General features: G+C 37.9%; 51 protein-coding genes, 1 other RNA gene, 1 riboswitch and 2 other annotated features (1 of these 55 running past the window's edge). Of the genes, 43 read left to right on the top strand and 9 right to left on the bottom strand.

The window, feature by feature from the left end:
- Positions 1 to 238: hypothetical protein (locus ACIQZA_RS22385; protein ID WP_402883966.1), on the top strand; the 238-nt coding region annotated here is incomplete at its 5' end.
- Here the strand turns inward: ACIQZA_RS22385 and ACIQZA_RS22390 are convergent.
- Positions 228 to 1916, bottom strand: coding sequence for a methyl-accepting chemotaxis protein (locus ACIQZA_RS22390; protein WP_402883965.1), 1689 nt, complete (start codon positions 1914 to 1916; stop codon positions 228 to 230). The two genes, ACIQZA_RS22385 and ACIQZA_RS22390, sit on opposite strands and share 11 nt — an antisense overlap.
- A 319-nt stretch (positions 1917 to 2235) precedes the next feature.
- Positions 2236 to 2593, top strand: a binding site (T-box leader).
- Between the two features lie 241 nt (positions 2594 to 2834).
- Between ACIQZA_RS22390 and ACIQZA_RS22395 the strand changes: the two genes are divergently transcribed.
- From ACIQZA_RS22395 to ACIQZA_RS22435, 9 genes are all read left to right on the top strand, one after another.
- A complete protein-coding gene (locus ACIQZA_RS22395; protein ID WP_402883963.1) occupies positions 2835 to 4199 on the top strand; it encodes a chorismate-binding protein in 1365 nt (454 codons plus the stop codon).
- On the top strand, positions 4199 to 5230 hold the full coding sequence (gene trpD / locus ACIQZA_RS22400; RefSeq protein ID WP_402883961.1) for an anthranilate phosphoribosyltransferase: 1032 nt from the start codon (positions 4199 to 4201) through the stop codon (positions 5228 to 5230). The genes ACIQZA_RS22395 and trpD overlap by 1 nt, the downstream gene beginning before the upstream one ends.
- The gene (gene trpC, locus ACIQZA_RS22405) at positions 5227 to 6018 is read left to right on the top strand and encodes an indole-3-glycerol phosphate synthase TrpC (protein ID WP_402883959.1); all 792 of its coding nucleotides are present in this window, start codon (positions 5227 to 5229) and stop codon (positions 6016 to 6018) included. The genes trpD and trpC overlap by 4 nt, the downstream gene beginning before the upstream one ends.
- Positions 6015 to 6629, top strand: a complete 615-nt coding sequence (locus tag ACIQZA_RS22410) for a phosphoribosylanthranilate isomerase (RefSeq protein ID WP_402883958.1) — start codon at positions 6015 to 6017, stop codon at positions 6627 to 6629. Before trpC ends, ACIQZA_RS22410 begins: the two co-directional genes overlap by 4 nt.
- Positions 6629 to 7840, top strand: a complete 1212-nt coding sequence (gene trpB, locus ACIQZA_RS22415) for a tryptophan synthase subunit beta (RefSeq protein ID WP_402883957.1) — start codon at positions 6629 to 6631, stop codon at positions 7838 to 7840. Before ACIQZA_RS22410 ends, trpB begins: the two co-directional genes overlap by 1 nt.
- On the top strand, positions 7837 to 8628 hold the full coding sequence (gene trpA / locus ACIQZA_RS22420; protein WP_400932975.1) for a tryptophan synthase subunit alpha: 792 nt from the start codon (positions 7837 to 7839) through the stop codon (positions 8626 to 8628). The genes trpB and trpA overlap by 4 nt, the downstream gene beginning before the upstream one ends.
- A gap of 197 nt (positions 8629 to 8825) precedes the next feature.
- Positions 8826 to 11144 (top strand): single-stranded-DNA-specific exonuclease RecJ, encoded by a 2319-nt coding sequence (gene recJ / locus ACIQZA_RS22425; RefSeq protein ID WP_402883955.1) that lies wholly within the window; start codon positions 8826 to 8828, stop codon positions 11142 to 11144.
- Between the two features lie 33 nt (positions 11145 to 11177).
- Positions 11178 to 11690: an adenine phosphoribosyltransferase gene (locus ACIQZA_RS22430; RefSeq protein WP_142508994.1), complete on the top strand. Its 513-nt coding sequence runs from the start codon at positions 11178 to 11180 to the stop codon at positions 11688 to 11690.
- Between the two features lie 206 nt (positions 11691 to 11896).
- Entirely contained in the window at positions 11897 to 12754 is an 858-nt protein-coding gene (locus ACIQZA_RS22435; RefSeq protein WP_400932980.1) for a PhzF family phenazine biosynthesis protein, read from the top strand.
- A gap of 580 nt (positions 12755 to 13334) precedes the next feature.
- Here ACIQZA_RS22435 and ACIQZA_RS22440 read toward each other — a convergent pair.
- Positions 13335 to 13781: a MarR family winged helix-turn-helix transcriptional regulator gene (locus ACIQZA_RS22440; RefSeq protein WP_402883954.1), complete on the bottom strand. Its 447-nt coding sequence runs from the start codon at positions 13779 to 13781 to the stop codon at positions 13335 to 13337.
- 216 nt (positions 13782 to 13997) lie between these two features.
- Here ACIQZA_RS22440 and ACIQZA_RS22445 point away from each other — a divergent pair, with 216 nt between their 5' ends.
- The gene (locus tag ACIQZA_RS22445) at positions 13998 to 15254 is read left to right on the top strand and encodes an MFS transporter (RefSeq protein ID WP_402883952.1); all 1257 of its coding nucleotides are present in this window, start codon (positions 13998 to 14000) and stop codon (positions 15252 to 15254) included.
- Between the two features lie 105 nt (positions 15255 to 15359).
- Here the strand turns inward: ACIQZA_RS22445 and ACIQZA_RS22450 are convergent, their stop codons facing one another.
- The gene (locus ACIQZA_RS22450; protein WP_402883951.1) at positions 15360 to 15611 is read right to left on the bottom strand and encodes a hypothetical protein; all 252 of its coding nucleotides are present in this window, start codon (positions 15609 to 15611) and stop codon (positions 15360 to 15362) included.
- 195 nt (positions 15612 to 15806) lie between these two features.
- Here ACIQZA_RS22450 and ACIQZA_RS22455 point away from each other — a divergent pair, with 195 nt between their 5' ends.
- From ACIQZA_RS22455 to ACIQZA_RS22475, 5 genes are all read left to right on the top strand, one after another.
- Positions 15807 to 16898 (top strand): carbohydrate kinase, encoded by a 1092-nt coding sequence (locus ACIQZA_RS22455; RefSeq protein WP_402883949.1) that lies wholly within the window; start codon positions 15807 to 15809, stop codon positions 16896 to 16898.
- Positions 16899 to 16902: 4 nt separating this feature from the next.
- Positions 16903 to 17817 carry a pseudouridine-5'-phosphate glycosidase gene (locus ACIQZA_RS22460; RefSeq protein WP_142508978.1) on the top strand — a complete coding sequence of 305 codons (915 nt, stop codon included), beginning with the start codon at positions 16903 to 16905 and terminating at the stop codon, positions 17815 to 17817.
- 211 nt (positions 17818 to 18028) lie between these two features.
- Positions 18029 to 20224 carry a RelA/SpoT family protein gene (locus ACIQZA_RS22465; RefSeq protein ID WP_400932991.1) on the top strand — a complete coding sequence of 732 codons (2196 nt, stop codon included), beginning with the start codon at positions 18029 to 18031 and terminating at the stop codon, positions 20222 to 20224.
- A gap of 85 nt (positions 20225 to 20309) precedes the next feature.
- Positions 20310 to 20750 (top strand): D-aminoacyl-tRNA deacylase, encoded by a 441-nt coding sequence (dtd, locus tag ACIQZA_RS22470; protein ID WP_402883947.1) that lies wholly within the window; start codon positions 20310 to 20312, stop codon positions 20748 to 20750.
- Positions 20751 to 20823: 73 nt separating this feature from the next.
- On the top strand, positions 20824 to 21039 hold the full coding sequence (locus tag ACIQZA_RS22475) for a DUF2642 domain-containing protein (RefSeq protein WP_402883945.1): 216 nt from the start codon (positions 20824 to 20826) through the stop codon (positions 21037 to 21039).
- Between the two features lie 288 nt (positions 21040 to 21327).
- Here ACIQZA_RS22475 and ACIQZA_RS22480 read toward each other — a convergent pair whose 3' ends face one another.
- Complete coding sequence (locus ACIQZA_RS22480; RefSeq protein ID WP_402883943.1) at positions 21328 to 22914, bottom strand: N-acetylmuramoyl-L-alanine amidase family protein; 1587 nt, start codon at positions 22912 to 22914, stop codon at positions 21328 to 21330.
- A 162-nt stretch (positions 22915 to 23076) separates the two neighbouring features.
- Positions 23077 to 23318, top strand: a binding site (T-box leader).
- 96 nt (positions 23319 to 23414) lie between these two features.
- On the opposite strand from ACIQZA_RS22480, the gene hisS reads away from it, so the two are divergent.
- The 19 genes from hisS to ACIQZA_RS22575 all read left to right on the top strand — a co-directional run bounded on the left by hisS (position 23415) and on the right by ACIQZA_RS22575 (position 42127).
- Entirely contained in the window at positions 23415 to 24680 is a 1266-nt protein-coding gene (gene hisS / locus ACIQZA_RS22485; protein WP_402883942.1) for a histidine--tRNA ligase, read from the top strand.
- Between the two features lie 259 nt (positions 24681 to 24939).
- Positions 24940 to 26709, top strand: coding sequence for an aspartate--tRNA ligase (gene aspS, locus ACIQZA_RS22490; RefSeq protein ID WP_402883940.1), 1770 nt, complete (start codon positions 24940 to 24942; stop codon positions 26707 to 26709).
- Positions 26710 to 26848: 139 nt separating this feature from the next.
- Positions 26849 to 27048: non-coding RNA, 6S RNA (ssrS, locus tag ACIQZA_RS22495), on the top strand.
- 131 nt (positions 27049 to 27179) lie between these two features.
- Complete coding sequence (locus ACIQZA_RS22500; protein WP_402883938.1) at positions 27180 to 27503, top strand: GrpB family protein; 324 nt, start codon at positions 27180 to 27182, stop codon at positions 27501 to 27503.
- Between the two features lie 95 nt (positions 27504 to 27598).
- Complete coding sequence (gene nagA / locus ACIQZA_RS22505) at positions 27599 to 28756, top strand: N-acetylglucosamine-6-phosphate deacetylase (RefSeq protein WP_400933001.1); 1158 nt, start codon at positions 27599 to 27601, stop codon at positions 28754 to 28756.
- A gap of 31 nt (positions 28757 to 28787) precedes the next feature.
- Positions 28788 to 29510, top strand: coding sequence for a GntR family transcriptional regulator (locus ACIQZA_RS22510; protein WP_400933181.1), 723 nt, complete (start codon positions 28788 to 28790; stop codon positions 29508 to 29510).
- A 4-nt stretch (positions 29511 to 29514) separates the two neighbouring features.
- Entirely contained in the window at positions 29515 to 30234 is a 720-nt protein-coding gene (locus ACIQZA_RS22515; RefSeq protein ID WP_427495688.1) for a sugar isomerase domain-containing protein, read from the top strand.
- Between the two features lie 17 nt (positions 30235 to 30251).
- Entirely contained in the window at positions 30252 to 30521 is a 270-nt protein-coding gene (locus tag ACIQZA_RS22520) for an HPr family phosphocarrier protein (protein WP_132356948.1), read from the top strand.
- A complete protein-coding gene (gene ptsP / locus ACIQZA_RS22525; RefSeq protein ID WP_402883936.1) occupies positions 30515 to 32233 on the top strand; it encodes a phosphoenolpyruvate--protein phosphotransferase in 1719 nt (572 codons plus the stop codon). The genes ACIQZA_RS22520 and ptsP overlap by 7 nt, the downstream gene beginning before the upstream one ends.
- A 41-nt stretch (positions 32234 to 32274) precedes the next feature.
- The gene (locus ACIQZA_RS22530) at positions 32275 to 33450 is read left to right on the top strand and encodes a GNAT family N-acetyltransferase (protein WP_402883934.1); all 1176 of its coding nucleotides are present in this window, start codon (positions 32275 to 32277) and stop codon (positions 33448 to 33450) included.
- Between the two features lie 291 nt (positions 33451 to 33741).
- On the top strand, positions 33742 to 34053 hold the full coding sequence (locus ACIQZA_RS22535; protein ID WP_132356945.1) for a PTS sugar transporter subunit IIB: 312 nt from the start codon (positions 33742 to 33744) through the stop codon (positions 34051 to 34053).
- A gap of 13 nt (positions 34054 to 34066) precedes the next feature.
- Positions 34067 to 34387, top strand: a complete 321-nt coding sequence (locus ACIQZA_RS22540) for a PTS lactose/cellobiose transporter subunit IIA (RefSeq protein WP_400933010.1) — start codon at positions 34067 to 34069, stop codon at positions 34385 to 34387.
- Between the two features lie 46 nt (positions 34388 to 34433).
- Positions 34434 to 35762 (top strand): PTS sugar transporter subunit IIC, encoded by a 1329-nt coding sequence (locus tag ACIQZA_RS22545; RefSeq protein WP_132356943.1) that lies wholly within the window; start codon positions 34434 to 34436, stop codon positions 35760 to 35762.
- 25 nt (positions 35763 to 35787) lie between these two features.
- Positions 35788 to 36870, top strand: coding sequence for a DUF871 domain-containing protein (locus ACIQZA_RS22550; protein WP_400933014.1), 1083 nt, complete (start codon positions 35788 to 35790; stop codon positions 36868 to 36870).
- Between the two features lie 116 nt (positions 36871 to 36986).
- The gene (locus ACIQZA_RS22555; protein ID WP_402883931.1) at positions 36987 to 37961 is read left to right on the top strand and encodes an N-acetylglucosamine kinase; all 975 of its coding nucleotides are present in this window, start codon (positions 36987 to 36989) and stop codon (positions 37959 to 37961) included.
- A gap of 564 nt (positions 37962 to 38525) precedes the next feature.
- Positions 38526 to 39287, top strand: coding sequence for a tRNA threonylcarbamoyladenosine dehydratase (locus ACIQZA_RS22560; RefSeq protein ID WP_132356940.1), 762 nt, complete (start codon positions 38526 to 38528; stop codon positions 39285 to 39287).
- A 627-nt stretch (positions 39288 to 39914) separates the two neighbouring features.
- Positions 39915 to 40301: a hypothetical protein gene (locus ACIQZA_RS22565; protein WP_402883930.1), complete on the top strand. Its 387-nt coding sequence runs from the start codon at positions 39915 to 39917 to the stop codon at positions 40299 to 40301.
- Positions 40302 to 40513: 212 nt separating this feature from the next.
- Complete coding sequence (locus tag ACIQZA_RS22570) at positions 40514 to 41032, top strand: hypothetical protein (protein ID WP_400933020.1); 519 nt, start codon at positions 40514 to 40516, stop codon at positions 41030 to 41032.
- Between the two features lie 378 nt (positions 41033 to 41410).
- Positions 41411 to 42127, top strand: a complete 717-nt coding sequence (locus ACIQZA_RS22575) for a hypothetical protein (RefSeq protein WP_402883928.1) — start codon at positions 41411 to 41413, stop codon at positions 42125 to 42127.
- Between the two features lie 127 nt (positions 42128 to 42254).
- On the opposite strand, the gene ACIQZA_RS22580 is transcribed toward ACIQZA_RS22575, so the two are convergent.
- On the bottom strand, positions 42255 to 43544 hold the full coding sequence (locus ACIQZA_RS22580) for a replication-associated recombination protein A (protein WP_402883927.1): 1290 nt from the start codon (positions 43542 to 43544) through the stop codon (positions 42255 to 42257).
- Between the two features lie 201 nt (positions 43545 to 43745).
- Here ACIQZA_RS22580 and cymR point away from each other — a divergent pair, with 201 nt between their 5' ends.
- The 4 genes from cymR (at position 43746) to ACIQZA_RS22600 (ending at position 47314) form a co-directional block, all read left to right on the top strand.
- On the top strand, positions 43746 to 44165 hold the full coding sequence (gene cymR, locus ACIQZA_RS22585) for a cysteine metabolism transcriptional regulator CymR (protein WP_132356936.1): 420 nt from the start codon (positions 43746 to 43748) through the stop codon (positions 44163 to 44165).
- A gap of 79 nt (positions 44166 to 44244) precedes the next feature.
- Positions 44245 to 45393 (top strand): cysteine desulfurase family protein, encoded by a 1149-nt coding sequence (locus ACIQZA_RS22590; protein WP_402883925.1) that lies wholly within the window; start codon positions 44245 to 44247, stop codon positions 45391 to 45393.
- Between the two features lie 54 nt (positions 45394 to 45447).
- The gene (gene mnmA / locus ACIQZA_RS22595) at positions 45448 to 46572 is read left to right on the top strand and encodes a tRNA 2-thiouridine(34) synthase MnmA (RefSeq protein ID WP_402883924.1); all 1125 of its coding nucleotides are present in this window, start codon (positions 45448 to 45450) and stop codon (positions 46570 to 46572) included.
- 82 nt (positions 46573 to 46654) lie between these two features.
- On the top strand, positions 46655 to 47314 hold the full coding sequence (locus tag ACIQZA_RS22600; protein ID WP_400933029.1) for a tetratricopeptide repeat protein: 660 nt from the start codon (positions 46655 to 46657) through the stop codon (positions 47312 to 47314).
- A 46-nt stretch (positions 47315 to 47360) separates the two neighbouring features.
- Here ACIQZA_RS22600 and ACIQZA_RS22605 read toward each other — a convergent pair whose 3' ends face one another.
- The 3 genes from ACIQZA_RS22605 to hisA all read right to left on the bottom strand — a co-directional run bounded on the left by ACIQZA_RS22605 (position 47361) and on the right by hisA (position 49320).
- Positions 47361 to 48104 carry a GTP pyrophosphokinase gene (locus ACIQZA_RS22605; RefSeq protein WP_400933031.1) on the bottom strand — a complete coding sequence of 248 codons (744 nt, stop codon included), beginning with the start codon at positions 48102 to 48104 and terminating at the stop codon, positions 47361 to 47363.
- A gap of 170 nt (positions 48105 to 48274) precedes the next feature.
- On the bottom strand, positions 48275 to 48577 hold the full coding sequence (locus ACIQZA_RS22610; RefSeq protein ID WP_402883921.1) for a hypothetical protein: 303 nt from the start codon (positions 48575 to 48577) through the stop codon (positions 48275 to 48277).
- Positions 48553 to 49320, bottom strand: a complete 768-nt coding sequence (hisA, locus tag ACIQZA_RS22615) for a phosphoribosylformimino-5-aminoimidazole carboxamide ribotide isomerase (protein WP_402883919.1) — start codon at positions 49318 to 49320, stop codon at positions 48553 to 48555. The genes ACIQZA_RS22610 and hisA overlap by 25 nt, the downstream gene beginning before the upstream one ends.
- Positions 49321 to 49832: 512 nt before the next feature.
- Here hisA and recD2 point away from each other — a divergent pair.
- Together recD2 and ACIQZA_RS22625 are read left to right on the top strand one after the other, a co-directional pair.
- Positions 49833 to 52253 (top strand): SF1B family DNA helicase RecD2, encoded by a 2421-nt coding sequence (gene recD2 / locus ACIQZA_RS22620; RefSeq protein ID WP_402883918.1) that lies wholly within the window; start codon positions 49833 to 49835, stop codon positions 52251 to 52253.
- Between the two features lie 181 nt (positions 52254 to 52434).
- Entirely contained in the window at positions 52435 to 54150 is a 1716-nt protein-coding gene (locus tag ACIQZA_RS22625; protein ID WP_402883916.1) for a polysaccharide deacetylase family protein, read from the top strand.
- A gap of 152 nt (positions 54151 to 54302) precedes the next feature.
- Here ACIQZA_RS22625 and ACIQZA_RS22630 read toward each other — a convergent pair whose 3' ends face one another.
- Positions 54303 to 54491: a hypothetical protein gene (locus ACIQZA_RS22630; protein WP_370075369.1), complete on the bottom strand. Its 189-nt coding sequence runs from the start codon at positions 54489 to 54491 to the stop codon at positions 54303 to 54305.
- 343 nt (positions 54492 to 54834) lie between these two features.
- On the opposite strand from ACIQZA_RS22630, the gene hpaB reads away from it, so the two are divergent.
- Together hpaB and ACIQZA_RS22640 are read left to right on the top strand one after the other, a co-directional pair.
- Complete coding sequence (gene hpaB, locus ACIQZA_RS22635; RefSeq protein ID WP_400933042.1) at positions 54835 to 56271, top strand: 4-hydroxyphenylacetate 3-monooxygenase, oxygenase component; 1437 nt, start codon at positions 54835 to 54837, stop codon at positions 56269 to 56271.
- A gap of 96 nt (positions 56272 to 56367) precedes the next feature.
- A riboswitch (M-box (ykoK) riboswitch) is annotated at positions 56368 to 56533 on the top strand.
- Between the two features lie 285 nt (positions 56534 to 56818).
- Positions 56819 to 57671 carry the 5' portion of a magnesium transporter CorA family protein gene (locus tag ACIQZA_RS22640; protein WP_142508951.1) on the top strand. Its footprint extends 113 nt past the window's final position, so 853 of the gene's 966 nt are visible here — the first part of the coding sequence; it begins with the start codon at positions 56819 to 56821; its stop codon lies off the right edge, out of view.

A 57671-nucleotide genomic window follows, 5' to 3' on the forward strand; every position in this document is an offset into this window, starting at 1 on the left:
TGCGCGAAAGCGAAGCGTCAGCAGCAGATATTTTTTGCGCGAAAGCGAAGCGTCAGCAGCAGATATTTTTTGCGCGAAAGCGAAGCGTCAGCAGCAGATATTTTTTGCGCGAAAGCGAAGCGTCAGCAGCAGATATTTTTTGCGCGAAAGCGAAGCGTCAGCAGCATATGTTTTTTGCGCGAAAGCGAAGCGTCAGCAGCAGGTGTTTGGACACCCGCTGAAAGACGTTAAAGTTTAAATTGCAGTAGTAATGCTTGGAGTTGCTGAGCGTTATTGCTTAATTCCTCAGCTACCTCATTCACCTGCTGCATTGTTGCAGCTTGCTCTTCTACTGCTTCAGCAATGATTTGTGAATTGCTCGCTGAAATACTTGCCCCATTTGCAATTTCTGTTACAGAGGCAGCTACCTCTTCAGCACTAGCTGAGATTTGTTCCGAAGTGGCTGATATATCTTCAATTTGCTCAGTAAATGTTTGCACAGACGCTGTAATAGAATCAAATGCATCACCAGCCTCATGAATTTTTGCTACACCATCCTGGACAGATACTAATCCTTCATGCACAGCAGCTGCAACATTTCTTGTATCCGTTTGAATTTCATTTGTAAGGGCAACAATTTGGCCAGCAGATTGCTTGGATTCTTCAGCAAGCTTTCGTACTTCATCTGCTACAACAGCGAAGCCTTTGCCGTGCTCACCAGCTCGTGCTGCTTCGATGGCAGCATTGAGCGCCAGTAAATTTGTTTGTTCAGTAATAGCCGTAATTACTTTTGTAATTTGCCCGATTTCTTCAGATTGCTTACTTAGCTTTTGCGTTAAATCGGCAATTTGTGTAGTTGACTCAGAAATTGTATCCATCTGCTCCTTGGCAGTCGTAATAGTTTTCCCTCCGGTATTGGCAAGCTGTGTCATATTCATAGCATTGTGATGCAAATTTTGAGTTGCCTCAGCAATTCGTTGTACACCAGCAGCAGTTTCATCCATAGCTAGGGCACTTTGTTGAGAGGCACTAGCAGATGAAGCTATATGGTTTGACGTGTCTTGTACTCGATGTGAGATGTCGCTTGTAGTTGTTGTCACTTCTACCGTGCTAGCGGAAAGCTCTTCAGAAGCGGCAGATAATTGTGTAGCGTTGTCCTGAACGTTTTTAAGTAGGACAGATAAATTCTGTTTTAACGCATTCACTGCTGTGGCAAGTGTACCAATCTCATCTTTTGAGTTATGCTCCAGCTGAGCAATTGTTAAGTCACCGTGTGCTAACGTATCGGCTGCATTAATCACTTTACGAAGCGGTTGAGTGATGGAGCGTTTTACAAAATACATAAAATATAAACCAACAATTGCACTTATAACAAGTAAGACAATTGAAATAATAATAGCTCGCGTAACTGTTTGGACAACACTACTTTTAACCTCTTGCAGCTGTTCGTCTTGATAAGTTAATAAATCATTTGTCAGTGTGTAAATTTCTTTGTTGCTTTTTGTAACTTCTCCATTTATGTATGATAAGGCTAAATCTGTATTTCCACTATTAAATGCTTGCACTGCTTTATCAGAACTTGTTAGTAAATCTTGTTGTAAATCGGTTACTTGCTTCATAATATTTTTTGTGTGATCGGAACGAACAATACCTGAAAGCTCTTGAATGGTTTCTGATAATAGTTTTTCATAACGTTCTAAATTTGATTTTGTTGTCTCATCCTTACTATTTAGAAAATAGGAACGTAAAAAAAGCCCCTGTGAGGCAAGCTGCTGTTGTATTTCATCTGTTAATTGAATTTGTACGATTCGGTAATCTAGTACCTCTACTATGTCTCCCTCAACCGACTTAAATTGAAAAAAAGCAATAATACTTGATAATAAGAGTAAACAAATGAATGAAATAAAACCTATATTTAGTTTTTTCTGAACGGACATATTTGTTCCTTCTTTCTTTAATATATTAGAAAATCAATGGTATGAATTTACTATAACTTGATATTCTTACGAGGTCAAGTTATAGTAAATTCTCAAAAGTAGGTAGTTTAACTCCCTTTATTGATGCGTAAAGAAGGTGATTTTTCCTATTGTATAATTTGAAAAGTCCCTTTAACATTTTCCTTTTTCTCAGAATTGATTGACAATTTTTATCGTTTGGCATAAAATAAGGCTAACTTTTTTGTTCGATACAAGGTAGTTGGTCTCGGGAGCGAGGTCAGCCTTAGAACAGATGAGCTGAGTTTAGATGAGAATAGCTGAGAAATTGTTGAATAAGAGTAGTAGCATAAGTGTGCAATTTAGAGAGTCAGTGGATGGTGCGAACTGATTTGTAGCTTATGTGAATGGACTTATGAGAGTCGCTAATTATCTTCATCCAGTGGGTTTACAAACATCTACTGAACGAAATGAATGCCTCTGGATGTAATTACGCCAAGGCGGAATTGATTATAGCGAACGGATTCCCCACGTTATAGGGGGTGCTTCGACTTAGACAAATCTTTTTGCCATTAATGAAAAAGGTATGTCAATTTTATTGACGAACTAAGGTTGAGCACATAAGGGAGAGCAAATATGCTCTAATATGAGGTGGCAACGCGGTCTTGATCGTCCTCTGCAATTAGGAAAAATCCTTTTTGCAGAGGACTTTTTTTATTGTTTTATACCACCAAAAGCTAGGATATGTAAAAAAAACGATCGGAGTGGAGGCTGGACGCCCACAGGGAAGGGCCCCATCCGGAACGGAAATCAACCCACACTATGATGCTGATCCTTTTTATTCAACAAAAAAACGATTCAGCTGCTAAACATTTGTAAGTCCAAGGGCAGTGGATTTTTAAGAAAAGGAGCTTGGTAATTATGCAATCGACGAGTTCAAGAACAAAAATGAAAACGATTAATGCTGATTCTTTAACACCGATTTTAATTTTTAGACGCCTAAAAGGAAAGCTTAAATTCTTACTTGAAAGTTCAGCGCAGCATGAAGGAGCAGGTCGTTTTTCTTTTATTGGTGCTAATCCAAGAAAAACGTATAAAGGCTTTGGAGATGACATTCAGGAATATTCATATAAGACCGGAAACACCTATACACATAAGGGCGACATGTTTGTATTATTGAAAAGATTAATGCCACGCATTTCCAATACGATACAATTCCCCTTCTCAGGCGGAGCTGTTGGCTATGTTGGTCATGATGCCATAACGATATTATCGACTGATCAGGATAAAGTGCAGCTACCAGATGTGCATTTCCATGTGTATGAGACAGTCATTGTGTTTGATCATGTAACAGATGAGGTTACTTTAATTTATACGAATATTGATGCAGAAAAAAAAGAACCAAATTTAGAGGAGTTGGCGGAGCAGCTTTTAAAAGGTAGAGAGGATGAGGATAAAAGTTGTAGTTATGAACCTTGTGAATCGTCTACGAATGAACAATTTGTAACAACTCTAACATCTATCAAAGCTACATTAGATGAAGATATTACAAGAGCCGTCCTATCAAAGCGTTTGTTAGCAAATTTACAAGGAGATGCTTTCGCTTTATATCGTCAATTGCGTAAAAAACAACCTGCTCCGTATATGTATTATGTAGAGTTTGAGGATCATGTTGTTTTAGGAACATCTCCTGAAAGCCTAATTCGTGTAAAAGGTGAGCGTGTGATTGCGACACCAACAGAGGGGACATTTCCTAGAGGTTCCACAAAAGGTGAAGATTTAGAACATGAACGAAAGCTCTATGAAAACACAAATATTAGGAAGTCACATGCTGTACTTGTTTCTGCCGTGCGACAAGAATTACAGTCTGTGTGCTTCCGAGATTCCATTCAAATCATAGAGGCGATGAGAATTGAGCGTTCAAAGCATGCATTACACATGACATCGAGAGTTGAAGGACAAATATTACCGATGCTTCATGCACTTGATGTATTAGCTGCGACATTACCATCCTTTGCATCAACAGTTATTCCGAAGGATCAGGCAAAGGACTATTTAGAAAAATCTAGTCAAACTTTAAGAGGAGCACTTGGATTTATTGGTTTTAACGGTCATCTTGATTTTGCATTAACAGGGAAATCCATTGTCATAGAAAATGAAACGATGCATATGCAAACAACTGTAACGGTGACCAAATACACAAATGTCGATGAAAGTTTAAAACAAATAAAAGAGGACGAACAGGAATTTTTGCAGCTACTTGAAAAAGAAGGAGGTTCACATTAATGGAAGGTATTCGTCAAAAAGTACAACAACGAGAGCATTTAATGTATGAGGAAATGCTACAGGCAGCAACATGGATGTTCCAAGATGACACACCGAAGGGAGAAATCGCAAGCTTTTTAACGGCATTATCTGCCAAAGGTGAAACAGCACATGAAGTAGCGGCATTAGCTACCATTATGCGTTCGTTTGCACTAGACGTACCAGCAAAAGCAGGTGTCTATATGGATAATTGCGGCACTGGTGGTGACGGTCTTAATACATTTAATATAAGTACGGCTTGCGCCTTTGTGTTAGCAGGGGCAGGTGTCAAAATGGCGAAGCACGGCAATCGTAAAATTTCTTCGGCATCAGGAAGCTCTGATGTTTTGGAAGCACTCGGTATTCATACGAATATTTCCATTGAACAAACTGTTGAGCTATTAGAGAAAGAAGGAATTGCCTTTTTATATGCGCCAAATGTCCATCCAAAATTAAAGCGACTTGGCGAGGTACGTCGCGCACTAGGCAAGCCAACTATATTTAATCTTGTCGGTCCACTTACGAATCCAGTGCCTTTATCGACGCAATTTACCGGCATTAACCGTCCGAATTTTGTCATGGAGTATGCTTCCGTATTACAAATGCTCGGGCGTAAACGTGCAATGGTCGTTTCTGGGCCACTAGGTTTAGACGAGGCGTCATTAGCTGGTCAAAATACTTTTGTCTTAGTAGATAAAGGAGACTTGATTCCTTTTTCTTTAACTCCAGAGGATGCGGGTCTCAGCTATGCACCAATAGAGGCCATTCGTGGAGGCAATGCAGATGAAAATGCCGCAATTATGCGTAAATTATTAGCTGGTGAACAAAGTGCTTACTTTGACACAGTTTTATTGAATGCTGGTATTGGGTTGTTCAGCTATGGAATTGCTGAAACCGTTAAAGAAGGTGTAGAAATGGCGAAGGATAGTATTTTCAGCGGGCGTGCCCTTCAAAAATTAGAGGCAGTCGTTGCTTATAGTGAACATATTAACAGAGTGGAGGTCCAACAATGAATATCTTAAATAAAATTCTCGAACAAAAAAAGATAGAAGTTAGTGCTTTACTTGAACAGCCCGACCCGTTAGCTAATTTTACAGAAAAGCTACGACCGTCTTTATTTGAACGATTGAGAAAAGCTGAGACATTACAGGTTATTTCTGAAATGAAGCGTGCCTCCCCCTCAAAGGGGCTAATCGCGCAAGGGGCAGATCCAGTGGCGCAGGCAAAAACTTATGTAGAAGCTGGAGCGGCGGCCATTTCTGTTTTAACAGATAAAAAGTTTTTTAAAGGCTCCTTTGATGATTTAGCCGCAGTTGCAAATGCTGTTCAAACGCCACTTCTTTGTAAGGACTTTATGATTGAGCGTGTTCAAATTCGATTTGCAAAGGCAGCAGGTGCATCTATTATTTTGCTAATTGTAGCCGCGTTAACAGATGAGGCATTACGCGATTTATATAGCTATGCAATAAGCTTAAATCTAGAGGTCTTAGTGGAGGTGCACGATTTAGAGGAGCTTGAACGTGCTATTGCAATTGGTGCCAAGCTGATTGGCGTCAATAATCGAGACTTACGTACGTTTGAAGTGAACTTAGAGCGAACACGTGAAATTGCAGAAGTTTTTCCGTTCGGAGAAGAGAAAGTTTTAATAAGTGAAAGTGGGATTTGGACGCAAGAAGACGCTAAAGCTGTGGCGGCTATGGGAGCTAGTGGCGTTCTTGTAGGTGAGTCATTAATGCGCAGTGGTGATCCAGGTACTAGGCTAAAAAGTTTACAGGTCAATAAGGTAGGTGCATCTGTATGACGAAGGTGAAAATTTGTGGACTGAAGGAACAACAGCATGTGCAGGCAGCAATAGAGGTAGGAGCGGATGCCATTGGTTTTGTCTTTGCGCCAAGTAAACGACGAGTGACGGTTGAACAGGCACAGCAACTAGCTAAACATGTACCGGAGGGCGTTTTAAAAATCGGTGTTTTTGTCAATCCAAGCTTAGAGGAATTACGCACAGCGGTAGAAAGTGTGCCATTAGATTATGTGCAGTACCACGGAGAAGAATCTCCAGAGTTTATCCGTCAGCAAGGTTACCCGGCCATTAAAGCTTTGTCTGTAAGAGGTGTTGAAGATGTTCAAGCTGCTGCTAAATATGACGCAGACTATTACTTATTTGATGCACCAGGGACAGATTTTAAAGGTGGTAGTGGTCACACGTTTGATTGGACCCTTTTAGAGACGGTAGGGATTCCGCGAGAAAAGCTAATTTTAGCAGGTGGTTTGCAAGCTGAAAATATAGAAGAAGCAGTATCACTTGTGTCGCCATTTATGGTAGATGTATCGAGTGGTGTAGAGACAGACGGTGTAAAAGACATAGCCAAAATAAATGCATTTTTACAGGCAGTGGAGAAGGGGAGGGCATAATGGTGAATTCAATTGCAAATAGTGTACCGACAAAAGAAGGTCGTTATGGAAAATTTGGTGGACAATTTGTTCCGGAAACATTAATGACCGCTTTGTTGGAATTAGAGACGGCCCATGATGAGGCAATGAATGATCAAACTTTTACTGAGGAATTGGCCTATTATTTACAACAATACGTCGGTCGTGAGACGCCATTGTATTACGCAGAAAATTTAACAAAAGAGCTAGGCGGCGCGAAGGTTTATTTAAAGCGTGAAGATTTAAATCATACTGGAGCCCATAAGATTAATAATGCGATTGGTCAAGCGCTTCTTGCCAAACGAATGGGTAAAAGGAAAATAGTGGCGGAAACAGGTGCAGGACAGCATGGAGTGGCCACGGCAACTGCATGCGCATTATTGAATCTTGAATGTGTTGTATTTATGGGTGCCGAAGATATAAAACGCCAACAGTTGAATGTGTTTCGCATGGAGTTACTCGGTACAAAAGTAGAGTCTGTAGAAACAGGTTCAAAAACATTAAAGGATGCTGTCAATGCTGCGCTGCGCTACTGGGTGACAAATGTTGAAGATACTCATTATATTTTAGGCTCAGCTTTAGGACCACATCCATTCCCGAAAATCGTGAGGGATTTCCAGCGTGTAATTGGTGTTGAAACTAGAGAGCAGATTTTAGCTAAGGAAGAATGTTTACCAGATGCAGTTGTTGCTTGTATAGGTGGTGGTAGTAATGCAATCGGTATGTTCCATCCTTTTGTCGACGATGAAACTGTTGCGCTATACGGGGTAGAGGCTGCAGGTAGTGGTATTGAGACAGGAAAGCATGCAGCAGCAATTGCCGGTGGACAGCTAGGCGTTTTACACGGTGCATACATGTATTTATTACAAGATGAAAATGGCTTCGTGCAAGAAGCACATTCTATTTCAGCTGGTCTAGATTATCCAGGGAAGGGCCCAGAGCATTGTTATTTACATGATATTGGGCGAGTTAAATTTGATTCGATTACAGACAATGAAGCACTTGAGGGTTTGCAGTTACTGTGTAGAACAGAAGGTATACTACCTGCACTAGAAAGCTCTCATGCCATTGCCTATACAGCAAAACTTGCGAAGACAATGTCTACAGATGACATAATAGTTGTGTGCTTATCTGGCCGAGGAGATAAAGATGTTCATACTGTCAGTAAAGTATTAGGAGGAGATATGTTATGACAACACTACAACAGGCAATTGAAGAAGCGAAAATCGCTGGGAATAAAGCATTTATACCATATATTATGGCCGGCGATGGGGGGCTAGAAACTTTGAAGCCTACGATTTTGAAGCTACAGCAAATGGCTGTAACGGCTATTGAAGTTGGTATACCGTTCACGGATCCTGTAGCGGATGGACCTACGATAGAGCAAGCAGGTGAACGGGCTTTAGCAGAAGGTGTGACATTACGTAAAGTGCTAGAAGTATTAGCTTCATTAAAAAAAGAAATTCAAGTTCCGTTAGTTGTTATGACTTATTTTAATCCTGTTTTAGCTTTTGGGTTAGAGGCTTTTGCGAAAGCTTGTGTAGTGGGGGGCGTTAAAGGATTAATCGTTCCTGATGTACCACTTGAAGAAAGCGCCGTTTTATGTGATACATTAAATCCTCATGGTATCGACATCGTTCAACTTGTATCGTTAACAAGTCCTCCAGAGCGAATTGCACGTATCGCAGCTGCCAGTCAAGGCTTTGTCTATGCTGTGACAGTCAATGGAATCACAGGGGCTCGTACAACCTTTGCGAATGATTTACATGATCATTTTGCTCGTTTACGTGAAGCAAGTCAAATACCAGTACTAGCTGGCTTTGGAATTTCAACGCCCGAGCAAGTGGTAAATATGGGGGCACTTAGTGATGGTGTAATCGTTGGCAGTGCGATCGTGACAGCATTGCATGAAGGTAATTTGGAGAAAATTGAGGCGTTAGTGTCTGCTTCAAAAGATGTGTTTCAGAAGTCTACTCTTTAATGGAGTAGGCTTTTTTCTTTTGATACCGATACCCAAGGCTTTAACGGTTCTATCCGTCGCTCTGACTTCTATCATTCGAGTAGTTTAGTAAAAATGACGGATTGAATTGAAAATCTGATGGATAAAACTATCATTCTGACAGATAGTGCGGATAGGCTAGATTTTCGGTATAATAGCTTTCGTGAGGAAGTGAAAAGATGATTCTATCAAAAAAGAGATGGCAGGTAGAGCGCCCAGACGCTAAGCTTGTCCAAACATTACAAAATGACCTACAACTTTCTGCGATTGCAGCAAAAATTTTAGCTGCGCGTGGCTGTGAAACAACTGCGGACGCAGAGAGCTTATTAAATATGACAGAAGCAAGTATCCATGACCCGTTTTTAATGCATGGTATGGCAGAAGCTGTAGCACGTATTGAGCAAGCGCTTGATAATGGAGAGAAAATCTTAGTATATGGCGATTACGACGCCGATGGAGTCACTAGCACGACAGTCATGCTGAATGTGTTGCTTGATCTCGGTGCCGATGTATCGTTTAAAATACCGAATCGTTTTATTCACGGCTATGGACCGAATGAAGCGCTATTTCGTGAAGCACATGAAGAGGGCGCTCAGCTAATTATAACAGTTGATAATGGTATTTCGGGTATTGAACCGATTCGTGTCGCGAAGGAACTAGGTATGGATGTTATCGTTACAGATCACCATGAACCAGGCGATGAATTACCATCTGCCGATATTATTTTACATCCTCGTATACCAGAAGGACATTATCCATTTGGCGAGCTTGCAGGTGTGGGGGTAGCTTTTAAGTTAGCGCATGCTCTATATGGAGAACTGCCAACGCATTTAATTGAATACGTAGCTGTTGGAACAGTAGCGGATTTAGTACCATTAGTTGATGAAAATCGCTACCTAGTAAAACGAGGAATAGAAGAAATGCGCCGATCACTCAGCCCTTGGGTACAAGCATTGTGTGAAGTAGCCAGTGCCGAGCAAGCAAAAATTAACGAAGAAACAATCGGTTTTTACTTTGGACCGCGCTTAAATGCAGTTGGTCGACTAGGAGAAGCGGCGCCAGGCGTCGAGCTATTAATGGCTGAGGATAATGCTAAAGCAATAGCATTAGCGAAGCAGCTTAATACGTGTAATAGTGAACGCAAAGACATTGTAAAGAGTATTACAGATGAGGCGATTGCTCTCATTGAATCAGATAAAAAAATCGGGAATTCACTCGTTTTAGTTATTGCTGGAGAAGGCTGGAATGCTGGGGTAGTAGGGATCGTCGCGTCCCGTCTTGTAGAGCTCTATTATCGTCCTACGATTGTACTATCACTAGACTATGAAAAAGGAACAGCTAAAGGCTCAGCTCGTAGTATTGAAGGCTTCCATTTATATAATGAATTAGCGAAGAATCGAGATATATTACCTCATTTTGGTGGGCATCCTATGGCAGCAGGGATGACATTATCCATTGAGCATGTGGATGAGTTAAGATCACGCTTAGATGATCAAGCAAGAGCGTGTTTATCAGAGGAACAATTGACACCTGTACTCAATATTGACATACCGCTAAAAATGGATGAAATTTCAGCAGATGCCATTGAAGAAATTTCGACGCTGGGTCCATATGGTACTGATTTTCCGAAGCCTGTTTATGTGCTCGAAGATGTGGAGATATCCTCCATGCGGAAAATTGGAGCAGCAGAAAATCATATAAAAATGGAATTGACGGATGGCTATGAAAAATTGGATAGTGTCGGATTCAATAAAGGACATTTACACGACGAATTAACATATGGAATTAAAGTATCATTTACAGGGGATTTACAAATTAACGAATGGCAAGGACGTAAAAAAGCACAATTTATGATAGAGGATGTCCAAACGACTGAATGGCAATTATTTGATATTCGTGGTATTCGCCAAACATCCCGCTGGTTAAATACGGTTCCAAAAGAGGAGGCAACATTTATCGCCTTCCGTTCAGAAACGGTTACCTATTACCAGTCGTTAATTGGTGTACCAATCCTAACAGTGGATCCTACGCTTTCAAATGTAGAACAAAGCAATTATATCATCCTACTGGATTTGCCACAAAATGTTCAAATGTTAGAAAGTGTCTTACGAAAAACAGCTCCTTCCCGTATATATGCACATTTTTACATGCCTGATTCTCAGTACTTCAATGGATTGCCTACACGTGAGCAATTCTCCTGGTATTATAAGTTTTTAAAAAATCGCCCTGCCTTTCCATTAAATATGCATTTGGCGGAATTAGCCAAACATACAGGTTGGCCGTTAGATGCATTAAAATTTATGACACAGGTGTTTTTTGAACTTGATTTTGTTAAAATGGAGAGTGGACTGACGACTGTCAACGTGAATGCACCGAAACAGGCACTTACAGAGGCACCGTCTTACAAACAGCGTTCAGAACAGATTGAAATGGAGCAGAAGCTAGTATATGCCCCTTATATAGAATTAAAACAATGGTTTGATGAACGATTACATTAATATACGATTAAGTTTCGTAGGAGGAACAATAACATGGATTTAAAGCAATACGTAACAACGGTTGAAAACTGGCCGAAAGAGGGCATTAGCTTCAAAGATATTACAACAATTATGGATAATGGTGCTGCATACAAATATGCAACAGACCAAATCGTAAGTTACGCAAAAGAATTAGGAGCTGAAATTGTGGTAGGTCCTGAGGCTCGTGGCTTCATTATCGGATGTCCAGTTGCTTATGCGCTTGAAATTGGTTTTGCGCCTGTTCGTAAGCCAGGAAAATTACCACGTGAAGTGATAAGTGCTGACTACGGTCTTGAGTACGGTAAAGATACGCTAACAATGCACAAAGATGCGATTAAACCAGGGCAAAAAGTATTAATCTGTGATGATTTACTTGCGACTGGCGGCACAGTTGAAGCGACAGTGCGTTTAGTTGAACAATTAGGCGGTCAAGTTGTTGGTTGTGCCTTCCTAATCGAGTTAAAAGAGCTGAATGGTCGTGAAAAAATAGGCGACTTAAACATAAAAACACTTATTGAATATTAAAAAAGGATTTGGTTGATTGAAGTGAAGACTGACGTCCCCCTGGGAAAGCGCTCAGCCGGAACGGAAATCAATCTCTCGTTTTGCAGAAGAGTCATACAATAATATGAAAAGCGTCACATTTTTGTGGCGTTTTTTTAATATAAAGAGATTAATCGATATAGTAAGCATTAAAAACTTTTAAATTCAAAAGTAAGGGAGAGTTAGCTTTGTCTTATTATGTAATTGATGCTTTTACAGCAACTAAATTTGGTGGTAATCCAGCAGGTGTAGTGATCCATGAAAATTTAGATGAAGAGTTTATGCAGAAATTTGCTGCAGAAGTTCGTTTTTCAGAAACAGCATTTATTAAAAAAATAGACAATAAAAATTTTGACATAAAGTTTTTTACACCGACTGTACAGGTTGAACTTTGTGGACATGCTACTATTGCATCCTTCAAGGCATTATTAGACAGTTGTGCTATTGAAGATAATAATACATATTTTATGAAAACACTCGCAGGCACACTTGCTGTTGAAGTGAATCAATCTTTTATAATGATGGAGCAAGCTGAACCTCAGTTAGGAAAAATATTTGATGATTATGATAATTTGTCGTATCTTTTTAAAATTGATAAAAGCAAAATAGGAGATATAAATTTCAATTTAGTGCCTCAAGCTGTAAGTACGGGTCTTTGGGATATAATGCTTCCTATTAAAACAAAGGATGATTTGTATGCGTTAAATCCTAATTTTAAAGCACTTGCTGAGTATACAAAGATCAATAAAGTGGGGGGCGTTCATGCATTTACACTCGACACAGAAGATGGGATAGCAGAGAGTAGAAACTTTTGCCCACTATACGGTATTGATGAGGAAGCCGCAACAGGTACTTCAAATGGGGCATTAACTTATTATCTTTTTCATAACCACATACTAAATGAATTTGATCAAGAGTACTCGTTCCTTCAAGGACATAGTATGGGGAGACCTTCTAACATCCTGACAAAATTAATAAATAAAAATAATCCAAGAGTTATGGTAGGAGGGCAAGCAATTATCTTGTCAAAAGGGGAACTATGCTAGCTGTTACTTTTTATCCTATAATCAAACAGAATAGATTTATGAATATATATTTGCTCATATTGCTACATATTTTCACTATGAAATAGAGTAACATGTCAGAAGATAAATGCTAAGCGGAAAAGTTGATTGTAGTGGGGAATGGGCGACTCCTTGGGGATCAGTGATTAGTGGAACGAAGGCTAAAACCATCACATCACGTCCTATGATAACGCCTTCGTGAAAACATCGTGCTGCTGTCGCTACGTTAGCACTACGCTTCCGCGCAAAAAACATCTGTTGGCCCGAGACCCTGCAGCGAGCACCGCGAGTGAAGCGGCTCATCGGACGCCAACAGGAAGCTTTGCTCTGTGCGAAAGCGAAGCGACAGCAACAAATGTTTTATCCTGTGCGAAAGCGAAGCGACAGCAACAAATGTTTTATCCTGTGCGAAAGCGAAGCGACAGCAACAAAGGCCCAGCAGGAACGGAAATCAACCCCACGTTTTGTCGAAGAGCTATACTTTATTGGCATACATAATAGTATGAAAATTCCATTTCGAACAATCATTTTTCGAAATGGATTCTTTTGTTAGGTTCGTTTTTTATTCTTCATCATAAGATTGAATTATTTTTTGGATAGTTTTCAATGTTTCATAAAAATCATTGTATTTTTCTAAGCCGATATCATTGATAATTCTTTCTTGGATATCTTGCCAAATTGGAGCAGCCTCGTTTAATTTTTCAACCCCTTTATCAGTTAGTGTAATGACCTTTGCTCGAGCATCTTGCGGATCTCTTGTTAAATCTACATAGCCATTTCGCTTTAACAAATTAATATTACGTGTAATGGTTGTTTGATCGAGCAGTAAAATTTCACCTAGTCGACTAATGGAAACTGCTTGTTGAAGATCGATATTTGCTAGCATTGAGTATTGTGTAACTTTTAAGCCAGTGGGCTGTAGTAATTTATCATACAATTGTGTCACGAGTCGCGTTTTTTTTCGAAGGTTTGCACATACACATATTTGTGTGTAATCTATATTCTTCATTGTTCCGTACTCCTTTTCGAGTTGGTTCAATTATTTTGTTAAGTTGGAAAATGTTTCTTGACAAGTAATAAAAGCGATTACTAAGATTATATATGTATATACATGATTCAGGAAGTCATTTACCTCAGTAATATATGCATATACATATAATTGAGCTGTAATTTTTTTCATTAAAGAGCATATTAATAAAATCTTTTAAGAATTGAAGGTGTCAAGATGAGGCGTATTCATTATAGCTGGTTTATTTTAGTCGTAACCTTTTTCTCAATTATTGTTGCAGGGATTACAATGTCATCATCAGGGGTTTTAATAGACTCCTTTGAAAAAGAATTTAATTGGGATCGATCTATAATTGCTTTAGCTTTTGCAGTGAGTCTATTTTTATATGGTTTTTCGGGTCCGTTTATGGCGGCGTTACTAGAAATAGCGGGTTTAAAGAAAATGATGCTAGGTGCGATGGCTACATTATTCATTGGCATGATGCTTACGCTTTTCATGACTCAATCATGGCAGTTAATCGTTATATGGGGCGGTATTATTGGTTTAGGAGCAAGTCTTTTTTTAACGGTGTTAAGTCCTTATGTAGCTAATCATTGGTTTGTGAAAAGTAGAGGGTTGGCAGTAGGAATTTTAACGGCGAGTACTGCAACAGGGCAGTTAATTCTCTTACCATTATTGGCGATTATTATTGAATATTATTCTTGGCGATGGGCGATTGGATTAATGCTTATTCTAAGTATTGTTATGTTCGTCGCTATTTCAATATTTATGAAAAATAAACCACAGGATATAGGGATTCTTCCTTATGGACTGGAAGAAGATCTAGTCGTGCAACAAGAGAATCATAAGAAAAATCCGATTAGTATTGCTTTTAATGGTTTATTTGAGGCAATAAGGAAGAGAGAATTTTGGCTATTAGCGGGAAGTTTTTTTATTTGTGGACTTTCAACTAGTGGGTTAGTTGGTACTCATTTTGTTTCTTACTGTATTAGCTTTGGTGTCCCTTTAGTAACCGCTGCATCCTTTCTTTCCTTTATGGGAGTGTTTAATCTTGTAGGGACTACTTTATCCGGGTGGCTGTCTGATCGTTTTGATAATCGATGGTTATTGTTTTGGTACTACCTTTTAAGAGGAGCGTCTCTGCTTTTACTCCCGTATGCATTAATGCAAGGGTCGCTAACTTTACTGACAATCTTTACAATATTTTATGGATTAGATTGGATTGCTACAGTACCCCCAACGATTAGTATTTCTAGACAAATTTTTGGTACGAATAAAAGTGGCATTATTTATGGGTGGATTTTCGCATCACATCAAGCAGGAGCTGCAGTTGCTGCCTATGGTGGAGGCCTCATTTATAAGTTTTTCAATTCATATACTTGGGCCTTTTTCCTTGCTGGAATGTTCTGTGCATTGGCAAGTTTATTTGTCATCATCGTGAAAAAACAAACGCCTCATCATGCCAATATTTGATAACTAGTTACTCGCTTTGCTTAGAGCGAGACTCTTGACTATCGTCGGTTCTCAAAATTTTGTCAGCTATTTCACTATTGCTTCGTTTTCCAAAGAAAACATTTGTTACTGTCGCTTCGCTTTCACACAGAAAACATTTGTCCAGCTAATATTGGAATTCGCCGCTAACCGAAGGAAGAACGCCGCTAAAGCATAAAGTTGCGCCGCTAACCGAAGGAAGAACGCCGCTAAAGCATAAAGTTGCGCCGCTAACCGAAGGAAGAACGCCGCTAAACCATAAAATTGCGCCGCTAACCAAGAAAAGAACGCCGCAAAACCCGAATTTCCGCCGCTATTGATTTCACACGCAGAAAACATTTGTTGCTGTTGCTACGTTACACTTCGCTTTCGCACCCCTTCTATACACGACACCTTAATTCCATTGAGGCAATAGTTATCACTAAAAAGTTGAAGCCAATATCATATTGGTTTCAACTTTTTTCATTTAAAAAATTTTTGACACCGACCAAACAAAAGTTTATAATATAAACAAATATAATAAAAGGTGATGCTATGAATGAAAGGGAACAGGCGGTCCTTGCATTAATTCGCCAGAATCCGTTTATGTCTCAACAAGAGATGGCCGATAAGATGAATCTGTCTCGACCAGTCCTTGCTAATTTAGTATCGAGCTTGACGAAACAGGGGAAAATTGTAGGCCGTGCGTATATTTTGCCTGAGGAAAATGAAATCATTTGTATCGGTGGAGCCAATCTTGACCGAAAATTTCATGTGAAGGGGAATGTCCAGTTCAGTACATCCAATCCTGCAAGCTCTTCATTTAGTGTAGGTGGTGTAGGACGAAACATTGCTGAAAACTTAGGCAGATTAAATCATCAAGTAACATTGCTGACTACTGCCGGCAAAGATGCTGATTGGCAAGTGATCCAAGAAGCTTCAGAGCCATTTATGAATTTACGTTATGTGGAGCAGTTACCAGACGCTTCAACTGGTTCCTATACTGCGATTATGGATGAGCAGGGCGAGCTAGCATTAGCGGTAGCAAATATGGAAGTATATGATCTTTTATTGCCAAGTTTGCTAAAAAAACATGAGGCAATGCTCATGAACGCAGGCTGCTTTATTATGGACTTGAACTGTCCAAAGGAAACAGTGGCTTACATACAGCAGGTTGCAATTGCCCGTGACATTCCGTTTGTCATCGTACCGGTATCTTCGCCAAAAATGAATCGATTACCTGATACGTTGCAAGGTGTAACATGGTTTATTTGTAACACAGATGAAGCAGAGACGATTGTTGGTCATAAAATCGAAAACTCTGTGCATTATGAAAAGGCTTTACAGCAATTTCTTACATTAGGTGCTGACCAGGTAATTATTACAGCGGGTAGCAAGGGTGTGTATGCAGCTTCTGTTACAACGAAGCCAAGTCATTACGCGGCGAAAGCTATAGAAAAAATTGAAGATGTAACAGGTGCCGGGGACGCCTTTGTAAGTGCTGTAATCCACAGCTGGCTTACTGGGCAATCCTTTGCAACATGTATTGATGCAGGCTTAACGAATGCTAAAAATACGCTTGCATCCCCATATACAGTAAGACCTGAGCTATCAGTTGATTTGTTAAACAGTGAAATGGAGGAATAACAACATGAAAGAATTCATCGTATTATCAGAAGAAGTAAAAGCAGGACAAGCAAAAGGCTTACCAATCGTAGCATTAGAATCAACAATTATTTCTCACGGAATGCCATATCCACAAAATGTTCAAACCGCACGTGAAGTAGAACAAATTGTTCGTGATAATGGTGCAGTACCAGCAACAATTGCTTTAATCGATGGTAAAATTAAAATTGGTTTATCAGATGAAGAACTTGAAATGTTCGGTAATGCTCAAGGTGTAGCAAAAGCATCTCGTCGTGACTTAGGCTATCTTTTAGCAACAAAAAAATTAGGAGCGACAACTGTAGCAGCAACAATGATCTGTGCTGAGCTAGCTAATATTGAAATTTTTGTAACTGGCGGTATCGGTGGCGTACACCGTGGTGCAGAAACAACAATGGATATTTCAGCAGATTTAGAAGAATTAGCTCAAACAAATGTTGCTGTAATTTGTGCGGGTGCTAAGTCAATTTTAGATATTGGTTTAACTTTAGAATATCTTGAAACAAAAGGTGTACCAGTTGTTGGATACGGTACAGATGAGCTACCAGCATTCTATACACGCCAAAGTGGTTTTGATGTAAACTTCAAGATTGATACGCCAGAGGAAGTGGCAGAAATGCTACGTGCCAAATGGCAATTAGGCTTAAAAGGTGGAGCTGTCATTGCTAATCCAATTCCAGAGACTGAAGCTCTTGAGAATTCATTCATTACAGGAATCATTGAAAAAGCTTTAGTAGAAGCAGAAGAAAACGGTATTCACGGTAAAAACGTGACACCATTCTTACTTGGAAAAGTTAAAGAATTAACAGAAGGTAAAAGCCTTGATGCCAATATTGCATTAGTAAAAAATAATGCGATAGTTGGGTCAAAAATTGCTGTAGCGTATAATAAGTTAAGCTAAATAACTATGGATATAGAAAGAGACCCTTTGCGGAATATTGCATTCGCAAAGGGTCTTTTTATTCATTTCCTAGAATATATTTCCCATTTCTCACATTGTTCACGAGAATAACTAAACAAAATGACACAGTTACTTTACAATAGCCCATAATATTTTATACAATTAAGTTTATATCTAATCTGAAAAATTTGACGAGCAAGGTGGACATGTTATGGCGAAAGAGCAAATTTTGACTCCCGAGGACGTTTTTGAGTTAGTCAAATCCTACATGAATGAGGAAAATGTCGCATTCGTGAAAAAAGCATATGAATTAGCAAGGGATGCCCATATTGAGCAATTCCGAAGCTCAGGTGAACCGTATATTATTCATCCTGTGCAAGTAGCTGGTATTTTAGCTGAATTGCAAATGGATCCTGCAACAGTTGCGGCTGGTTTTTTACATGATGTTGTCGAGGATACGGATTTTACGCGTGACGATTTGGTTCGTGAATTCGGCGAAGAGGTTGCGGTGCTTGTAGACGGTGTAACAAAGCTAGGGAAAATTAAATATTTATCTAAAGAAGCGCAACAAGCAGAAAATCATCGAAAAATGTTTGTAGCTATGGCGCAGGATATTCGTGTCATTTTGATTAAACTGGCAGACCGCCTACATAATATGCGCACGTTAAAGCATTTACCTGCCGAAAAACAACGCCGTATTTCTAAAGAAACGCTTGAAATTTTTGCACCACTTGCGCATCGTCTTGGAATTTCGACTGTTAAATGGGAGCTTGAGGATACGGCACTTCGTTATTTAAATCCACAGCAATATTATCGCATTGTCAGTCTTATGAAGAAAAAACGTGATGAGCGTGAGGCATATTTAGATAATGTAATGGGTGAGATGAAGTCACAGCTTACAGATGTTGAAATTGAAGCAGATGTTTATGGTCGCCCAAAACATATTTACAGTATTTATCGTAAGATGGTGTTACAAAAGAAACAATTCAACGAGATTTATGATTTATTAGCCATTCGTGTACTTGTCGATAGTATTAAAGATTGCTATGCCGTACTTGGGATTGTGCATACATTATGGAAGCCAATGCCAGGACGTTTTAAAGATTATATTGCAATGCCAAAACAAAACCTATATCAATCCCTGCATACAACAGTAATTGGTCCTTATGGTGACCCGCTAGAAGTTCAAATTCGTACGAAGGAAATGCATAAAATTGCCGAGTACGGGATTGCAGCGCATTGGGCGTATAAAGAAGGTAAAAAAGTTGATAATGAAAAACAAAATGTCGACCAAAAATTAACGTGGTTCCGAGAAATTTTAGAATTCCAAAATGAATCTTCTAATGCTGAAGAGTTTATGGAATCTTTAAAATTTGATTTATTCTCTGATATGGTCTATGTCTTCACACCTGAAGGAGATGTCATTGAATTACCAGCAGGCTCTGTACCTATCGACTTCGCATACCGTGTGCATTCAGAAGTTGGAAATCGTACAATTGGCGCGAAAATCAATGGTAAAATGGTGCCACTTGATACACCGTTAAAAACGGGAGATATTATTGAAATTTTAACGTCTAAGCAATCATTTGGTCCGAGTCGCGATTGGCTGAAAATAGCCCAATCCTCACAGGCGAAAAATAAAATAAAGCAGTTTTTCAAACGTCATCTTCGTGAGGAAAATATCATCAAAGGTAAAGAGATGATAGAAAAGGAAATCCGTGCTCAAGGTTTTGATGTAAAAGAAACAATGTCAGCGGACAATTTGAAGCGAGTATGTGAAAAATTCAACTATACAAATGAAGAAGATTTATATGCAGCTGTTGGTATGAATGGAATTACAGCTCAGCAAGTTGTAAATCGCCTAGCTGAAAAACGTCGCAAAGAGCGTGAACAGGAAGAAGCGCTAGAGAAAATTGAACAAAAAATGAAAAACCCTATTCCACAAAAACGTACAGAATCGGGCGTTATCGTAAAAGATATCGACAATATGCTTATTCGACTTTCACGTTGTTGTACGCCAGTTCCTGGAGATGAAATTGTAGGCTTCATTACGAAAGGAAGAGGTGTTTCAGTACACCGTGCGGACTGTCCAAATATTCAAGTTGATGATGAGCAGGAGCGCTTAATAGAAGTTGAATGGGAACATGGACTTACTCCAGAGAAAAAAGAATACCCTGTCGATATTGAAGTTTCAGCCTTCGATAGACCAGGAATTTTAAATGAAATCATGCAAATTGTTAGTGAAACGAAAACGAATATTTTAGCAGTGAGTGGTCGTGCAGATCGTGATAAAATGGCAACGATTCATTTAACGATTTCGATTTCAAATATTTCGCATTTGCATAAAGTAGTGGAACGTATTAAGCAAACACCTGATATATATTCAGTACAACGTGTTATTAACTAATTGGATGGTTGGGCAGAAGCAACTTTGTTATGTACCGAAAATGAAACTTTTGGTGCATACAATAGGAGAATTGAGGTTTTAAAAAATGAAAGTAGTTTTACAACGTAGTAAAGCAGCCTCTGTTACGGTTGACGGAAAAGTAACGGGAGCTATTGATAGCGGTTATGTTCTTCTGGTTGGCATTACACACGGGGACACGCAAGAGGATGTTGAATATTTAGCGAAAAAAGTAGCAAATCTCCGCCTTTGGGAAGATGCTGATGGAAAAATGAATCATTCTATTTTAGAGCATGGAGGGGCTATTCTATCCGTCTCACAATTTACATTGTATGGAGATGCGAAAAAGGGGAATCGTCCAAGTTTTACAAGTGCCGCAAGACCAGAAGTTGCAGAACCGTTATGGGATGCTTTTAATAATGCCTTATGTGAACACGGTTTACATGTGGAAAAAGGAATATTTGGTGCGATGATGGATGTGGCACTGACAAATGATGGCCCTATCACCATACTTCTTGAATCTAAATAAATGGTACATTTCCTATGATTCCTTCATACATTAAATAGTATGGTTAGTTTTGTAGGAAGGAAGTGTATTAAGGATGACGCAGATAGGAAGCATATCAAATCCATATTTATATGAAACTCTTAATATGATGATTGGTCAGGCAATTGTAGTGCAAACTAAGAAAAATATTCAGCAAGGAAAATTAATCTCTGTATTACCTGATGATATTGTTTTAGGGGTTAACCGTACGCCATTATTCATTAGTATGAAGGAAATTGTATGGGTTACGCTAGCAACAATGAAAAAATAAGCGCATAAAGGACCTCTATACACTTAGAATGTAAGTTGGAGGCCTTTTTTCGTTTTAGCAAGTGTAAGTACTTGACAGTGAGCTCTGAAGGTAAACACCAAATACTATAACTTAGAATTGATTCAGTTCCATTAACTAATAACTTCTATCGAGGAAGAGTTATATAAAACAATCCCTTAATGAACTAGTAAAAAATAAATAAGCTGCAAGGGAAGTACTAGTCTACTGTCCTTTGCAGCTTATTATTAATTTATCTCACAACCCATTATGCAGAGGTATAATGGATTTTTATTGATCTCCGTTAAAGTAATTTAAAATACCTTGGTAGATACCGAGAGTAGCTTGTTCACGGAATTTAGCGTTTGTAATAACACGTTCCTCACTACCATTACTTAAGTAGCCTAGCTCAATGAGGGCAGCTTGTTGACGATTTTCTCGTAGAACTAAATAATTTCCTTGTTGGGTACCACGATTCTTTAAATCGATTTTATTGGAAAGTCCTTTATTTATTGCCTCTGCAAGACCTTGTTGATTACTGTTCATATAATATGAGGTGAAGCCATTAATGGAGCTATCGTCTGTTGCATCATAATGAATACTGATAAAAGCATCTGCCTCATACTGGTGCGCAATTGATACGCGTTTACGGAGTGCAACATATTCATCAGATTCTCTAGTCATGACAACATTTGCCCCAGCAGCACTCAACTTTGAAGCAAGAAGAGATGCCGTTTTCAATGTAACTTCCTTCTCATTTGTGCCTCGTTGTCCGGTAGTGCCGTGATCATTTCCTCCATGTCCAGCATCTACGACAATCGTTAGCCCATTTAAAGTACCTTTCTTGCGTGGTTCAGATTTATCTTTTTTTATAGCAGTAGTAGCTTTGCTCGACGAAGTAGTAGTAACGACCCAGTTCGCTACAAATGCAGTTTTGTCATCTACTTGTATTTCATAAAAATCATTTTTAGCACCTACAATAGGGTAGGTTTCACCAGCATCTACACGTGCAACAACATCAGCAGTTGTTGTTGAATCTGTCCGTAGGTTTGTCCCATTATAAATGATTGTGACAGATTCAAGCTCTGAGGAAGAAGAAGCAGATTTTGATGTCGTTTTTTCTTTATTTGAAAAAGTACCATAAAAGCTATAAACCCAACCTGCTTTATTATCGTTATATTGAATTTTTACCCAGTTATGTTCTTGAGCCAGCACTTTAAAGGTTTGTCCATTTGAAGCTGTTCCTATTTTTTTAGCATTTAAGTCGTGATTTTGGCGCACATTAAGTGAATCCACTAAAACTGTAAATGTTGTATCTTTGTTGATTTTTTTTGTAGATACCTCAACTTTAGGTTCATCAGCCTCAGCCGTAACCTTTTTTTCAGGTAGGTCATTGATTGTAACATAGTCAGTAGATACCCACCCAACTAGTCCGTTCCAATCTATTTTTGCCCATTCGCCATTTTTTTCAATGAGTTTAGCTTGGCTGCCTATTGATAATTGTCCAAGAACTGCTGAAGATATGTCAGGCTCAGTACGAATATTTAGACGATCGACTTGTGAAATCAACGTTTTATCAACCGTTTGTTTATCATTTATTGAAGCTGTTAGCCAAGATGCTACCCAGCCTTCGTAATCGCCTGCTTTTACTTGAATCCAGTCACCCTCACGACTAATAGAAGTTAGCGAATCACCCTCATCTAATGTCGTAATGATTGGATAAGACAGTCCAGGTCCCTCACGTAAATAAAGAATTGTTCCAGTTACTTTTAAATCACTGGTGTCTGCTAGTGCTCTTTGAATATTATTCATACTTGGAATCGCGATCATTAACACTAGTACGAAGATGATACTAATATTTAAAAGTTTTGTCCTCATCAGATTCCTCCTATCTTGTGCTATTTTACCATGCTTTAGTAATAGAATTCGTGGGAAAAAGGTAATGGAATTTGTTATTTTATCGAATGTATTGTAAAAAAAATAAAAACAGTTGACATTGCCTTTTGTTGTGACTAACATAAAGGGTAATCAAAAAATGATTAACCGCTTATGACCAAGCAAGTAGCATATACCTCTATTGGAGAAGAGAGGGAAAGACCTAGGCTGAAATCTTTCCTACAAAAATGTATATTGTGAATAACACTTGAGAGGCTTTTTTCTGAACAGTAATGCTTAGTAGGAAAAAACGGAATCGGCCGTTATCCGATTAGGAGGAGGACGCATGAATTTGATGCGTCAACTAGGGTGGAACCGCGGAAGCTTGTACAGCTCTCGTCCCTTGCAAAACGCAAGGAGGCGAGGGCTTTTTTTGTGGACAAAAAACGAGAGAAGTCCAGAAGACAGCTTGCTCATAAGCAATTTATAAAGGAGGTTTTTCTATGAGTTTTAAAGTGCCACGAGGGACACAAGATATTTTGCCTGGTCAATCAGAAAAATGGCAAAAGATAGAAGCGGTTATCCGTGATATCTGTCGTGTCTATCGCTACAATGAAATTCGCACACCAATTTTTGAGCAAACAGATTTATTTGCACGTGGTGTCGGTGAAACAACAGATGTTGTTCAAAAAGAAATGTATACTTTTGAAGATCGCGGTGGCCGTTCGTTAACATTACGTCCGGAGAATACAGCTGGTGTAGTTCGTGCTTATGTTGAGCATAAAATGTTTGGTGCACCTGATCAACCAGTAAAGCTTTCATATTTAGGACCAATGTTCCGTTATGAACGTCAACAAGCAGGGCGCTACCGTCAATTTGTTCAATTTGGAGTAGAAGCAATTGGTTCAGCTGACCCAGCGATTGATGCAGAAGTTATTGCACTAGCAATGGATGTCTATGAATCAGCAGGTTTAAAGGATTTAAAATTAGTCATTAATTCACTTGGTGACAAAGAAACACGTGATACACACCGTACAGCACTGTTACAACACTTCGAACCACATATTCATGAGTTTTGTTCAGACTGCCAAAATCGTTTACAAAAAAATCCACTGCGTATTTTAGACTGTAAGGTAGACCGTGAGCACCCATTGATGCAATCTGCACCTGCATTAACTGATTTCCTAACAGAGGAGTCAGCAGCTTATTTCGCTCAAGTTAAAACATTTTTAGATGCATTGGGAATTTCGTATGGGGTCGATCCAAATCTTGTAAGAGGTCTTGATTATTACAATCATACGACTTTTGAAATTATGTCAACGGCTTCTGGCTTTGGAGCAATTACTACACTTTGTGGTGGGGGTCGCTATAATGGCCTTGTGCAAGAAATTGGTGGACCGGAAGTACCAGGCATCGGTTTCGCATTAAGTATTGAGCGTTTGTTACTTGCGCTTGAAGCTGAAGGTGTTGAATTAGACACAGCATCAGGGCTCGACGTCTATATGATTGCTATGGACGAAGAAGCGAAGCTAAAAACTGTAGAATTAACAAGTACCTTCCGTGCTAAGGGCATTTCCACAGAAATGGATTATTTAGATCGCAAAATGAAAGCTCAAATGAAATCAGCAGACCGTTTAGGTGCAAAATATACGATTGTTTTAGGCGAAACGGAGCTTGAAGAGCAAGTAGCTACTGTTAAACATATGGAATCAGGTGAACAACAAAAAGTAGCGTTCTCAGAGTTAGTGAACTATCTATTAAAACAATAAGCGAATCTGTTAAAACATAAATCGTTTATAAATCAATACAGGATTATCTGTTCGTCATTTGGACAGATAATTCATCTAATGAACTGCAAATTTTCCTTGGCATCCATTCACTACTTAGTAGGAACTGTATGCTACATAAGTAAAACAAACGGTTCATCACCGAAAATGGGGGATGACATTTTATGAAAACGTATGTCATGTGGATAAATCAACCCTAAGTTATGGTGATGAGCCAAATAAATTTTGGAGGAATTAAATAATGGCAACAAGAACACATGCTAGTAATGAACTTTCAGAAGCATTAAAAGGCGAAAAAGTCGTACTAAAAGGTTGGGTACAACGTCGTCGCGACCTAGGTGGTTTAATTTTCATTGATTTACGTGATCGTACTGGAATCACTCAGGTAGTATTTAGTCCTGATGTTGCAGAAGCACATGCTCTAGCCGATAAAGTGCGTAGTGAGTACGTAATTGAAGTAGAAGGGACAGTTATTCTTCGCGCAGAAGATCAAATTAACCCAAATGTACCAAACGGCAAAATTGAAGTAGAAGCAACAAAATTAGTCGTTATTAATACGGCAAAAACAACACCATTCCAAATCGAAGATCGCACAGATGTATCCGAAGATTTACGTTTAAAATATCGTTATCTTGACTTGCGTCGTCCTGTGATGTTTGACACTTTCAAAATGCGTTCAGACGTTACTCGTACAATTCGTAACTTCTTACAAAACGAAGGCTTCTTAGAAGTAGAGACACCAATTTTAACTAAATCATCTCCAGAAGGAGCTCGTGACTATTTAGTACCATCACGTGTTCATGAAGGTGAATTTTATGCACTACCACAATCACCACAGCTATTTAAGCAATTATTAATGGTGTCTGGTTTCGAAAAATACTTCCAAATCGCACGTTGTTTCCGTGATGAAGACTTACGTGCTGACCGTCAACCAGAGTTTACACAAGTTGATATTGAAACAAGCTTTTTAACGCAAGAAGAAATTATTGAAATGAACGAACGCTTAATCCAAGCAGTTATGAAAGAAGTAAAAGGTATTGATATCCCTGCTCCATTCCAACGTATGAAATATCAAGAAGCTATGGATCGTTACGGCTCAGATAAACCTGACGTACGTTTCGGCTTAGAACTAGTTGCTTTAAATGATATTTTTGATGGCTGTAATTTCAAAGTGTTTGCTGATACAGTAGCACAGGGCAAGCAAGTAAAGAGTATCAACATTAAAGGCGCGGCAGACAAATACTCTCGTAAAGACATGGACGAACTAACAAAATTCGTTGGTATTTACGGAGCAAAAGGTCTGGCTTGGTTAAAAGTAACGGAAGAAGGCTTAAACGGACCGATTGCAAAATTCTTTGACGAAGCTTTAGCAACTGCATTAATCGAACGAATGAAAGCTGAAGTGGGCGACATTTTAGTATTCGTTGCTGATAAAGCATCTGTTGTAGCAGCATCTTTAGGTGCACTTCGTACGAAATTAGGTCAAGATTTAGGCTTAATCGACGAATCAGAATTTGCATTCCTATGGATCACAGATTGGCCATTATTAGAGTACTCTGAAGAAGACGGTCGCTATTATGCAGCGCACCATCCATTCACACGTCCATTTGATGAAGATATTCCATTAATGGAAACTGATCCTTCAGCTGTCCGCGCGCAAGCATACGATATCGTATTAAACGGCTATGAGCTTGGTGGAGGCTCACTACGTATTTATGAACGTGAATTACAAGAAAAAATGTTTAATTTACTTGGTTTCACAGAAGAAGAAGCAAGAGCTCAATTTGGCTACTTATTAGAAGCATTTGAATATGGTGTACCGCCACATGGAGGTCTAGCATTTGGTCTTGACCGCTTCGTAATGCTACTTGCTGGCCGCACTAACTTACGTGACACAATTGCATTCCCGAAAACAGCAAGTGCAAGCTGCTTATTAACAAATGCACCAAGTGAAGTTTCTTCAGAACAATTGAATGAGCTAAATTTAGCAATTAAAACATTTAAAAGATAATGAATACTTCTAAATACCTGGATTCTCTAGCAAAATTTGTTGAGAATCTAGGTATTTTTTGCGTTTTCGCAAGGAGTTAGATTTTTTTAAAGAAAATAGATTGAATTATCAGATAAGAGATGCTATTATTACTGTAATACGAATCCTGATGTGTTTGTCTAATTGCTAGCTCTACTTAACAGTTTTGACCGAACACATTAGAAACGGGAGCCTTCATTTTGTAGTCGCAAACAAGCCCCACGCGGAGCGGGACGTTTAAAGCTGCAAAGCGGGCACCCCCCTGCGAATTGCGGGTTCAAGACGAATGTTTCTTGGCATAACGGCACAATCGGGATTCGTCATACATAGTAAATAACCACAAAGAGGAGCATAAAATTAGCTCCTTTTTTAGTGCGAAAAAATGGTTATTCAAAAAGACAACTGCATAGGATGATTTATAATAGAACAAATTTGTTAATTGTAGAGGACAAATGACAATGATTCTTGGCTTGAAAATGCATGAAGTGAAAATTGTGCCCTATGATAATGAATGGAAAAATGAATTTATACGGGTTCGTTCCGAGATTATAGAACATACGAATATCCAATGTGATCGTATTCAACATATTGGTAGGTCTCATCGGACGCCCCCAGGAAGCTTTGCTCGAAAGCGAAGCGTCAGCGACAATGTTTTATCCTGTGCGAAAGCGAAGCGACAGCAACAAAGCGCCCAGTCGGAACAGAAATTAACCCCAAGTTATGGCGATAAATCTAAAAAATTTAGAAAATATAAAAAATACTTTTTATTTTTGTAAAAGTGTCATATAATTGGTATAGACAACTATACCAAGTTGAATGATAGCTTGGTAACTTCAGCAAGCTCCTCAAAAAAGATTAGGGGGTGATCTATTTGAAGCATACACTTTTAATTTCCAATGTTACGATAGTCAATCATGATGAAGCACCGTTTAAGGGCGATTTATTCATTGATAATGGTAAAATTATCAAAATAAGTCATAACTTATCTGATCAGGCTGAGCATTATATTGACGGCAAAGATAAAAATTGGTTACTACTACCTGGCTATATTGATATGCACATACATGGCTCTGCGGGGCATGATGTGATGGACGCTACACAATTAGCATTACATCAAATGGCACGTTCTTTAGTACAAGAAGGCGTTACGGGCTTCCTTGCAACTACAATGACGCAATCTATAGAAGCAATTGAAAGCGCTTTATCCAACGTTGCTCAATTTGAAAATAATGATGATGAGGCAAGCTTATTAGGTATACATGTAGAGGGGCCATATGTATCGAAAAAACGGGCAGGAGCTCAGCCAATAGAATACATTATTTTACCGTCTGCTGAGCAATTTACATTCTGGCAGAAAATAAGTAAGCAACGCATTAAACAAGTTACAATTGCGCCTGAGGTAGAGGGAGGCTTTACGTTTATTGAATCGTTAAAAGATTTAAATGTTATTGCTTCCATTGGCCATTCTGACGCATCAATTGAGGAAGTGGATAAGGCAGTAGCATTGGGAGTAAGGCAGGCTACACATTTATATAACCAAATGCGCCCTTTCCATCATCGCCAACCGGGTGTCGTTGGTGCAGTGCTATTAGAAGATCAGGTGAAGACTGAAATTATAGCTGATTTCGTGCATAGCCATCCTCAGGCTGTAAAGCTAGCGTATCGTATGAAAGGAGCGAATGGTATTATTTTAATTACAGATGCGATGCGGGCAAAAGGCTTACATTATGGTGATTATGATTTAGGTGGTCAAACCGTTCATGTTTCTAAGGATGGGGCTCATTTATCTAATGGGGCTTTAGCGGGCAGTGTGCTAACGATGGAGCAGGCAGTAAAAAATATGAAAGCAGTTACCGATTGCTCATTGCAGGAAATTGTCGCAATGTCCTCTACGAATGCTGCTAAGCAATTACAGCTTGCAACTAAAGGTCATATTGCAGAAGGATATGATGCAGATTTTGTATTACTTGATGAACATTTAAATGTACAAAAAACTATTTGTCGCGGTAAAGTTGTATTTGAGGAATGAAAGTAAAGAGGCGATAAGGATGGTGCAACACTTGTTAGATAAAAATTCTCATATACCTATCTATATACAAATAGAGGAAATCATTAAACAACGTATTTATTTAGAAGAATACAAAATCGGTGAAAATATACCTTCTGAGCGAGAGCTTTCTATGCAGTTTGATGTTAGTAGAATGACTGTTCGTCAATCAATTACAAATTTAGTGAATAGCGGATTACTGTATCGTGAAAAAGGGAGAGGTACATATGTAGCTAATCCAAAATTAGAACAACCACTAAAAGGATTAACAAGTTTCACAGAGGATATGCGGGCTAGAGGGATGGAACCAAGCAGTAAAGTTTTACGCTTTGAAAAAATCGTACCACCAGTTGATATTGCTAGAGATTTAATGTTAGAGCCGGGCGAAGAGGTATTCTTCGTTGTTCGAATCCGTAGTGCAGATTCCAAGCCAATGGCAATCGAAAGAACGTATATTCCTGTGAAAGTATATCCAGAATTAGATGAAAAGAAAATAATGGGGTCATTGTATGCGTTAATTGAAGCAAAATTCCATCAAAAAATTGGAAATGCTATTCAGCAAATGGAGGCAGCTATTGTTCCAAAAGAAGATAGTAAATTTTTGCAAATTAATCATACTGCACCTGTGTTAATTATTAAACGTACAAGTTATTTATCTGATGGAGTTCCGTTCGAGCTTGTGCGAAGTACTTATCGAGCTGATCGATACAAATTCATTAGTGAAATTAAAAGGTGATCCAATGGATGAATATTTTCTGAAAATTCAAAAGTTAATGCAGGTCGTGAGGGAGCAAGAATATGCCCAAATAAAAGAGGCAGCACAATTAATTGTCAAAAGGCTTCAATGCGGAGGAATTGTCCAATTATTTGGTTGTGGCCATTCTCATCTTTTAGCACAGGACGCATTTTATCGCGCGGGAGGACTTGTACCTGTACGTCCTATCATTATTGAACCTTTAACTTTACATGCAGGAGCAATGACATCATCTAAAAACGAGAAGGACCCGACTATCATTGAACGGTATAAAGATCATTTTGATTTTCATGAAAATGATGTTTGTATTGTTATTTCTACATCCGGAAGAAATCAAGCACCGTTAGATGTGGCTTTTTTAGCGAAAAAAACAGGAGTGCTGGTCATGTCCCTGCAATCTCTTGCCTATTGCGAACAGCCGACCCGTCATCAAAGTGGACAGCGCTTAGAGGATGTAGTAGATATAGTTATCGATACGCATATACCAATAGGAGATGGTTTGCTGCATCACCATGATATACAGTATGCACCATCCTCTACAGTGATCGGTTCATTTATTTTAAATGCATTATTTAGTGAAATCATTGAGAGTATGGCTTTATCTGACGAAATATTACCAGTTTTTAAAAGTAATAATGTTGACGCTGATTTGTCTCATAACGAGGCTATGATTACCAGTTATCAACATCGTATTAACTTTAAATGACATGCGGAGGGATATAGATGAAGAAAATGTTTAAAATAACTGCGCCAGAGGGACTACATGCTAGACCAGCAGCATTACTGGTAACGGCTGTAACACCGTTTGAGTGTGACGTTCAGTTAACGTATAAAGAGAAATCGGTCAATTTAAAATCGATTATGGGCGTTATGGCACAAGGGGTAGCACCTGGAAGCATTGTAGAAATTTCAGCAGAGGGATCTGATGTCGAGAAGCTTTTTCAAACAATAACAGAAGTAATGGTTTCAAAAGGAATTGGTGAGGAATGTTAGAAATACAAGGAATTGCTGTTTCTCGAGGCATTGCCTTTGCAAATGCATATTGTTTAAAGGAACCAGATCTAACTTTTGAAGAAGTTAAGATTACTGATGTCCATGCTGAACTAGAAAGATTTAAGGCAGCTATTGTAAAAACGAAAGTGGAGCTACAAGAAATCCATGAAATAGCTCAAGAGAAATTCGGTGCTGAAAAGGCGGCTATTTTTGCGGCACATCTATTAGTGCTAGAAGATCCTGAAATGCTTGCATCTATTGAAGCGAAAATTCAATCTGGGGTGAATGCCGAATTTGCATTAAACGAAGTAGCGAATTTGTTCATTGCAATGTTTGAAGGGCTTGATAATGTCTATATGCAGGAGCGAGTTGCAGATATTCGAGATGTATCTAAACGGGTATTAACCCATTTGTTAGGGGTTGAAATGGTGGATATGAATCGTTTAACCTCTGATGTTATTATCGTTGCTAAAGACTTAACACCGTCCATGACTGCGATGCTAGATACAACGTATGTCAAAGGGTTTATAACGGATATTGGTGGCAAAACATCTCATTCCGCTATTCTCGCACGAACGTTAGAGATTCCAGCGGTAGTTGGGACGAAAAATGCCACGGAAGGTATTCAACATGGAGCACCCATTATTTTAGATGGGACAAATGGCAAGATTTTTGTCAACGCTTCATCGGAAATAACAAGCTTTTATTTGCAGCAACAACATTTATACAATAAAGAGAATGAAGAACTTCTTCGCTATCGTTCATTACCAAGTTTGAGTGCGGATGGATTTTCAGTAGAAATTGCTGGGAATATAGGAAACCCTGAAGATGCGGATATGGTCATCAATGCTTGTGGAGATGGTATCGGCCTGTTTCGTACAGAGTTTTTATATATGGAACGACAGGAGCTACCAACTGAGGAGGAGCAGTTTCAAGCATATAAAAGTGTACTTGAGAAAATGCAAGGCAAGCCAACGATTGTTCGGACATTAGATATTGGTGGCGATAAAAATCTACCATATTTAAAGCTTGCTGATGAGATGAACCCTTTTCTTGGCTATCGAGCAATTCGGATTAGTTTAACTCAACAAGAAATGTTTCGTGTACAGATTCGCGCATTACTAAAAGCAAGCGCTTACGGCAATTTGAAAATTATGTTTCCAATGATTGCTACATTGGACGAATTTAAAATGGCGAAGGCAATATTACTTGAAGAACAACAAAGTTTGAAGAGTGATGGATACCTTATATCTGAAAAGCTAGAAATAGGAATGATGATTGAAATTCCATCGGCAGCCATCATTGCAGATGTATTTGCAAAGGAAGTAGATTTTTTCTCAATCGGTACAAATGATTTAATCCAATACACGTTAGCAGCGGATCGCATGAACGAAAATGTTTCTTATTTATATCAACCGTATCATCCTGCTGTTTTAAGACTGATAAAAAATGTCATTGATGCAGCACAGCATCATGGAAAATGGGTAGGTATGTGTGGTGAAATGGCTGCAGATGAAATAGCGTTACCGATTTTACTAGGATTTGGATTAAATGAGTTTTCCATGAGTGCTTCCTCTATATTAAAGACTCGTGCACATCTCGCTAAGCTTTCTAAACAGCAGCTAACACCACATAATGAGCGCATTTTACTACTGTCTACGGCCTCAGAGGTCGAAGAATTTGTCAAAAATAATCTATTAAGTTTATCTTGAATTGTACGAATATTCAGTACTGAAAAGGGGTGATCTAGCGTATGGAAATAAAAATAATACCTCCAAAAGATTATTTACAAATACATCAATTAAGAGATTATTGTTTTCCTAATAAGTATACGGGTGCGCGGCGCGATGATTTTCACTATTGGATTGAGCATAGCACAACATTGGGTGCTTACGATAAACAAAAAGTAGTTGGACAGCTATTCGTATTGCCACTAAATATGACAATTCATGGTGAAAATTATAAGATGGGCGGAATTGGTTTTGTTGCAACATATCCTGAGTATCGGCAACAAGGTATTATCAAAAAGCTTATGACAGAAGCCCTGAAGAAAATGCGAGAGAATGGGCAGAGCATATCTGTGTTAGCACCATTTTCGGTATCCTTTTATCGTTACTTTGGCTGGGAATTATTTTTTGAAAAGCTATGTTACACCATTCCGCAATTGCTGTTTCCTTCTTTCGGGAAGCAGCTGGACGTAGTAAAACGTATGAGCTTTGAATGGCCAGATCGTGATCTTTTTCAGGCGATTAAGGATTTTCATAATGCACAGGCGCCTTTCAATAATGGAAGTATGCTGCGAGATGATGCTTGGTGGAAAAGGATAGAGAGAAGGATGCCTGATAGTCATTTTGCGGCATATTTTAAGGATGATAAAATTGCAGGTTATATTCGCTATATCATTCAGGATGGAACGTTTGAGATTCATGATTTTATAGCTGAAGATTTACTAGCAGAACAAGCGATTTGGCGTTTTATAACGTCTCATGCAGCGAGTGTGAGTAACATTAAAGGAGTTACTTCAAACAATCATCAATTTGGTTTTTATTTTAAAGAACCACAGTTTAAAAAGGAAGTCGTTCAGGATGTGATGGTAAGAATAGTAGATGCTTTGATGTTCATGCAACATTATCCGTGGGGCGATATTCAGGAGCCGTTATATATTCAAATTGAAGATATATTTTGTAGCTGGAATGAGCACGCATATAAAATAAATAAAAGTGGAGATGTCTCGATAATTGAGACAAATTCTAGCCCAAAAGTGCATATGTTAACATTACCAATTAATCTTTTTTCAGCGATGATGGTGGGCTATCTTTCTGTAAAGGATGCTGCCTTGTATGCAAATGAAGAATTGGCTGAAGACATTATTGATCGCTGGCAGCAAGCGTTACCCTCTAATAAACCCGCATTCTATGAATACTTTTAAGTCGTGTAAATGTTGAAAAAGTAGGTATGAATGTAGTTGGTTCTGAAAAATTAAATTTTTTTGAACTTTTTTCTGGACTATACCAGTAAGGTGAATCCATTCTGTAGTCTGTAACAGAGTTATAGCCCAATTTTTAAAGTCTTTCTATAAGGGAATAAATGGTGTAAAAAGTATATTGTGGTATATACCAATTGATGCTATTCTCATCATAAGAAAGCGATTTCATAGTTACAAAATCATAAAAATAAAGTTAGTTAAAAAGACGATCTTATCATGAAAAGGAGTGCTTTTATGAAAAACATTATGCTAGTTTGCGTGGCGGGAATGAGTACTAGTTTATTAGTGTCAAAGATGCAAAAAGCTGCACAAGAACAAAATATTGAGGCAGATATTTATGCGATTGCTGAAGGTGAGGTTGATAAAGTATTAGCTACTAAAACGGTGGATGTGCTGCTACTGGGTCCACAAGTACGTTACTTAAAAGGAACATTTGAAAAAAAATACAAGGCAATGAATTTTCCGATTGATGTCATTAATATGGCGGATTACGGCATGATGAATGGCGAAAATGTTTTAAATCAAGCGTTACAGTTGATTGGTTAAGGGGGCAGCGACAATGGAAGAAACAGTTTTGATGGAATCCATTATGGGACTGATTGTGCATAGTGGTAATACGAGAAGTGAATGTATGGAGGCTATCCAGCTAGCAAAAAATGGCCAGATTCAAGAAGCAAAGGAAAAAATACAGTTAGCTAACGAAGCATTGATTGAAGCGCATCATTCTCAGACGGCTCTACTGTCACAAGAAGCAAGGGGAGAAAAAGTAGAAGTATCAATGTTGTTAATTCACGCACAGGATCATTTAATGAATGCCATCACGTTTCGTGATTTAGCAACTGAAATGATTGAGTTGTACGAACGAATCAAAGGGGAATAGCATCAAGCCTTGATGTCACAATAAAAACGTAAAGGGAGTGTGTGAAATGTTCCGTTTTTTAGAAGAAAAATTTGTACCAGTCGCAGCTAGAGTAGGGAATCAGCGTCATTTAGTTGCCATTCGAGATGGATTTATTACAATCATGCCATTGACAATTGTTGGGTCACTTGCGGTTCTTGTTAATAATTTGCCTATCAAATTCTATCAAAATGCGCTCGATGCCATCTGGAAGCATGAAACTTGGACACAGTGGGGCGGCAATGTTTGGGGAGCAACATTTGGAATTATATCTTTGTTATTAGCCTTTACAATTGCTTACCATCTTGCGAAAAGTTACGACAAGGATGGACTTTCTGCCGGTGTAATCAGCTTTTCAACTTATTTGACGTTCGGTACCTTTGGTGAAGGTGGATTAACAGGGTTAACGACAGGTACAGGTGGTATATTTATTGCCATTATTATTGCATTGTTGTCAACTGAATTATTTTGTAAATTGACTGGCAATCCTAAGTTACTAATTAAAATGCCGAATGGAGTACCACCGGCTGTTTCAAAATCTTTCGCCGCATTATTACCTGCTATTATTACAATTGGTTTATTTGCTCTAGTTCGTACAATTATTTCGGCAGGCTTTGATATTCCTGATATTGTCGGTTCGTTCTACTCAGCCGTTCAAGAGCCGTTTATGGGCTTAACGAATTCATGGGTTGCGGCATTACTTTTAGCATTTATTCCTACGTTTTTATGGACATTAGGTGTTCATGGTGCTAACATTATCGAACCGTTTATGCAAACGATCAATTTACCAGCTATAGAAAAAAATGTTGAAGCAATTTCATCTGGGGAAATAGCGCCATACATCGTCAATAAACCATTCTTTGATGCCTTCATCAATATGGGTGGTTCCGGTACGACAATAGCACTTATTATCGCCATTTTCATTTTTGCTAGAAAGAATAAGCAATATAATACCGTCGGAAAGCTGTCCGCAGCACCAGGTCTTTTTAATATTAATGAACCATTACTTTTCGGTCTTCCAATTGTGTTAAACCCAGTATTATTCGTACCGTTTATTTTGACACCAATGGTGAACGTAACCATTGCTTTCTTTGCAACGAAGTGGGGCTTTGTGCCAGCAGCTACGGTGTCACCACCATGGACAACGCCACCGATTATTAATGGTTTCTTAGCAACTCAATCTTGGCAAGGAGCTGCCCTTAGTATTGTCTTAATTGTAGTCGCGGTATGTATCTATTTACCGTTCATTTCAATGGCCAACCGCATGGCAAAGCAGAATGAACTACGGGCTGCTGAAGCAGAGGCTCAAAAAGAACAGCAAGTTACAAAATTAGAGAGTCAAAAAGTAGAAGTGTAATTGTGAGCTAACGGAGGTATTTAAATTGAAAAGATTAGGGATTTCACTATATCCTCAGCATAGTACACTAGACGATATGAAGCGATATGTTCAGCTCGCTCATGACAATGGTTTTGATCGAATATTTACATGTCTTATGTCCTTAAATAACGATGAGGAACGACAAAAATTACAACAAATCAATAAATTTGGGCAGCAGCTTGGCTTTGAAATTTCTGCTGATATTGCACCAGCTGTTTTTGAAGATTTAGGCTTAACGTATAAAGATATCGGTTACTTTAAGGAGCATTATCATTTAGCGGCATTGCGCTTAGATATGGGTTTTTCTGGCCAGGAAGAAGCGTTTATGTCGCTCGATGCAAGTAATTTAAAAATAGAATTAAATATTAGTAACGGTACTAAATATGTAGAAAATATAGTATCCTATCAACCGAATAAAGATAATATTATTGGCTGTCATAATTTTTATCCGAGACGTTTCACAGGTTTATCACGTCAACATTTTTTACAAACATCTCAAAAATTTAAAGCAAATCATATTCGTACAGCAGCCATGATTTCATCACAGCATGCTATGTTCGGACCTTGGGAAGAAACGGAGCATGGATTGCCTACATTAGAAGAGCATCGTCATCTTCCAATTACTGTGCAAGCAAAGGATTTATGGCACACTGGTTTAATAGATGATTGTATTATCGGCAATATGTATGCTTCTGAGGAAGAAATACGTGCGTTAGGTCAATTAAATCGCCATAAGCTAGAGCTGAAGGTTGAGCAGTCAATTGAAACGTCTATTTTAGAAGAAGCCATCCTTTTTAAGGAGCCCCATTTTAATCGTGGTGATGTTTCGGATTATGTGATCCGTAGTACGCAATCTCGTGTTAAATATAAAAATGGTGACTTCCTTGTACATGATACCCACCTATTAAAATTGGGCGATGTGACAATCGATAATAATTTAGATGTACGTTATAAGGGTGAGCTCCAAATTGTTTTAAAGGAAATGCCGAATGCCGGATCGACAAATGTTGTGGCAAGAGTTGTAGAAGAAGAACAATTTTTATTAGCACATATTCAGCCTTGGGCATCATTTGGCTTTACGAAATGATGTTAGAAGAAGGGGTTAAGCCATTAGTAGATAGTGCTTAATCCCTTTTTATCGTTAGCAAGCAGTTGTTTTCTGAGCGATAGCTAAGGTGAAATTGACGAGAAAGGAGTAGGGATATGTTTGTATTAGCGATTGACGGTGGTGGAACGAAAACGTCAGCAGTAATTTGTGATGAACTGGGCAATGTTTATGCTAGAGTAGTAACGACTCGCAGTAACCCAACAGCTATGGGTATTCAAATTTTTAAGTCAACGATTCATGATATACTACAAAATTTGCAACAACAAAATCCGCAAGTATTTGCTGCTATAGATAGTTGTTTTGCTGGCATGGCAGGAGTTAAGGAGCTACAGGCTGAAGAAGTTGTAGAATCGATAGTACGTCAATACGTTCCTAAGACAGCTCATGTGATTGTTGATAATGATGCTCTAATTGCACTTTATGCAGGCACACTTGGGCAGGCAGGTATTGTGCAAATTGCAGGGACAGGCGCAATTACAATGGGCTACGATCGTGAGCAACGCTTTCATAGGGTTGGTGGCTGGGGTTATCTTTTTGATGATGAGGGCAGTGGCTATGATTTAGGTATTCAAGTGCTGAAGGCTATTTTTCAAAGCTATGATGGACGCGGAGACCCAACAGCTTTGACAGATGTAATATTGCGTTATTTTTCTGTAGAAAATGTACCACAATTAATAGAGTGTATATATGGAGAAGAGCATCCTCGGACAGCGATTTCACCGTTAAGTAAATATGCTTTTGATGCGGCAGAAGAAGGTGATCGTGTTGCTATTCAGATCATTGAGGATGCTTGTAAGAAATATTATGTGGCGATTAAAGCATGTTACTCTCATATGACTTGGGAGGAAGGGGACGTGCCTGTCGTATTAGTGGGTGGCGTTTTTAATAATGAAGCGTATTTTTTACCGAAATTACAGCAATTCGCACAGGCTGAAGAGATACCATTGCAATTTATGGCACCAGTTTTACAACCGATCGGTGGGGCGGTAATTGCGGCTTTTAAGCAAATAAATGCCCAGCTCGGCTTAGATTTTGTGGCATGTTTCTCCAAAAATTATGAACAAGAATGATCGTGTTGAGACTAAAGGCAATTGGATGGCGATTTATTCAATTGCCTAAATTTTTTACTTTAAGCTGTAAACATTTAGATTTTTAGTGGCTTAATTCAAACTTTACATATTTAAAAAGTATTTTAACTTCTTTTAGTGGATGTCACGGAATCGGGAAGGGGTTACTAAAAGATGTTAGCCTAAAATCATTGCATTCATGTGATAACGGCTAATTGACCTGCATCACACCGCTACGCTTTCGCGCAAAAAACATCCGCAGGCTAAAGCACAAAGCCAATAGCAGACGCATTGTTTATCTGTACGAAAGCGAAGCGACAGCAACGATTATGCCGAGGCATAATTGATTTAGTAGGAATACTTCATTTTTTTAGTTATAATTTTTACTTGATGAATATCGTAATAAAATGTAAGATAGGTTTGATTTTATCTTAGTATTTAACTAGGTTTACTAATAAAGTGATTAATGGGGTGTATTATCCATGATCACCAATCGGGCTTTAACGGGCAATGTATATTACTGTCCGTTAAAGCGTACTAAAAATTCAATAGACGGAGAGTGTAAGGATGTTACATCAATTTTCTCGTAATGAGCTCGCAATAGGAACAGAGGGACTCGAAAAATTAAAAAATACAACGGTAGCCATTCTTGGTGTAGGCGGTGTAGGTTCATTTGCTGCTGAGGCTTGTGCACGAAGTGGTATTGGCCGCATTATTTTAGTGGATAAGGATAATGTAGATATTACGAATGTTAATCGTCAATTAGTTGCCTATCTTTCAACGGTCGGAAAATCTAAGTCAGGTGTCATGAAAGAACGTATTGCTGATATTAATCCAGAATGTGAAGTAATTGATATGCATATGTTTTACACGGAGGAAACATATGAGGAATTTTTCGCACAGGGCATAGATTATGTCATTGATGCGAGTGACACTGTGATGTATAAAATTCATATTATGAAGGAATGTCTAAAGCGTAATATTCCGATGATATCTAGCATGGGTGCAGCCAATAAAATGGATCCAACTCGTTTCAAAATTGCAGATATTTCTAAAACGCATACGGACCCATTGGCTAAAGTAATCCGTACAAAATTACGTAAGGATGGTATTCATAAAGGAGTAACGGTTGTGTTCTCAGATGAGAGTCCTATTGTTGTTCGTCCAGATGTCGTAGAGCATGTCGGAAAACCGGATGCAGCTATTCGTAAAGCAAAAATGCCTCCATCTTCCAATGCCTTTGTTCCTTCAGTGGCAGGCTTAATTGCTGCCAGCTGGGTAGTGAATACAATCTTAAAAGATGTAAAAATTACACGTGTACAAGGCTAATACAACTTTGAAAAATCTGTTATGTCGATAAATATAACTTCTTTCAGCAATTATTTCTGTAGCGAAAGCGAAGCGTTAGCTACAAGTGTTTTTGTACCGAAAGAGTAGCGACAGGTCAAGAGAAGTATTCCTCTTCTTTAGGTGGTGAGAGAATGCTGTTCTAAATCACTTTTCAGCGGGTACCCGAACATTCGCAGAAAGTAGTTAAGCCTCCGGCGGATGTCACTGAATAGGAAAGAAGTTACTGCGCTTTCGCACAAAAAACATCTTCTGGCCTAAGCACAATAGCCGATTTCGGACGCAATTATGCCGAGGCATAATTGCTTAAGTGAGGCGATAAATTCAAAAACTTTCATCGATAAATTAACAATAATTTTTTCGATAAGCTTAAATAATTTTTTAGATAAAATAAAAGTGGAACGAAATCACCCTTAGTAATGGTGATTGGCCATTTTATGGAAGTAGCTGTCTCGTTTGAAGACAGCTACTTTTTCTATGTTACAATAGGAACGTTGTAAAAAAGGGATCTACGATATTTATTAGAATATCTATACAATTTATGTGGAAGAGACATATTACGACTCCTTCAACATTTGCTGTAGAACCTATAAAAGGAGGCGTTTTATTATGGAGCAAATCTATCAAATGGAATATAGGGGCTTAAATCTATTCGATGAAATTAGTACAGTAGAATTAGCTATTGATGAAGAATGGCAAACAATTCACATTTTTGATGTTGAACAAGTTGTTAGTCCTATTTTTAATTTTGATGTTTCGGCCTACGAGCTATCAGATGGTTTTTATAAAATGGCGGATATACTTCGACATAAACGTATATTGACAAATCAACAGCCAGGTAATGAACTAACACTTAGTGAGTGGTTAATTACAAATACGGCCTATTTTTATATGCCACAAAAAAGAATAAAAAAATATGCTCAAGGAAGTATTATAGAAATTATTGATCGAACGAAAGAGCAATCTTTATTTGATGATTATGTACAAAAAATATAATTCTACCAAAATAGTTCGCATTCGGTGCTCAAAATGCTAATAATTCACTAAATTGTCTTATTTTTTTCATGTACCCACTTCTTTATTTAGTTTATTGCTATAATTTTAATAACTCCAATAGATAATAAAAAAGTTTGTTTGGATGTGCAGGACTGCCTAGGGGAGTAGGAATGACGTTTAGAAAACAAATGACAATATGGGAGAGTGGGAAAATGAAAATTCAAGTAATTCGTGATCATTTAGACATTGTAAAACTTCAAGAGAAAATGAATGATATTGTATTTGACTATTTGGATACATCTAATAATTATCCAAAGGCTATGAGAGAACTAAATCCTTTATATACACAAGCTACAACATTTTATAAAGAGTATTTAGACAATAGAGCGGGTGAATTACCAAATGCCAATACATATTGGCATTTGTTTATAGATTGCTGTGCAAAGCTATGCTACTTTTTAGCGGCATCAACGTATTATTCATCCAATGAGTTACAAAAAACACCTGAAAAAGTTGAGCAATTATTAACGATTGCTGCCTATTCTTTACCTAGCATTGACCAAGAAGAGAATGAACAATTATTATCGGCAATTTTTGCGCTTTATCGTGAAGTAGTAGGGGATGAAGAGAAAACATCATCATTACGAAATGCTGTGCTTGAACAAAAAGGTGCAGTCAAACAATGCTTACAACAATTAAAAGTATTTGTTGATAATGAAATGACGAAATAATTCAAGAGTGCTTGAACATTTTTTTAAAATAATATAGCAACTAGAATCTGCTTACTTTTTGCGGTTGATTCACCAATTCTTACAGTACTCTGCTTTGTGAGGGTGATTGGGTTTCAAGTTCTTAAAGTATTGCAGATTTTTTTTGTAAATGTTAATAGATTATTGTGCGAAGACCGTGAAGTCCGTTATTGTAGTGATAAAAAAGGACTTTTTACTTAAAAGGTATTTATAGATTTTTGTCGAAATATAGTTAAAAATTGCAAATCTATTTGCAAGCATTCTGGCTCAAGCATCAAAAGTAACGGAATTAACTATACGTTATGGTGATGATAAAGATTTATTCCATGCTGTATGAATTTATAGGAAAGGGGCAGTTCAATGTTAATAAACGGTATCGACATCGATTTGGCGAAATTAGAAAAACCGCTCTTATTAGTAAGTGAGAGTGAGGAACTTCTATTTCGACAGCTTATACAAGAAACACTTGAACATGAGCTTACCCAATATCAATTAGCCCTATCAACAAGGAAATCTATCTCATTAGTTAGGGATTTTTGGTTCGCTATGTATAAAGATCGAGAGAAATTATATATCAACAGCGGACATGCACTCTTGTATCCAATTCGTTTAATCATATTCGAAGTTGTGACACAAGACGACTCCTTTAAACGTTTGTCGAAAAAATCTTTTGGAGATGAGTGTCTGTCACTTATTTATGCCATTGTCCTATTACAATTTGTCTTATTGTGGATAAAGGAACGTTTTAGTGATAACAAGGAAGTATATGAGTCATTAAAATTTTTATATAGAACAACTGATAATAATATAGATGATCAATCCTCTCCATCAAGAGAGCAATCAATTGGTCAAGCAATTGCTGTAAAAGCAATTCGTTCTGAAGTACGGGAGAACTCCCAGGAATTTGCTAGTCTACTCTATCAAACCTATAATTTTCTTCATTATTTACATGATATCGAAAAGGGCAAAGAGGAGAAAGAAACGACGAGACAGCCATCGATGAAAGATGTGGAAGATACATTGAACCGATTTTACGAAACACGCTACACAACAAATAAGGCAACCTTCACAGGATGATTGTTTAGTAGTCTGTCCTGTTTTTTAGAGAAAGGGTAATAAGATAAAAAAATAAGGCGCTTCTTGTTAAAATTGAAGTGCCCTATTTTCATAAAAAAACGATCTTATATGTTTTTCAGTACTCTTATTACTTTTTATCCTTATGAAAAGATTTAAGCTTTTCGTAGATCCCTGCCATTCGTTTTTCTTCACCCGCAATAACAGGTTTATAAAATTCTGTGCCTACAAGCTCATCCGGTAAATATTGCTGGTCTATCCATCCACCAAATGTTCCGATGGGGCTGTTGTGGGGATATTGATAGCCTACATGACCTAAATCTTTTGCCCCTTCATAGTGAGCATCGCGTAGATGATGTGGAATATCGCCTGTTTTTCCTGCATGAATGCTGGCAATGGCGGCATCAATCGCTACAATTGCAGAATTGGATTTAGAAGCAAGGCACATTTCAATAATAGCACTTGCAAGCGGAATACGCGCCTCTGGTAGTCCTAGACGCTCTGCCGCTTGTACAGCCGCAAGCATATGCGGTCCTACTTCAGGGTTGGCAAGGCCTATATCTTCATAAGCCATAACTAGTAAGCGTCGACTAACAGCTACTAAATCACCTGTTTCCAATAAATGAGCTAAATAATACATTGCTGCATTCGTATCACTTCCACGAACTGATTTTTGTAACGCAGATAGCAAATTATAAAAATGGGATCCTTTTTTATCACCATAAACGCCAATTCTGCCTACAAGATGCTGAATGATATGATCAGCAGCGATTGTTTGACCGTCTACTTCATCACTTGCATAATAAATTGATTCAAGCAAAGTTAATGCCTTCCGTGCGTCACCATTAGCTGCTTCAGCAATTTGATTAATTTGATGATCTGTTAATATAAAGTGATATTTACCTAGCCCGCGTCTTTCATCAGAAAGTGCTTTTTTTATAAGCTCGATTATATTTTCGTTCGTTAAACGTTTTAGTTGATATATTTCTCCACAACGTGAGCGGATAGCGGGATTGACATCATGGTACGGATTTTCCGTTGTCGCTCCAATTAACACGATCGAGCCGTTTTCAACATGTGGCAACAAAGCATCCTGTTGTAATTTATTAAAACGATGAATCTCATCCAAAAAAAGAAGGACTTTTCCTGTGATTCTAGCTTCTTGTACAATATCCTCGACGTCTTTTTTACCAGCACGAGTAGCATTAAGCGCGAAAAAGGGGAGCCTCGAGCTTCCTGCTATGGCATTCGCTATTGACGTTTTGCCGATACCTGGCTCACCATATAGCAGCATGGATGGAACATGTTCATTTTGAATCATTTTATAAAGAGCGGTGTTAGGACCGATAAAATCCTGCTGTCCTACAATTTCATCGAGGGTTAAAGGACGCATGCGATAAGCGAGTGGTTCATTATGCATTAAAATTCCCCCTTTCAACTGTTTTCAATGATTTTTGCTTTTTGTGCTTAGAATGAAGCGTTATATAGTATTTTACCTAATTATTTTAAGGTGCAATTAATAGTATATCATAACCTTCCGAGTGTATTTCCGAGTTCTTCGAGAGGAGATTATGATATACTGTTGGTAGTATTTTTGACTAGACTATTTGAGGGTGATAAAATGAAAATTTCTACAAAGGGCCGTTATGGTCTAACGATTATGATTGAATTAGCAAAGCATTATGGTGAGGGGCCTATCCCACTACGTAAAATTGCTGCTGAAAAGGATCTTTCTGAGGCATACTTAGAGCAGTTAGTTTCACCATTACGTAATTCAGGCTTAGTGAAAAGTGTACGCGGTGCATATGGTGGGTATATGCTAGCAAATCCACCAAGTGAAATTTCAGCGGCTAATGTTATTAGCGTGTTAGAGGGTCCAATTCAACCAGTAGAAGGTATTGAAAATGAAGAAGCACCTCAGCGAGAGTTATGGCTCCGCATTCGTGATGCTGTGAAAAATGTATTAGATACAACGACAATTGAGGATTTAGCTCAATATACTGAGGAAAATGTAGCGGAAGGCTATATGTTCTATATTTAAAATTAGGCTAAAGCACATCTCTCTACCCAAAGGTAGAGAGATGAGTCTTTAGCGCTTTTCGTACAAAGGAGTTTTCAACATGAATTCATATATTTATCTTGATCATGCAGCTTCATCACCAATGAATGACAAAGTAATAGACGCTATGACTACAGCAATGCAACAGGTTTATGGGAATGCATCAAGTATTCATGGGATAGGTCGAGAGGCACGTAAATATTTAGATAATGCACGTGAAATACTTGCCCAATCAATTGGTGCTCAGCCTGGAGAAATTATTATAACAAGTGGCGGAACAGAGGCGGATAATACGGCTATTTTTGGTACTGTTTATGCACGGGCTGCTGAAGGGAAGCATATCATTACCACACAAATTGAACATCACGCGGTGTTACATACTTGTGAAAAGCTTGAGCGAGATGGCTTTGATGTGACATATTTGCCGGTTGATGGGAATGGCCGTGTTTCTGTAGAAGATGTGCGAAATGCATTGCGAGAGGATACAATTTTAGTAACGATTATGTACGGCAATAATGAAGTTGGTACGATTCAACCGATTGCTGAAATTGGTGACTTGTTACGTAAACATAAGGCTATTTTTCATACAGATGCCGTTCAGGCATATGGTTTAGAGTCAATTAATGTTGCTGATCTCCATGTTGATTTACTAAGTGTTTCAGCTCATAAGATTAATGGTCCTAAAGGTATTGGTTTCCTATACCAAAAAGCTGGGACACCATACACTAGTTATGCATTTGGGGGAGCACACGAGAAAAAACGTCGTGCAGGTACTGAAAATGTGCCTGCAGTGATTGGTTTTGCGACTGCAGTGCAAATTGCAAATGAGTTGCGAGAAGAAAAGCGCGCACTATACAATCGCTTTAAGCAAATTTTGCTGGATGTTTTCACGAAAGAGAATCTAGCATTTCATATGAATGGAGATTTAGGTAATACGCTCCCACACGTTTTAAATGTAAGTTTTTCTGGTATGGAAGTAGAGTCATTCTTAGTAAATCTTGATATGGCGGGTATTTGCGTATCGAGTGGTTCTGCGTGTACTGCTGGTTCCATTGACCCATCACACGTTTTAGTTGCGATGTTTGGACAAGGGACAGAGGAATTACGTAACTCAATCCGCTTTAGCTTCGGTCAAGGTTTAACAGAAGATGATGTACAACATGCCGCAGAAAAAACAGCAGCGATTGTAAAAAGATTAGCCAAAAAATAATTTATTAAAATTATACATTTAATGGAATTTGAATAAAAGAAAAGGTGACCAATTATGAAAGAAACACGTGACCCCTCACAAATTCGTGTTGTAGTCGGCATGTCGGGTGGGGTAGATTCTTCGGTTGCTGCATATTTGTTAAAACAACAAGGATATGAAGTAATCGGGATATTTATGAAAAACTGGGATGATACAGACGAAAATGGCGTTTGTACAGCTACAGAAGACTATGACGATGTTATTAAAGTATGTAATCAAATCGGGATTCCATACTATGCAGTGAATTTTGAAAAACAATATTGGGATAAGGTTTTCACATACTTTTTAGAAGAGTATAAAGCAGGACGCACGCCAAATCCTGATGTAATGTGTAATAAGGAAATTAAATTTAAAGCGTTTTTAGAGCATGCGATGAATCTGGGAGCTGATTATTTAGCGACAGGTCACTATGCTCGAGTTGATCGTAGTGGTGAAGGCAAAGTTAAAATGCTTCGAGGCATTGATAATAATAAAGATCAAACGTATTTCTTAAACCAATTATCGCAGGAACAATTATCGCATGTAATGTTCCCAATTGGACATATTGAGAAAAAAGAAGTCCGTAAAATTGCGGAGGAAGCTGGGTTAGCTACAGCGAAGAAAAAAGATTCAACAGGAATTTGCTTTATTGGAGAGCGTAATTTCAAAGAATTTTTAAGTCAATATTTACCGGCGCAACCTGGTAAGATGGAGACAATGGATGGTGTCGTAATGGGCCAGCATGATGGATTAATGTACTATACGCTTGGTCAACGTCATGGTCTTGGAATTGGTGGCGACGGTGAACCTTGGTTCGTGTTAGGGAAAGATTTGGAGCGCAATGTGTTACTAGTTGGTCAAGGCTTCAATAATGATTCGCTATTTTCAACTTCACTGACTGCTGTGAAAATGAGCTATAGTTCGACAAAAAAATTGCCCGGGAAATTTTCATGCACAGCAAAATTCCGTTATCGTCAAACAGACACACCAGTAGAAGTGGAAATTTTAGAGGACGGACGTACACATATTACGTTTGCTGAGCCAGTACGTGCGATTACACCTGGACAAGCTGTGGTACTATACGACGGTGAAGAATGTTTAGGTGGCGGTACAATCGACGAAGTATTTAAAAATAATGAAAAACTAACATATGTAGGTTAATTTGCAAAAAGATTGCTTATACTCTTTCCTAAAGCGTATAGAGTTTAGGCAGTCTTTCGCTACATAGAGATGAGGAATAACAATGGATTTTAACGAGCAGGGCATTCAAGCGTTTCAAGAAAAGCGCTACGAGGATGCTGCACAACTTTTTACACAAGCGATTGAAGCAGAGCCTGAAAACCCAATTGGTTATGTGAACTTCGGAAATCTTTTAGCGGTCTTAGAGGATACTGAACGTGCAGAACGTTTTTTTCAAAAAGCAATTACAGTTGATGAAACGGCAGCAACTGCTTATTATGGTTTAGCAAATTTATATTATAATGCGGAACGATATGCAGAAGCAGCAAAGCTTTATGAGCAAGCACTAAAACATAAAATTGAAGGCGCAGATGTGTATTATATGATGGGCAAATGTTTTGAGCGAATGGAAAATCCGAAGCTTGCACTGCCATACTTACAACGAGCTTCAGAGCTTGCACCAGAAGACACACAAATTCGTCTAGCATATGCCATCGTGCTATGTGCGCTAGAAATGTTCGAAGAAGGTAAAAAGGAATTAGACTATTTGATCGAACAGGATTGGAATAACGCAGATGCACATTATAATTTAGGTGTACTATATGCGGTATCTACTGAGCAAACAGAAGATGCTATGTACCACCTAAAACAAGCCTTTACATTACAGCCAGAATACGACCAAGCACGTTATATTTATGATATGATTGCTCAGCGATTTAACTAAAATAATTTGAAAGGATGCCGAAACTAGTTCAGCATCCTTATTTATTTTAGTCTTCGTCATCTTCTGAAAGATCATCAAATGGTAGTTGATATATATATTGTGCTAAATGTGCAATTGGAGTAGTTTCTAAAATTGATGATTCTGTGTCGTTCGCTTTTAGAATATTGATTTCTTTATTAAGTCGCTCCATTTTTCGATCCAACTCAGCTACTTGAATAGCAGCCTCCTTCAATTCAAAACGGATATGTTCAGGTACTTCCTTGTTGTATTTGTAATAGATTTTATGTTCAAGGCTGGCCCAAAAGTCCATTGCAATTGTACGAATTTGAATTTCGACATATACCTTTTCCATACGATCGGACATAAAAATAGGGATTTTTATAATAAGATGCAAGCTTTGATAGCCATTTCCCTTTGGATAGGCAATATAATCCTTTACATCCACAACTTCTATATCATTTTGTGCCTGTAGCATTGCACTCACTTTATATATGTCTTCTACAAAGGAGCAAGTGATTCGAACACCTGCAATATCACGAATATCTTCTCGAATCACTTCAATAGATGGCTCAAGGTTCTTTTTCTTGACCTTCAATAATATGCTTTTCGGTGATTTTACGCGAGTTGATAAATGCTCTATCGGGTTATATTCATGAATTAGCTTAAACTCTTCTTGTAAAATAGTTATTTTCGTCTCAATTTCCTGCAAGGCAAATTTATAGACTAAAAAGAAGCGTGTTAATTCTGTTTGTAAAGTTTGTAAAGTGGTTGCTTCAAGTTCATTTTTCATACTTCATAAAATCCTTTCTTTTAGTAGTAACTAAATTATTTAATATTCAATATTAGCTTAACAAAAATAGTTACTAAATAGAAATAAGGGCTCCGAATCTATGTATAATATTCTTGATTCATAAATTTACTTTGTAAAAACAAAAAAGGGGTATCTAGTCCCCTTAGTAATTAAACGACAATTTCAGCATTTAAGTTGTATTGTTTATTAAATTCAAATATTTTTAAATCGATATAAATACCAACATAAGGCTCTGTTTCTTGATTACATAAGAAGTCGCTTGTTGTTTTTATAGATGTTGAAAACGCAAGTAGCATTTGTTCATCATCTAGTTGTCTATGCAACGAAAGAGAATTATCCTTTGTAGTTACCTTGAAATTTTTACCCTCTATAATGCGTTCTAAATTTGTTTCTTGAAAAGGAAAAACATAATCCTTATATATTAACTTCACAATAACTCGCCTTTTTTGCAATAATTCACCACATCTGAATAAGGTAAATCTCCACCAAAAATTGAAAGAGCGCTACCGATTGTCACATGAAGTCTACCATTTGCGATATTTTCAAATTTTTTTAAGTCGTCCAAAGAACGAACCCCACCAGCATATGTTGTTGGAATTGTTGTCCAAGTGGCTAAATCATGCACTAAGCTTTCTTGCATACCGCCTTTTTTTCCTTCCACATCAACAGCGTGAATAAGTAGTTCATCACAGAAATTTTCGATAAATGCAATAGACTCGGCATTTACTTCAAAGTCACTAAACTTTGTCCATTTATCAGTAACAACAAACCATTTTCCATCGCGCAGACGGCAGCTTAAATCGATGACAAGATGTTGTTTACCAACAATCTGTACTAATTGCTTTAGTCGATCTAAATGAAGCTTACCATCATAGAAAATAAATGATGTGACAATAACATGGGTAGCTCCCGCATCAATATACTTATTTGCATTTTCCGTGGTGATGCCGCCACCAACCTGCAACCCTTGAGGATATGCTGCTAATGCTGCTAATGCAGCTTCTTCGTTTCCATCACCTAGCATAATGATGTGACCACCTGTTAATTGATCTTTAGCAAACATTTTTGCATAATAACTAGAGTCATGATTTGAAATAAAGTTCTCGATAACTTCTTGATCTTTATGACCTAGTGTGCTACCAACAATTTGTTTTACTTTGCCATCGTGTAAATCAATGCAAGGTCTAAATTCCAATAGTTTCACAATCCTTCCGTGCGACAAATTCACCTATATCATAGCATGGAAAGGATGATGAAAACCGTGAAATGTTTTTTATCAATACAAATTTAACTTCTTTCAGCAAATGTTTTATGTAGCGACAGCTACAAATGTTTTATGTAACGAAAGCAAAATGTCAGCTAAGAGAAGTCTCCCACCTCTATAAGTGGTGAAACAAGGGTTTTAATCCCTTTACAGCGGGTATTGAAACATCGCTGAAATAGAGGAATGCATGCTTAGAGCTTCACATCCTGTGAAAACGCCAGAATGACCAACATCTTGCCGCTGCCGCTTCGCTTTCGCGCAATAAACATTTGTTGTTTGTTGACCTAAAGCGAAGCGGATGTCACGAAATTATACCTAGGCATAATTGATTAAAATGGATTAATATTGATTGAAATTTATTGAATTCTCTTTTTAAACGATTTTTCACGTTATGGTGTGGTAAAATAATATGGTTGAAATGAACACGAAAGGACGAACCGAGAATGGCAGAAAACCTGGATTTATTTGAACTAAATAAATTTTTTATACTCGGACGCCCAATCGTCTCTATCTTCCATAATGCACAAAATATGTATTCGATTGTTCGTGTGAAAATTCAAGAGACCAACTTACAGTATGAAGATAAGGAAATAATAGTTGTTGGATATTTTCCGCCGTTACAGATGGATGAACAATATCGTTTTACTGGTTTATTGAAACAACATCCAAAATATGGTGTGCAATTTCAAATTGAGACATTTACAAAGGAAGTACCAGCAACAGAGCAGGGCATTATTCATTACTTATCGAGTGATTTGTTTGTTGGAATCGGAAAAAAAACTGCTGAAACAATCGTAGAGAAATTAGGAGCAAATGCGTTACGTCTTATTTTAGAGGACCCAAATGCTCTTGATGCTGTGCCTCGTTTATCTGCTGAAAAAAAAGAGGTTATCCATCGTACCATTGAACAAAATCTAGGCTTAGAACGAGTGATGATCCAACTTAATGAATGGGGTTTCGGACCACAGCTCGGCATGAAAATTTACCAAACATATCGAACAGAGGCCGTTGAATTATTAACTGAAAATCCATATCGCCTGATTGAAGATGTAGAAGGTGTTGGTTTCTTTCGTGCCGACGAGCTAGGTGCAAAATTAGGAATTACTGGCAATCATCCAGACCGTATTAAGGCGGCGATTTTACATACTCTAAATACAGCAGCTTTATCGGATGGGCATGTGTATTTAGATGCAGAAAATGTTTTACCACTAGTAAAAGATATGCTTGAGCAAAGCCAACGAGAGGAAATTCCCTTTGAAATCATTTCTAAAGCTTGCATCGAATTGCGCGAGGAAAGTAAAATTTGCGGGGAAGAAACAAGACTATATTTACCATCTCTATATTTCTCAGAAGTAGGAATTGCATCAAAAATATTAGCTTTAATCGAACGTAACAATAAGGCTGAACATTTTAGTAAGGACGAAATACGTAAAGCGATTGGTGAAACAGAAGAATTTCTTAATGTCACATATGCTGAAACGCAAGCGAATGCGATTGAACAAGCACTAAATTCCGCCGTTATGATTTTAACTGGTGGACCTGGGACAGGTAAAACAACTGTTGTTCGGGGTGTGGTAGAAGTGTATGCAAAGCTACATGGATTATCATTGAACCCGAAGGAATATGCACAAAAAGAAGAACCTTTTCCGATTATTTTATGTGCTCCAACAGGACGTGCAGCCAAGCGTCTATCGGAATCGACAGAACTTCCAGCAATGACAATTCATCGGTTGCTAGGCTTTACAGGTCAGGAAAAAGAGGAAGAAACTGAGCGTGAGGTAACAGGAAAACTCATTATTGTAGACGAAATGTCGATGGTCGATACTTGGCTCGCGCATCAACTATTAAAATCCTTGCATGAGGATGTACAAGTCGTTTTTGTAGGAGATCAAGATCAGCTTCCACCAGTAGGACCAGGACAAGTGTTAAAGGATTTGTTGGCATCCGGGCAAATACCTACTGTGGAATTGACAGATGTTTATCGACAAGCAGAGGGCTCAACGATTATTGAGCTTGCTCATCAAATTAAACGTGGTAATATCACAAATGACCTAACATTAAAAACGTCTGACCGTTCATTTATTAAAGCCTCCCCAGATCAGGTAGCAAGCGTTGTCACTCAGGTTGTGAAAAGTGCGGTTGTGAAAGGTCAAGAAATCCGTAATATCCAAGTGTTAGCACCTATGTACAAAGGTCCAGCAGGAATAGACAATTTAAATAAAATGATTCAAGAACTTATTAATCCAAACGATACTGGTACTAGAAAAGAGCTCGTTTTTGGTGATGTCACATATCGCATAAAGGACAAAGTTTTACAGCTTGTCAATCAACCAGAAAGCAATGTTTTTAATGGTGATATGGGTGAGGTAATTAGTATTATTAAGGCAAAGGAAACAATTGAGAAACAAGATTTGCTTGTTGTGTCATTCGACGGTATTGAAGTAACTTATCAACGAAGTGATCTCAATCAATTGACACTTGCCTACTGTTGTTCTATTCATAAATCGCAAGGCTCTGAGTTCCAAACAGTTATTATGCCGGTTGTACGAGGTTATTCTAAAATGCTGCGTCGTAATTTGTTATATACAGGTATTACGCGTGCTAAAAATTTCTTAATTTTATGTGGCGAGCCGGATGTGCTAGCAGATGGCTTACAGCGTACGGATGATTTACAGCGCTTTACGTCTCTCCGTGCAAGACTCAATCCAATGGAAATTGTAGAGGTAGAAACGATTCCATTAAACGAAGATTTACAACAAGAAAAACAATCCATTGATTTCAAACTAACGGTAGAAACAGAACCATATATCCATCCATTGATTGGAATGGAGGGTGTCTCGCCGTATGATTATTTAGATAAATGAGTTAATATCATAAATTTAATCCCTTTAGCACCAAGAGTTCTGAAACAATAGATTGGGCACCTCCTCAATAAGATCTTGGAAAATATGATTTATGAAATTAATACCAATAAACTTTTATTGGTTGGAAAATCGTCTAATGATTGCAGTAAAAGATAATTAAAAATTTTTTGAGGTGAATAAATTGAAACGCTTATTATTATTGCTTCTATTCATGATGCTATTACCTTTTGCAGAAAAAGCATATGCAAAAAATACTGTCATCCAAATGAATGAGGAAGCAACTGTCTTTGATAATCGTTCAGGCTCACTAGTTCAGGTGGGGACATTATCTGCAGGACAAACTTTTGAAGTAACAAAAGATTATGGAGCCAATTGGTGGCAAATTCGTTGGGGTGGTTATTATGGTTATGTTGAAAAACGTTATACAACCGTTGTTCCAGCAACAACTTATAAAAACACAGTCCCAACTGTTGCTAAAATAACGGATTATATTGTCGCAACAAAGGTTGCACCGATTTACGATAATACTGGCAGTAAACTTGTTCAATTTGCTACATTGTCAGAGGGAGTTCGCTTCCCTATATTTAGCGGAATGGGTAATTGGTATGGAATTGCTGTGAACGGACGCTTAGGCTACGTACATAGTAATTTTGTAGTGAAAGAAAAAGGTCAAAATTCAACAAATACAAATACAAATACAAATACAAATACAAATACCACAAAGCCTGTTGAAAAACCAACTACAACTCCTCCTATTAAACAAAATGGCTATATAGAGGCGTTAGAAAACGTAATGCTATATGATTTCCGCCGTGAAGAAGAGATGGCTATTGCTACGTTAATAAAAGGGCAACAGCTAGAAGTTGTAGATTCAATGGACCCAATATATGTTCAAGTTCGTTGGGGGAAATCATATGTTTATGCCGAAAAATCAAAGGTGAAATTTTTAAATACTCCTTCATATAAAAATGTTGGTAAGGACAATGACATGAAAAATGAGTATTTCATCCCTACTTCTGCAAACAGTGAGATTTATGATAATAAAACAAAAGCGATGCAGCCATTTGCTAAACTAGATACAAATCGCCGTTATCCGATATTGCGGAAAGAAGGGGCTTGGTACGTAACAGTACTTGGCGGCCGTGAAGGATATATCCATAGCTCTAAAGTAGCGATTGATCGTGGCGTTCCAGTAATGATGTATCATCATGTATTAAAAGAGCATGAGCTTGGGCGTTTCAAAAATTTAAGTACTACGGTAACAGATGTTCAATTTACAAAAGAAATGCAGTATTTAAAAAGTAAAAACTACGAAACCATTACTGTAGATGAATTATGGCGTTTTATGCGCAATGAAATTACACTGCCTGCCTATTCAATTGTTTTGACTTTTGATGATGGCCTATTGTCGACACGTGAATATGCGTATCCTGTACTTAAAAACAATGGCTTTAAAGCTACACAATTTTTAATTACGTCCCGTAATGAAAGTGCGAAAGATGGGCAAATTTTTAATTATAATGATTTACAGCCCCTTTCACGTCAAGATATAACAAATATGCAAGATGTTTTTGCGTTTGATTCACACACTTACAATTTACATGTTTTAGAAGGGAATAAAGGCAAAATGCTTCTAACCCCTTATCGTGAGGTTGTTCAGGATTTACAGCGTAGTATAGCAATTATTCCGAATGCTAAGGCTTTTGCTTATCCGTTTGGGCAATATAATGCGAATATCATTAATGCGGTAAAGGAAGCTGGATTCACAATGGCATTTTCAACGAAGCATGGCTATAACAATCCGTACGATGATGTCTATCAAATTAAACGCTTATCTAGTAATCAACAAACAACAAATGCGCAATTCCAAAAAATGGTTCTCCCATACGCGCAGTAAAATTTATAAAACCCGATCAATTCTGAATTGATCGGGTTTTTTGTGCGATTTTTTAACTTCTTCCAGCGGGTGTCCAAACATCTGCTGCTGACGCTTCGCTTTCGCGCAAAAAACATCTGCTGCTGCCGCTATGCTTTCGCGTGGCAATTGATTTAGTGAATACCAACTAAATGATGTTTAACGACTTCATATGCTTGGCAAACATTTTTAAATTGATCTTTTTCTTTGGCAATCATATCTGAAGCAATAGAAAATAAAAGATTTTCTTCATTATGATCCTCCATTTTATTCATTAAAGCAGCTTCCATTTCCGCAACATATGAGACGATTTGTTTATTCATATATATTCTCCTTTTATAAAAAGATGTTTTTGTTTTGGTTACGAAGCTATCTTACACCTACATATACAAAAAATCTAGCGAATCTGTACTAGTTGAAAAGGACTTTTTTGTGAATGTGTCGCAAAATTGAACTCGTTTAAAAAGTGCTAATTGAAATCGGTTTTATCTAAAGTAACTGAAAATCGTGCAATAATTGCAGACTTTTAACTGTATTTAAAAAGTAATACAGTATAGAGAAACTGAGGGTTTGCTATAATACAGTTGCCGTAATTGGAACCTAATATTAGGGAAATTCATATACTAATCAAGTATAAAAACATTTGTAACGTTTAGGGGTGACTGCATGCCAGTAATTACAGGAAAACAATATATTGACCGTATTGACGCTTTACAAACTTATATTTCGATTGATGGGAAAGTTGTCACAGGGAAGGTGTCTGAGCATCCAGCGTTTAAGGGAGTAATGCAGAGTCAGGCAAGGCTTTTTGATTTACAAAATGAAGAGGCATTGTTTGAAAAGATGACATATGTTTCACCAACAAGTAATAAGCGTGTAGGTATGTCTTTCCTTCAAGCGGTCACAGTCGATGATCTCGTGAAAAGACGTAATGCAATACGAGAGTGGGCATTATGCAATAATGGCCTTATGGGGAGAAGCCCGGATTACATGAATACGACATTAATGGCGCTAGCATCAGTAGCAGAATATTTGAAAGATAAGCCAAATTGCTTCCCGCAGCATTTGTTAAAATTTTATGAGTATGCTCGTGAGAACGATTTGACGATGACACATACATTTATCGAGCCACAAGTAAACCGTCAAAAATTTTATTTTGAAGATGAAGATGTAACAATTGCTGCTAAAATTGTAGATAAAACGAGCGAGGGATTAGTAATTAAAGGTGCGAGATTACTAGCGACACAGGGAGGAATTACAGATGAACTCCTTGTCATATCAACAAATGGTTTTGATGAAGGAAAAGGCTTTGCTTTCTCAATCCCAAGTAATACAAAAGGTTTAAAGTTTTTATGTAGGCAATCATTTGTCGGAGGGGAATCGGTTTTTGATTATCCATTAAGTAGTCGTTACGAGGAAATGGATGCAATCGTTGTGTTTGATAATGTTGTAGTGCCGTGGGAACGCGTCTTTTATTATGAGAATGTGGAAGTTGCCAATAATTTTTTGAACGTAAGTGGTTTTCAAACATATGGTTTACATCAAGTTCTGACACGTCAAATTGCTAAAACAGAATTTGTCTTAGGTGTTGTACAGTCAATTGTAAATACGATAAATATTGGCGGATATCAACATGTGCAGCAAAAGGTCGTGGATATCATCGTGACATTAGAAACGATGAAGGCCTTACTGATAAAGTCTGAAGTAGAAGCAAAAAGAGATGAATTTGGTTTTATAAGACCTGATCTTCCAACAGTACAAGTAGCTATTCAGATGTTCCCTAAAGTATATCCGACCTTTACAGAAATTATCCAGTTACTTGGCGCAAGCGGATTAATGTCCATTCCAAGTGAAAAAGCATTTACTGCGGATGACGGCGACCTTGAGCATTATTTACAGTCTTTTCAGGATGGTGGAAAGGAGCGCGTCAAAAAATTCCGCCTAGCTTGGGATTTAACGATGAGCAGCTTTGGTACAAGACAAACACTATATGAGCGCTTTTTCTTTGGGGACTCAGTTCGTTTAGCCAGCGCACTTTATAATTCTTATAATAGAGAAGAATTCGTTAATCGGGTAGAAAACTTTTTGAAAAATAATCATTAATTTTAGTGGGCAACTGTTTAAAGATTTTTAAAATTCGATGTTCCGTTTGACAGTTGTCACACTATGCATTATGATTTACAGGAACTATAAAAATAACAATCCCTTCGTTAGGTGAGGCTCCTATGCTGGAGATACGCTACTGCCCAAAAATGTCGAGAGACGCCAATGGGTCAACAGAAATCATCGAAATAAGGTGTTTTTTAACGTAGCTGGTGTAATCCCTATGCCGCATAGTGCTAAAACTCAACGTTTGAAGGAAGAAAGCAGAGTAGTTTTTTAACTATGCTGTTCTTTGATACGTGTATTCAACACGCCTTCATTCGTTGAAGGTGTGTTTTTGTTATTTAAGGAAGGTGATGAGAAATGGATAGTGGCCCTGAACCGAATACGAAAATGTTAGGTAGTAGTGAAGAATTAAGGATTGTCGATTTCTTATCGCCAAAAACGAATGGGTATTGATGAGAAACGCTTCTAAAACAAGCTAAATTATAATCAATAACGTCACCTATTTGTTTTCCTTAAATAATTAAACATGAGGTGAAGAACAATGATAAAAATCCATTATTTTAAAAAAGGAAATAGCGCAGTACAACATAATTTTGAGATTAAAGAATTTAATCATAACCTCCATGCTGAGGATTTGTTATGGGTTGATTTATATGCATACAATTACAACGACTTGAATGATATAGCTGAAATATTTGGTTTTCATCCATTAGCAGTTGAGGACTGTCTTAATGAAGGTTCACGTCCTAAAATGGATAATTATGGGGAATATAAATTTTTTGTTTTCCATGCACCAATTTATAATGAAAAAAGCAGCAATGAAATAACAACAGTAGAGTTAAACATTTTTATGGGTCCTAACTATGTTGTAACGGTTCATAAACAAAAACTTAAATGGCTAGGTCATATTGAGAATGTGTGTTTAAATAGTACAAAGTATTTAGATAAGGGTACCGATTTTCTATTGCATACTATTATCGATGGCATTACGGATGAATACTTCCCAGTTTTAGAGCGAATTAGAGCACGGATTGATGAGCTAGAAGAAGAAATATATGATTATGAACCAAAAGAAGTTACGGAAGAATTCCTTGCACTAAAAAGAACTATTATTTTAATTCGACAAGCAATTATGCCCCAAAAAAGAATTTTTTCAAATAGTAATGGACAGTGGAAATTTGAAATTCGTGAGGAAAATATACCTTTCTATAAAGATTTAAATGATCATCTAGAACGAATTGTAGAATCAACAGAAACTTATAGAGATTTAGTAAACAGTACTTTGGATACGTATTTTTCTATTATAAGTGGTAAATCAATAGAAAAGCTCAATTTATTAACGGTCATTTCAACTATTATGTTACCTTTATCAGTCATTACAAGCTTTTTCGGAA

Source organism: Lysinibacillus sp. NPDC096382 (genome assembly GCF_044762845.1).
In the GTDB taxonomy this organism is placed as follows: Bacteria; Bacillota; Bacilli; order Bacillales_A; family Planococcaceae; genus Lysinibacillus.

Bases quoted from the DNA above. Each gene is read 5' to 3' on its own strand.
- ACIQZA_RS22390 (WP_402883965.1), bottom strand. From the start codon at position 1,916: ATGTCCGTTCAGAAAAAACTAAATATAGGTTTTATTTCATTCATTTGT.
- ACIQZA_RS22395 (WP_402883963.1), top strand. From the start codon at position 2,835: ATGCAATCGACGAGTTCAAGAACAAAAATGAAAACGATTAATGCTGAT.
- trpD (WP_402883961.1), top strand. From the start codon at position 4,199: ATGGAAGGTATTCGTCAAAAAGTACAACAACGAGAGCATTTAATGTAT.
- trpC (WP_402883959.1), top strand. From the start codon at position 5,227: ATGAATATCTTAAATAAAATTCTCGAACAAAAAAAGATAGAAGTTAGT.
- ACIQZA_RS22410 (WP_402883958.1), top strand. From the start codon at position 6,015: ATGACGAAGGTGAAAATTTGTGGACTGAAGGAACAACAGCATGTGCAG.
- trpB (WP_402883957.1), top strand. From the start codon at position 6,629: ATGGTGAATTCAATTGCAAATAGTGTACCGACAAAAGAAGGTCGTTAT.
- trpA (WP_400932975.1), top strand. From the start codon at position 7,837: ATGACAACACTACAACAGGCAATTGAAGAAGCGAAAATCGCTGGGAAT.
- recJ (WP_402883955.1), top strand. From the start codon at position 8,826: ATGATTCTATCAAAAAAGAGATGGCAGGTAGAGCGCCCAGACGCTAAG.
- ACIQZA_RS22430 (WP_142508994.1), top strand. From the start codon at position 11,178: ATGGATTTAAAGCAATACGTAACAACGGTTGAAAACTGGCCGAAAGAG.
- ACIQZA_RS22440 (WP_402883954.1), bottom strand. From the start codon at position 13,781: ATGAAGAATATAGATTACACACAAATATGTGTATGTGCAAACCTTCGA.
- ACIQZA_RS22445 (WP_402883952.1), top strand. From the start codon at position 13,998: ATGAGGCGTATTCATTATAGCTGGTTTATTTTAGTCGTAACCTTTTTC.
- ACIQZA_RS22450 (WP_402883951.1), bottom strand. From the start codon at position 15,611: ATGTTTTCTGCGTGTGAAATCAATAGCGGCGGAAATTCGGGTTTTGCG.
- ACIQZA_RS22455 (WP_402883949.1), top strand. From the start codon at position 15,807: ATGAATGAAAGGGAACAGGCGGTCCTTGCATTAATTCGCCAGAATCCG.
- ACIQZA_RS22460 (WP_142508978.1), top strand. From the start codon at position 16,903: ATGAAAGAATTCATCGTATTATCAGAAGAAGTAAAAGCAGGACAAGCA.
- ACIQZA_RS22465 (WP_400932991.1), top strand. From the start codon at position 18,029: ATGGCGAAAGAGCAAATTTTGACTCCCGAGGACGTTTTTGAGTTAGTC.
- dtd (WP_402883947.1), top strand. From the start codon at position 20,310: ATGAAAGTAGTTTTACAACGTAGTAAAGCAGCCTCTGTTACGGTTGAC.
- ACIQZA_RS22475 (WP_402883945.1), top strand. From the start codon at position 20,824: ATGACGCAGATAGGAAGCATATCAAATCCATATTTATATGAAACTCTT.
- ACIQZA_RS22480 (WP_402883943.1), bottom strand. From the start codon at position 22,914: ATGAGGACAAAACTTTTAAATATTAGTATCATCTTCGTACTAGTGTTA.
- hisS (WP_402883942.1), top strand. From the start codon at position 23,415: ATGAGTTTTAAAGTGCCACGAGGGACACAAGATATTTTGCCTGGTCAA.
- aspS (WP_402883940.1), top strand. From the start codon at position 24,940: ATGGCAACAAGAACACATGCTAGTAATGAACTTTCAGAAGCATTAAAA.
- ACIQZA_RS22500 (WP_402883938.1), top strand. From the start codon at position 27,180: ATGACAATGATTCTTGGCTTGAAAATGCATGAAGTGAAAATTGTGCCC.
- ACIQZA_RS22515 (WP_427495688.1), top strand. From the start codon at position 29,515: ATGGATGAATATTTTCTGAAAATTCAAAAGTTAATGCAGGTCGTGAGG.
- ACIQZA_RS22520 (WP_132356948.1), top strand. From the start codon at position 30,252: ATGAAGAAAATGTTTAAAATAACTGCGCCAGAGGGACTACATGCTAGA.
- ptsP (WP_402883936.1), top strand. From the start codon at position 30,515: ATGTTAGAAATACAAGGAATTGCTGTTTCTCGAGGCATTGCCTTTGCA.
- ACIQZA_RS22530 (WP_402883934.1), top strand. From the start codon at position 32,275: ATGGAAATAAAAATAATACCTCCAAAAGATTATTTACAAATACATCAA.
- ACIQZA_RS22535 (WP_132356945.1), top strand. From the start codon at position 33,742: ATGAAAAACATTATGCTAGTTTGCGTGGCGGGAATGAGTACTAGTTTA.
- ACIQZA_RS22540 (WP_400933010.1), top strand. From the start codon at position 34,067: ATGGAAGAAACAGTTTTGATGGAATCCATTATGGGACTGATTGTGCAT.
- ACIQZA_RS22545 (WP_132356943.1), top strand. From the start codon at position 34,434: ATGTTCCGTTTTTTAGAAGAAAAATTTGTACCAGTCGCAGCTAGAGTA.
- ACIQZA_RS22555 (WP_402883931.1), top strand. From the start codon at position 36,987: ATGTTTGTATTAGCGATTGACGGTGGTGGAACGAAAACGTCAGCAGTA.
- ACIQZA_RS22560 (WP_132356940.1), top strand. From the start codon at position 38,526: ATGTTACATCAATTTTCTCGTAATGAGCTCGCAATAGGAACAGAGGGA.
- ACIQZA_RS22565 (WP_402883930.1), top strand. From the start codon at position 39,915: ATGGAGCAAATCTATCAAATGGAATATAGGGGCTTAAATCTATTCGAT.
- ACIQZA_RS22570 (WP_400933020.1), top strand. From the start codon at position 40,514: ATGAAAATTCAAGTAATTCGTGATCATTTAGACATTGTAAAACTTCAA.
- ACIQZA_RS22575 (WP_402883928.1), top strand. From the start codon at position 41,411: ATGTTAATAAACGGTATCGACATCGATTTGGCGAAATTAGAAAAACCG.
- ACIQZA_RS22580 (WP_402883927.1), bottom strand. From the start codon at position 43,544: ATGCATAATGAACCACTCGCTTATCGCATGCGTCCTTTAACCCTCGAT.
- cymR (WP_132356936.1), top strand. From the start codon at position 43,746: ATGAAAATTTCTACAAAGGGCCGTTATGGTCTAACGATTATGATTGAA.
- ACIQZA_RS22590 (WP_402883925.1), top strand. From the start codon at position 44,245: ATGAATTCATATATTTATCTTGATCATGCAGCTTCATCACCAATGAAT.
- mnmA (WP_402883924.1), top strand. From the start codon at position 45,448: ATGAAAGAAACACGTGACCCCTCACAAATTCGTGTTGTAGTCGGCATG.
- ACIQZA_RS22600 (WP_400933029.1), top strand. From the start codon at position 46,655: ATGGATTTTAACGAGCAGGGCATTCAAGCGTTTCAAGAAAAGCGCTAC.
- ACIQZA_RS22605 (WP_400933031.1), bottom strand. From the start codon at position 48,104: ATGAAAAATGAACTTGAAGCAACCACTTTACAAACTTTACAAACAGAA.
- recD2 (WP_402883918.1), top strand. From the start codon at position 49,833: ATGGCAGAAAACCTGGATTTATTTGAACTAAATAAATTTTTTATACTC.
- ACIQZA_RS22630 (WP_370075369.1), bottom strand. From the start codon at position 54,491: ATGAATAAACAAATCGTCTCATATGTTGCGGAAATGGAAGCTGCTTTA.
- hpaB (WP_400933042.1), top strand. From the start codon at position 54,835: ATGCCAGTAATTACAGGAAAACAATATATTGACCGTATTGACGCTTTA.